The 55,822-nt window shown below is 60.3% G+C and carries 55 protein-coding genes and 3 pseudogenes (1 of these 58 cut by a window edge); 23 read left to right on the forward strand and 35 right to left on the reverse strand.

What is annotated here, in order from left to right:
• From KGB07_RS00005 to KGB07_RS00035, 8 genes and pseudogenes are all read right to left on the reverse strand, one after another.
• Positions 1-232 (reverse strand): annotated as a pseudogene (locus tag KGB07_RS00005) (transcriptional regulator); the annotation flags it as partial.
• Positions 232-714, reverse strand: coding sequence for an RNA polymerase sigma factor (locus tag KGB07_RS00010; RefSeq protein WP_404942365.1), 483 nt, complete (start codon positions 712-714; stop codon positions 232-234). The pseudogene KGB07_RS00005 and the gene KGB07_RS00010, both read right to left, overlap by 1 nt.
• A 66-nt stretch (positions 715-780) precedes the next feature.
• Entirely contained in the window at positions 781-1,323 is a 543-nt protein-coding gene (locus KGB07_RS00015) for a tetratricopeptide repeat protein (RefSeq protein ID WP_223464058.1), read from the reverse strand.
• Between the two features lie 303 nt (positions 1,324-1,626).
• Positions 1,627-1,749, reverse strand: coding sequence for an alpha/beta fold hydrolase (locus KGB07_RS29475; RefSeq protein ID WP_185754816.1), 123 nt, complete (start codon positions 1,747-1,749; stop codon positions 1,627-1,629).
• An 11-nt stretch (positions 1,750-1,760) separates the two neighbouring features.
• Positions 1,761-1,958: pseudogene (locus KGB07_RS00020) on the reverse strand (alpha/beta hydrolase); the annotation flags it as partial.
• An 85-nt stretch (positions 1,959-2,043) separates the two neighbouring features.
• Positions 2,044-2,478, reverse strand: coding sequence for a YqaA family protein (locus KGB07_RS00025; protein ID WP_046042112.1), 435 nt, complete (start codon positions 2,476-2,478; stop codon positions 2,044-2,046).
• Positions 2,478-2,924 (reverse strand): DUF411 domain-containing protein, encoded by a 447-nt coding sequence (locus KGB07_RS00030; protein ID WP_150753558.1) that lies wholly within the window; start codon positions 2,922-2,924, stop codon positions 2,478-2,480. The genes KGB07_RS00025 and KGB07_RS00030 overlap by 1 nt, the downstream gene beginning before the upstream one ends.
• A gap of 211 nt (positions 2,925-3,135) precedes the next feature.
• Positions 3,136-4,131: an aldo/keto reductase gene (locus tag KGB07_RS00035; protein ID WP_046042110.1), complete on the reverse strand. Its 996-nt coding sequence runs from the start codon at positions 4,129-4,131 to the stop codon at positions 3,136-3,138.
• 117 nt (positions 4,132-4,248) lie between these two features.
• On the opposite strand from KGB07_RS00035, the gene KGB07_RS00040 reads away from it, so the two are divergent.
• Entirely contained in the window at positions 4,249-5,175 is a 927-nt protein-coding gene (locus KGB07_RS00040; protein ID WP_046042109.1) for a LysR family transcriptional regulator, read from the forward strand.
• A gap of 7 nt (positions 5,176-5,182) precedes the next feature.
• On the opposite strand, the gene KGB07_RS00045 is transcribed toward KGB07_RS00040, so the two are convergent.
• Positions 5,183-5,320: a hypothetical protein gene (locus KGB07_RS00045; RefSeq protein ID WP_185754815.1), complete on the reverse strand. Its 138-nt coding sequence runs from the start codon at positions 5,318-5,320 to the stop codon at positions 5,183-5,185.
• Between the two features lie 156 nt (positions 5,321-5,476).
• Here KGB07_RS00045 and KGB07_RS00050 point away from each other — a divergent pair, with 156 nt between their 5' ends.
• Positions 5,477-5,665, forward strand: a complete 189-nt coding sequence (locus KGB07_RS00050) for a hypothetical protein (protein WP_007970993.1) — start codon at positions 5,477-5,479, stop codon at positions 5,663-5,665.
• A gap of 8 nt (positions 5,666-5,673) precedes the next feature.
• On the opposite strand, the gene KGB07_RS00055 is transcribed toward KGB07_RS00050, so the two are convergent.
• Complete coding sequence (locus KGB07_RS00055) at positions 5,674-6,045, reverse strand: fe2+ zn2+ uptake regulation protein (protein ID WP_223464060.1); 372 nt, start codon at positions 6,043-6,045, stop codon at positions 5,674-5,676.
• Positions 6,046-6,293: 248 nt separating this feature from the next.
• On the opposite strand from KGB07_RS00055, the gene KGB07_RS00060 reads away from it, so the two are divergent.
• Positions 6,294-8,642 (forward strand): acylase, encoded by a 2,349-nt coding sequence (locus KGB07_RS00060; RefSeq protein ID WP_223464062.1) that lies wholly within the window; start codon positions 6,294-6,296, stop codon positions 8,640-8,642.
• A 57-nt stretch (positions 8,643-8,699) separates the two neighbouring features.
• On the opposite strand, the gene KGB07_RS00065 is transcribed toward KGB07_RS00060, so the two are convergent.
• Both KGB07_RS00065 and KGB07_RS00070 read right to left on the reverse strand, forming a co-directional pair.
• The gene (locus tag KGB07_RS00065; RefSeq protein WP_223464064.1) at positions 8,700-9,701 is read right to left on the reverse strand and encodes a FecR family protein; all 1,002 of its coding nucleotides are present in this window, start codon (positions 9,699-9,701) and stop codon (positions 8,700-8,702) included.
• A 216-nt stretch (positions 9,702-9,917) separates the two neighbouring features.
• Positions 9,918-14,750 (reverse strand): annotated as a pseudogene (locus tag KGB07_RS00070) (dermonecrotic toxin domain-containing protein).
• A 233-nt stretch (positions 14,751-14,983) separates the two neighbouring features.
• Here KGB07_RS00070 and KGB07_RS00075 point away from each other — a divergent pair.
• Complete coding sequence (locus KGB07_RS00075; protein ID WP_046042102.1) at positions 14,984-16,024, forward strand: Ldh family oxidoreductase; 1,041 nt, start codon at positions 14,984-14,986, stop codon at positions 16,022-16,024.
• Positions 16,025-16,081: 57 nt separating this feature from the next.
• Here the strand turns inward: KGB07_RS00075 and KGB07_RS00080 are convergent, their stop codons facing one another.
• Positions 16,082-16,399, reverse strand: a complete 318-nt coding sequence (locus tag KGB07_RS00080; protein ID WP_223464066.1) for a YqjD family protein — start codon at positions 16,397-16,399, stop codon at positions 16,082-16,084.
• A 164-nt stretch (positions 16,400-16,563) separates the two neighbouring features.
• On the opposite strand from KGB07_RS00080, the gene KGB07_RS00085 reads away from it, so the two are divergent.
• Positions 16,564-16,818, forward strand: coding sequence for a hypothetical protein (locus KGB07_RS00085; protein ID WP_007970091.1), 255 nt, complete (start codon positions 16,564-16,566; stop codon positions 16,816-16,818).
• A 9-nt stretch (positions 16,819-16,827) separates the two neighbouring features.
• On the opposite strand, the gene KGB07_RS00090 is transcribed toward KGB07_RS00085, so the two are convergent.
• Complete coding sequence (locus KGB07_RS00090; protein WP_046042100.1) at positions 16,828-17,736, reverse strand: LysR family transcriptional regulator; 909 nt, start codon at positions 17,734-17,736, stop codon at positions 16,828-16,830.
• A gap of 84 nt (positions 17,737-17,820) precedes the next feature.
• Between KGB07_RS00090 and KGB07_RS00095 the strand changes: the two genes are divergently transcribed.
• The 6 genes from KGB07_RS00095 (at position 17,821) to KGB07_RS00120 (ending at position 24,603) form a co-directional block, all read left to right on the forward strand.
• Positions 17,821-18,744 (forward strand): carbon-nitrogen hydrolase family protein, encoded by a 924-nt coding sequence (locus KGB07_RS00095; RefSeq protein WP_223464067.1) that lies wholly within the window; start codon positions 17,821-17,823, stop codon positions 18,742-18,744.
• Positions 18,745-18,880: 136 nt separating this feature from the next.
• Positions 18,881-20,545 (forward strand): AMP-binding protein, encoded by a 1,665-nt coding sequence (locus KGB07_RS00100; RefSeq protein ID WP_223464069.1) that lies wholly within the window; start codon positions 18,881-18,883, stop codon positions 20,543-20,545.
• 16 nt (positions 20,546-20,561) lie between these two features.
• On the forward strand, positions 20,562-21,323 hold the full coding sequence (locus KGB07_RS00105) for an SDR family NAD(P)-dependent oxidoreductase (protein ID WP_046042097.1): 762 nt from the start codon (positions 20,562-20,564) through the stop codon (positions 21,321-21,323).
• A 12-nt stretch (positions 21,324-21,335) separates the two neighbouring features.
• Positions 21,336-22,529: an acetyl-CoA C-acyltransferase gene (locus KGB07_RS00110; RefSeq protein WP_223457062.1), complete on the forward strand. Its 1,194-nt coding sequence runs from the start codon at positions 21,336-21,338 to the stop codon at positions 22,527-22,529.
• A 142-nt stretch (positions 22,530-22,671) separates the two neighbouring features.
• Positions 22,672-23,799, forward strand: coding sequence for an acyl-CoA dehydrogenase (locus KGB07_RS00115; protein WP_056724585.1), 1,128 nt, complete (start codon positions 22,672-22,674; stop codon positions 23,797-23,799).
• Between the two features lie 30 nt (positions 23,800-23,829).
• Positions 23,830-24,603 (forward strand): enoyl-CoA hydratase, encoded by a 774-nt coding sequence (locus tag KGB07_RS00120; RefSeq protein ID WP_057714717.1) that lies wholly within the window; start codon positions 23,830-23,832, stop codon positions 24,601-24,603.
• A gap of 124 nt (positions 24,604-24,727) precedes the next feature.
• Here KGB07_RS00120 and KGB07_RS00125 read toward each other — a convergent pair whose 3' ends face one another.
• From KGB07_RS00125 to KGB07_RS00135, 3 genes are all read right to left on the reverse strand, one after another.
• Positions 24,728-25,879, reverse strand: a complete 1,152-nt coding sequence (locus tag KGB07_RS00125; protein ID WP_046042094.1) for an acyl-CoA dehydrogenase family protein — start codon at positions 25,877-25,879, stop codon at positions 24,728-24,730.
• A gap of 3 nt (positions 25,880-25,882) precedes the next feature.
• Positions 25,883-26,989: an enoyl-CoA hydratase/isomerase family protein gene (locus KGB07_RS00130; protein ID WP_223464070.1), complete on the reverse strand. Its 1,107-nt coding sequence runs from the start codon at positions 26,987-26,989 to the stop codon at positions 25,883-25,885.
• A gap of 164 nt (positions 26,990-27,153) precedes the next feature.
• Entirely contained in the window at positions 27,154-28,047 is an 894-nt protein-coding gene (locus tag KGB07_RS00135; protein ID WP_223464071.1) for a LysR family transcriptional regulator, read from the reverse strand.
• 101 nt (positions 28,048-28,148) lie between these two features.
• On the opposite strand from KGB07_RS00135, the gene KGB07_RS00140 reads away from it, so the two are divergent.
• Together KGB07_RS00140 and speB are read left to right on the forward strand one after the other, a co-directional pair.
• Positions 28,149-29,240, forward strand: a complete 1,092-nt coding sequence (locus tag KGB07_RS00140; protein ID WP_046042090.1) for a polyamine ABC transporter substrate-binding protein — start codon at positions 28,149-28,151, stop codon at positions 29,238-29,240.
• 20 nt (positions 29,241-29,260) lie between these two features.
• A complete protein-coding gene (gene speB / locus KGB07_RS00145; RefSeq protein ID WP_223464072.1) occupies positions 29,261-30,220 on the forward strand; it encodes an agmatinase in 960 nt (319 codons plus the stop codon).
• 114 nt (positions 30,221-30,334) lie between these two features.
• On the opposite strand, the gene KGB07_RS00150 is transcribed toward speB, so the two are convergent.
• Positions 30,335-31,387, reverse strand: coding sequence for an aldo/keto reductase (locus tag KGB07_RS00150; protein ID WP_223464073.1), 1,053 nt, complete (start codon positions 31,385-31,387; stop codon positions 30,335-30,337).
• A 157-nt stretch (positions 31,388-31,544) separates the two neighbouring features.
• Between KGB07_RS00150 and zapE the strand changes: the two genes are divergently transcribed.
• From zapE to KGB07_RS00165, 3 genes are all read left to right on the forward strand, one after another.
• Positions 31,545-32,663: a cell division protein ZapE gene (gene zapE / locus KGB07_RS00155; protein ID WP_046042087.1), complete on the forward strand. Its 1,119-nt coding sequence runs from the start codon at positions 31,545-31,547 to the stop codon at positions 32,661-32,663.
• A gap of 26 nt (positions 32,664-32,689) precedes the next feature.
• Positions 32,690-33,271: a DinB family protein gene (locus tag KGB07_RS00160; RefSeq protein ID WP_223464074.1), complete on the forward strand. Its 582-nt coding sequence runs from the start codon at positions 32,690-32,692 to the stop codon at positions 33,269-33,271.
• A 116-nt stretch (positions 33,272-33,387) separates the two neighbouring features.
• On the forward strand, positions 33,388-33,879 hold the full coding sequence (locus tag KGB07_RS00165; RefSeq protein WP_046042085.1) for a GNAT family N-acetyltransferase: 492 nt from the start codon (positions 33,388-33,390) through the stop codon (positions 33,877-33,879).
• 81 nt (positions 33,880-33,960) lie between these two features.
• On the opposite strand, the gene KGB07_RS00170 is transcribed toward KGB07_RS00165, so the two are convergent.
• Both KGB07_RS00170 and KGB07_RS00175 read right to left on the reverse strand, forming a co-directional pair.
• Positions 33,961-34,170 (reverse strand): hypothetical protein, encoded by a 210-nt coding sequence (locus tag KGB07_RS00170; protein ID WP_046042084.1) that lies wholly within the window; start codon positions 34,168-34,170, stop codon positions 33,961-33,963.
• Between the two features lie 206 nt (positions 34,171-34,376).
• Positions 34,377-34,559: a DUF6026 family protein gene (locus KGB07_RS00175; RefSeq protein ID WP_046042083.1), complete on the reverse strand. Its 183-nt coding sequence runs from the start codon at positions 34,557-34,559 to the stop codon at positions 34,377-34,379.
• Positions 34,560-34,831: 272 nt separating this feature from the next.
• On the opposite strand from KGB07_RS00175, the gene gnd reads away from it, so the two are divergent.
• Together gnd and zwf are read left to right on the forward strand one after the other, a co-directional pair.
• On the forward strand, positions 34,832-35,812 hold the full coding sequence (gene gnd, locus KGB07_RS00180; protein WP_046042082.1) for a phosphogluconate dehydrogenase (NAD(+)-dependent, decarboxylating): 981 nt from the start codon (positions 34,832-34,834) through the stop codon (positions 35,810-35,812).
• Complete coding sequence (zwf, locus tag KGB07_RS00185) at positions 35,809-37,332, forward strand: glucose-6-phosphate dehydrogenase (RefSeq protein WP_046042081.1); 1,524 nt, start codon at positions 35,809-35,811, stop codon at positions 37,330-37,332. Before gnd ends, zwf begins: the two co-directional genes overlap by 4 nt.
• Before the next feature lie 48 nt (positions 37,333-37,380).
• On the opposite strand, the gene nhaB is transcribed toward zwf, so the two are convergent.
• The 3 genes from nhaB to KGB07_RS00200 form a co-directional block, all read right to left on the reverse strand.
• Complete coding sequence (gene nhaB, locus KGB07_RS00190; protein ID WP_046042080.1) at positions 37,381-38,883, reverse strand: sodium/proton antiporter NhaB; 1,503 nt, start codon at positions 38,881-38,883, stop codon at positions 37,381-37,383.
• Positions 38,884-38,961: 78 nt separating this feature from the next.
• Complete coding sequence (locus KGB07_RS00195; protein WP_046042079.1) at positions 38,962-40,251, reverse strand: hypothetical protein; 1,290 nt, start codon at positions 40,249-40,251, stop codon at positions 38,962-38,964.
• A gap of 285 nt (positions 40,252-40,536) precedes the next feature.
• Positions 40,537-40,803, reverse strand: a complete 267-nt coding sequence (locus KGB07_RS00200; protein WP_007970062.1) for a hypothetical protein — start codon at positions 40,801-40,803, stop codon at positions 40,537-40,539.
• A gap of 342 nt (positions 40,804-41,145) precedes the next feature.
• On the opposite strand from KGB07_RS00200, the gene KGB07_RS00205 reads away from it, so the two are divergent.
• Positions 41,146-42,471, forward strand: coding sequence for a sigma-54 dependent transcriptional regulator (locus KGB07_RS00205; RefSeq protein WP_223464075.1), 1,326 nt, complete (start codon positions 41,146-41,148; stop codon positions 42,469-42,471).
• A gap of 54 nt (positions 42,472-42,525) precedes the next feature.
• Here the strand turns inward: KGB07_RS00205 and KGB07_RS00210 are convergent, their stop codons facing one another.
• The 8 genes from KGB07_RS00210 to pnuC form a co-directional block, all read right to left on the reverse strand.
• On the reverse strand, positions 42,526-43,827 hold the full coding sequence (locus KGB07_RS00210) for a hypothetical protein (RefSeq protein ID WP_223464077.1): 1,302 nt from the start codon (positions 43,825-43,827) through the stop codon (positions 42,526-42,528).
• 46 nt (positions 43,828-43,873) lie between these two features.
• Entirely contained in the window at positions 43,874-44,617 is a 744-nt protein-coding gene (locus KGB07_RS00215) for a hypothetical protein (RefSeq protein WP_223464079.1), read from the reverse strand.
• Positions 44,618-44,661: 44 nt separating this feature from the next.
• The gene (locus KGB07_RS00220) at positions 44,662-45,342 is read right to left on the reverse strand and encodes a C39 family peptidase (protein WP_046042075.1); all 681 of its coding nucleotides are present in this window, start codon (positions 45,340-45,342) and stop codon (positions 44,662-44,664) included.
• A 61-nt stretch (positions 45,343-45,403) separates the two neighbouring features.
• Positions 45,404-46,267, reverse strand: coding sequence for a heme utilization protein (locus KGB07_RS00225; protein ID WP_223464081.1), 864 nt, complete (start codon positions 46,265-46,267; stop codon positions 45,404-45,406).
• Between the two features lie 64 nt (positions 46,268-46,331).
• Positions 46,332-46,910 carry an adhesin gene (locus tag KGB07_RS00230; RefSeq protein ID WP_223464083.1) on the reverse strand — a complete coding sequence of 193 codons (579 nt, stop codon included), beginning with the start codon at positions 46,908-46,910 and terminating at the stop codon, positions 46,332-46,334.
• Position 46,911: 1 nt separating this feature from the next.
• Positions 46,912-47,313, reverse strand: coding sequence for a hypothetical protein (locus tag KGB07_RS00235; RefSeq protein ID WP_263290370.1), 402 nt, complete (start codon positions 47,311-47,313; stop codon positions 46,912-46,914).
• A 392-nt stretch (positions 47,314-47,705) separates the two neighbouring features.
• Entirely contained in the window at positions 47,706-48,230 is a 525-nt protein-coding gene (locus KGB07_RS00240) for an AAA family ATPase (RefSeq protein WP_223464084.1), read from the reverse strand.
• The gene (gene pnuC / locus KGB07_RS00245) at positions 48,227-48,790 is read right to left on the reverse strand and encodes a nicotinamide riboside transporter PnuC (RefSeq protein ID WP_046042070.1); all 564 of its coding nucleotides are present in this window, start codon (positions 48,788-48,790) and stop codon (positions 48,227-48,229) included. The genes KGB07_RS00240 and pnuC overlap by 4 nt, the downstream gene beginning before the upstream one ends.
• 294 nt (positions 48,791-49,084) lie before the next feature.
• Between pnuC and KGB07_RS00250 the strand changes: the two genes are divergently transcribed.
• Together KGB07_RS00250 and KGB07_RS00255 are read left to right on the forward strand one after the other, a co-directional pair.
• Positions 49,085-49,915, forward strand: coding sequence for an undecaprenyl-diphosphate phosphatase (locus KGB07_RS00250; RefSeq protein WP_046042069.1), 831 nt, complete (start codon positions 49,085-49,087; stop codon positions 49,913-49,915).
• Positions 49,912-50,340 carry a DUF1294 domain-containing protein gene (locus KGB07_RS00255; RefSeq protein ID WP_046042068.1) on the forward strand — a complete coding sequence of 143 codons (429 nt, stop codon included), beginning with the start codon at positions 49,912-49,914 and terminating at the stop codon, positions 50,338-50,340. The genes KGB07_RS00250 and KGB07_RS00255 overlap by 4 nt, the downstream gene beginning before the upstream one ends.
• 12 nt (positions 50,341-50,352) lie before the next feature.
• Here the strand turns inward: KGB07_RS00255 and KGB07_RS00260 are convergent, their stop codons facing one another.
• Together KGB07_RS00260 and KGB07_RS00265 are read right to left on the reverse strand one after the other, a co-directional pair.
• On the reverse strand, positions 50,353-50,712 hold the full coding sequence (locus KGB07_RS00260) for an MmcQ/YjbR family DNA-binding protein (RefSeq protein WP_046042067.1): 360 nt from the start codon (positions 50,710-50,712) through the stop codon (positions 50,353-50,355).
• The gene (locus tag KGB07_RS00265) at positions 50,709-51,617 is read right to left on the reverse strand and encodes a LysR substrate-binding domain-containing protein (protein WP_046042066.1); all 909 of its coding nucleotides are present in this window, start codon (positions 51,615-51,617) and stop codon (positions 50,709-50,711) included. Before KGB07_RS00265 ends, KGB07_RS00260 begins: the two co-directional genes overlap by 4 nt.
• Before the next feature lie 131 nt (positions 51,618-51,748).
• On the opposite strand from KGB07_RS00265, the gene KGB07_RS00270 reads away from it, so the two are divergent.
• Together KGB07_RS00270 and KGB07_RS00275 are read left to right on the forward strand one after the other, a co-directional pair.
• On the forward strand, positions 51,749-52,360 hold the full coding sequence (locus KGB07_RS00270; protein ID WP_046042065.1) for an FMN-dependent NADH-azoreductase: 612 nt from the start codon (positions 51,749-51,751) through the stop codon (positions 52,358-52,360).
• 167 nt (positions 52,361-52,527) lie between these two features.
• The gene (locus KGB07_RS00275; protein ID WP_046042064.1) at positions 52,528-53,565 is read left to right on the forward strand and encodes an alpha/beta hydrolase family protein; all 1,038 of its coding nucleotides are present in this window, start codon (positions 52,528-52,530) and stop codon (positions 53,563-53,565) included.
• A gap of 32 nt (positions 53,566-53,597) precedes the next feature.
• On the opposite strand, the gene KGB07_RS00280 is transcribed toward KGB07_RS00275, so the two are convergent.
• Positions 53,598-54,785: an MFS transporter gene (locus tag KGB07_RS00280; RefSeq protein WP_223464085.1), complete on the reverse strand. Its 1,188-nt coding sequence runs from the start codon at positions 54,783-54,785 to the stop codon at positions 53,598-53,600.
• 282 nt (positions 54,786-55,067) lie between these two features.
• On the reverse strand, positions 55,068-55,822 hold the final stretch of the coding sequence (locus KGB07_RS00285) for an ABC-F family ATPase (protein ID WP_046042062.1). It continues 832 nt past the right edge of the window; 755 of the gene's 1,587 nt are visible here — the last part of the coding sequence; the start codon falls outside the window, past its right edge; its stop codon occupies positions 55,068-55,070.

Genomic DNA, 55,822 nt, shown 5'->3' on the forward strand with positions numbered 1-55,822 from the left:
GGGCGGGTGAGGGCATTGTGGCGAGCATGGCTTGCAGGCGATCCACCGGCGCCTGTCGGGCCAGCTCATCGTAGGCGTCCTTGAACGGCAGGCTGCTGCGATCCAGCCACTGCAGGCGAAGGCCGAGCATCGGGTCGGCACTGACGGCCGCGTCGATGCGCGCGCGCTGCTCGGTATCGAGTTGGTTGTCGAGGTAAGCCACCAGTTGTTCGTCCGAGGGTATCGTGTTCATCAATGTTCTCCTCGGTTAGGGGTGGGCACCGTGTGCAACGGTGGGTATTCGGCCAGTTTCGCCCGAGCGGCGGCCAGGCGGCTCATGACCGTGCCGATGGGCACTTGCAAGACGTCAGCGACTTCTCGATAGGACAAGCCTTCGACATACGCGAGAAACACCGTTTCGCGCTGGGTCTCGGGCAACGCATCGACGCGACGGATGACCTGCGCCGCCAACACGTGGGTCTGGGCCACGGATTCACCATCGAACGACAAGGCCTGATCGGCGTCTACCTGGCCCTGACCCTGGCGCACCCGTCGGGCGCGGACTTCGTTGAGCCAGATCGAATGCAGAATGCTCAGCAGCCAGCGGTCCATGCGCGTTCCCGGCACGTATTGCCCGGCCCGTTCCAGCGCCCGCACGCAAGTAGCTTGCACCAGGTCATCGGCGACATGCCGTTGCCGGGACAGCAGCAGGCCGTAGCGCCATAAACGCGCCAGATGCTGGTTCAGTTCCGTTCGTATTGCCTGATCGCTGGCGATGGCGACCTCCGTCCGCTCGGGTTGTCAGGTTTTCGATGAACCGTTGATGGCTTCGGCCAGATCCTGGTACTCCTCGCATTGAGTACTGCCGCAGATGGATTTGATCTGCTGTAGTTGCTCCTGCGCAAGATCCAGCCGGCCTTTGATCACATAGGCCTCGCCGAGGTATTCGCGGACTTGCGCATACTGCGGGTCAAGTTTTACCGATTGCAGGTAATAGCCGATGCCTTCGTCGGTACGTCCCAGTTTACGCGTGGCGTAGCCGCGATAGTTCAACGCTTTTGCCGTGTTTGGCTGTTTCAGCGTGTCGAGCAGGGCCAGGGCTTCTTCATAACGCTCGGCCTTGGCCAGTTGATAGGCATAGTTGGTGCGGTCTTCGTCCGGCACCAGGTTGCTGGTCTGCCTCACGCACCGATGCGATCTGGTATCCAGCACCTGACCTTTCGGGCAGTTGGGCCTGGTGGGCATGTCGTCACCGCCGCCACCACCGTTGGCCAGGGCGAGGGAACCGGACAACCCGACGGCCAGCAACAGGGGGGGCATCAGAACAGCAAAGCGAATATTCATGGGCATTGCTCCACAGGTTCATGGGTTTCGGATCAGGTTGCGCCCCGCCAGACGCAGCGCATGGTTGATGTGATGAGAACACCGCAGCATGAACAATTATTCGTTACGCGTGGTGTTTTCAAGGAAAGCACATAGCGCAGCGTTGTGTGCGCTGAAGATCCCTGTGGGAGCGAGCTTGCTCCCACATTGGAGTATCAACCCAGCAAACGAATCGGAGCACCCGCCGACCAGGCCACCACATCCCGCGCCACATCCTGCCAATCATCTAGCACTGCAATCTGCACTGGCATCAGCCTTTCCTCTTCAACGCACTGGGTTGGTCTTTTTCAGCCAGGCGAGCAGGGCCTGGTGGAATTGTGCCGCTTCTTCCATCTGTGGTGCGTGGCCCATGCCGGGGAATTCGACCAGCGTGGACTGGGGAATCATCTTGGCACTTGTTTGCCGTGGGCGGCGACGTCCGTGTAACCCATTTGCAGGGATTGGCCCTGGGATTCAAAGGCGAAGTGCTTGAGGGTGTAGGGGGAGTCAAAACCTTGCAACTCGGGGCCGTATTCCGGTCCTTCGGCGTGGGCAATGACGGGCAGGGTGGCGGTCAGTAAAAGGCTGGGCAACCAGCGGGAGAAGGGGCGCGACATGGGAGAGCTCCATGGAAAATCCGCCGATGCTGGATCGATTCGATTGGGGCGGCATTAAACACAGGCAACCGTCGCCCTTGATGGTTCAACCCATCCAGCCCAACGTCGCCACGGCCAGCACGCCGTAGCGGGCACCTTTGGCCAGGGTGACGATCAGCAGGAAGCGCCCCAGCGGCTCGCGCATGACCCCGGCGACCAGCGTCAGCGGATCGCCGATCACCGGCAGCCAACTGAGCAGCAATGACCAGTGGCCGTAGCGTTGGTAATGCAGCCGGGCTCTTTCCAGGTGTCGGGGACTCACCGGAAACCAGCGTCGGTCGCGGAATCGCTCGATGCTGCGTCCCAGCCACCAGTTAAGCAGCGACCCCAGAACGTTGCCGAAGGTTGCCACGGCCAGCAGTGCCCAGAGCCAATAGCGATCGCTGAGGAGCAATCCGACCAGCACCGCTTCGGATTGCAACGGCAGCAGCGTGGCAGCACCGAATGCCGCGAAAAACAGCCCGAAGTACGCGCCGGACATCAATGGGCGGGATAGTCCGCAACCACCACGTCAGTGCCGTCCTTTTTCAGGCCGATGACCTGATAGGCATCGCTCATGCCGTCCATTTCCATGCCGGGCGAACCCATGGGCATGCCGGGGGCCGCGACGCCCAGCAGATCGTCGCGCTTGCTCAAGGCCAGGACCTGGTCGGCCGGGACATGACCTTCGACGAATTTGCCGTTGATCAACGCGGTGTGGCACGACGCCAGGCGAGGCGGCACGCCGTGCTGCTGCTTGAACTCGCTCATGTTGGCTTCGACGTGGTCTTCGACCTTGAAGCCATTGGCCTCCAGGTGGGTGATCCATTTTTTGCAGCAACCACAATTGGCGTCGCGATGAACCTCGATCGGAATGAGGTCGGCGGCCTGGGCCAGGGAGGACATGAACAGGGCGCTCAGGGCGATCAGACGCAGAGGGTTTCGCATGGGATTCGTCTCGGCTAACGGGCAAAAAAACGCATTCTGACCATTTTTATGGATCAGGCATTCAAGGAGTGTTTCGAAGTGCTACAAGGAGCCGCCGCTTGATGATGGTAGATCAACGCTGACAGGCAGATGAGGGGCACATTACAAAATCGTCAGGATAGACTTGATGGGGGAGGCGGCCCGTTGCGCTTATCGAACGGGCCGGCAACCCTTAGCGGTCGAGCAGTTTCATGACTTCTTCCGGATAACGCAGGCCAGCGGTGGCATTTGCCGGAAAGATCGCTTCCAGCGCGTGCAGTTCTTCGGCGCTCAGCGCTACATCCAGAGCAGCCACGTTTTCTTCGAGGTACTTGCGTTGCTTGGTGCCCGGAATCGGAATCAGGTAGTCACCCTGGGCCAGCACCCACGCCAGTGCCAGTTGGCCCGCCGTCACGCCTTTTTCTGCCGCCAGCGCTTGTATCTGTTGCACCAGCAGCAGGTTTTTCGCGAAGTTCTCGCCCTGGAAACGCGGGCTGAAGCGGCGGTAATCGTCGGCCGCGAAATCATCCGGGTTTTTCAATGCGCCGGTCAGAAACCCTCGGCCCAACGGGCTGTAAGGCACAAATGCGACGCCCAGGCGCTGGCAGGCCGCCAGACAACCGTTTTCTTCCTGATCGCGACTCCACAGTGAATACTCACTTTGCAACGCACTGATCGGATGAACCTTGTGCGCCCGTTCCAGGGTCGCCGCCGAGGCCTCGCTCAATCCCAGATAACGCACCTTGCCGGCACTGACCAGTTCGGCCATGGCGCCGACGGTTTCTTCGATGGCCACCTGCGGGTCGATTCGGTGCTGGTAATACAGGTCGAGAGTGTCCACGCCCAGGCGCTTCAAGCTACCGTCGATGGACTGGCGAATGTATTCCGGCCGACCGTTGACGCCACGGGCGGTGGGGTTGGCCGGGTCGCGGACGATCCCGAACTTGCTGGCCAGGAACACCTGATCGCGCTTGCCGGCAATGGCTTTGCCGATCAGTTCTTCATTGGAGTGCGGGCCGTACATGTCGGCGGTATCGAGCAGGTTGACGCCCAGTTCCAGCGCGCGATGCAAGGTGGCCGTGGCCTCCCGGGTGTCGGTGCCGGTGGTGTAGAAATCGGTCATGCCCATGCAGCCCAGGCCGATGGCCGACACCTGTGGACCGTTTTTTCCCAATTGACGTGTGTGCATGAAATCAGCTCCCTGTGAAGTGAATCGCCATTGTTCGCCTCGACAGAAACAAGATAAACCGGCTAAAACGGCTATCACTATTCGTTAAATCTAAATAGTCAGCCGGTGGAGCCAGCAATGGACCGTTTCAACGCCATGCGCGTCTTTACCCGAATCGTCGAGTTGGGCGGCTTTGCCAAGGCCGCCGACAGCCTGCAATTGCCCCGGGCCTCGGTCACCATCCTGATCAAGCAACTGGAGGCGCACCTTGGGGTGCAACTGCTGCAACGCACCACGCGGCAGATCAGCCTGACGCTCGACGGCGCGGCCTATTACCCGCGTTGCGTGCGCTTGCTGGCGGACCTGGAAGAGACCGAAGCGGTGTTCAGTGCCGCGCGCCACAATCCCAAGGGGTTGTTGCGCGTGGACATGCCGGCGGGCGTGGGGCGCCTGATTGTGATTCCGGCACTCCCGCAATTCACCGCCCGCTATCCCTTGATCGAGCTGGAAATCGGCCTGAATGACCGGCCGGTGGACCTGATTCGCGAAGGTGTCGATTGTGTCTTGCGCGGTGGTTCACCGCTGGACGATTCGCTGGTGGCGCGGCCGCTGGTGGTGTTGGATCAGGTGACCTGTGCCAGCCCCGACTACCTGCAGCGGCACGCTGCGCCCCATACGCTCGATGACCTGCGCGGGCACCAGATGGTCGAGTACGTCTCCAGCAGCAGCGGAAAACGCTATGGACTGGAGTTTGTTGTCGGTGGACAAGTGCAGTCGGTCGACTTGCCCAAGCAGGTGGCGGTCAACAGTGCCGATGGTTATCTGGCGGCGTGCGAGGCCGGATATGGCCTGGTGCAGATGCCGTACTATCACGTAGCGCGGCAACTGGAGGAGGGGCGTTTGTGTGAAGTGTTGAGGGAAGTGCCGCCACCGGGCATGCCGATGACGGCGCTTTATCCGCCGCACCGCCAGTTATCCCGGCGGGTGCGTGTGTTTGTCGATTGGCTGGTGGAACTGTGTGCCCAGCCCGGCAATGACTTTTACCGCAAGGATTCAGGGCATTGAGTGGTTGTTAACGATGCTGGTAGTAACCCGGTCCGCCATGGTTGTCATAGTGATCGTGGTGCCAGCCCCCGTGGGGGAAAACAATGCATCCGCTCAGGGTCAGGATGGCAAACAGGGGAATCAGCAGAGTGATTCGACGCAACATTTGAAAGTCCTCATGGTTATCGCCGCAATGAAGCTAAAACTCTTCATCGGCTGTAACATGAGACCCCGCTTGTAGCCGCTTATCCCCGAAACAGGGTAAGCGCTTGGCATGCGCGTCGATACAAACCGGATACATTTTCAGATTCAGGAACCCGCAATGACTCAGTCGCAACGTTTGAAATACTCGATTCTGATCTCCCTGGTGGTGCTGGGGATCATGTTTGGCCTTTCCTGGTTGCAGAACACCGGCGTCATCAGCGAAAAAATGTTCCAGTACATCGCCATTGGTGTGGCGGTGATCGTGGTGGTCATCAATGGCGTGATGCGCCGCAAGGTCAAGCCCTGATCATTCGATCATCGGTTGCGCAGGATGGCAGCAGCCTGTGGATGCAGGCTGTAGCTTTTGTCGGGGTTGAGGACAATCACGCCTTCGCTGCACAAACGTTTTAGCACTTCACGCACGCTGAGAAAGGACAGGGGAATATCCAGCTCCAGCAATTGGCTGTGCACGCCGCGCACGCCAAGGCTGCGGTCGTTTTCGGCGGCCGTCAGCAAGGCGTCGATGACTTTCAGGCGGATCAGACTGGTTCGAAGGCCAAAGCTTTTGAGCAGGATCCGGATCCGCTCGTTGCCGTGGCGATCGGTATGCGGCTCGAGTACGCCGACTCCCATGGAAGTACCCTTTGGCGCATTGCTACCGTCCGTTGGCAGTTGCGAGTTGTACATTGCAAAACTCCTTTCAGAGCCTGATCAGGAAAAAATGGGCGCTCTTACAGGACTAGACGTATGAGCCGCCCGAATCATGAAGGCTCGAATGTAGAAAATTTGTCGCCATCGCGTGATCAACCTGTCAGACCATGGGTCGTTGCACAGTAATTTCCTAAATTTTTGTGGTGAGCTTCGTCCCTACAGGGAGGCTTGGTGCGCGTGGGTATGCGCAGCCGTGGCCATCGATTTTTCGATCAGGAGCGAGCGTGATTATTTCCAGCCAGTTAACCAGGTTGAGCCTGGCGGGTGTGACTCTGGGGTTGAGCCTCGGGCTGAGCCTTGCGGCGAGCGCGAGCGGTACGCCTGCGCAAACGAGCGCGGACATCCGCAGAACCGGTTTCGGCGTGCCGCACATCCGCGCCGACAACGAACGCGGGCTCGGCTACGGCATCGGCTATGCCTACGCCCAGGACAACCTGTGCCTGCTGGCCAACGAGATCACTACGGTCAACGGCGAACGTTCGCGGTATTTCGGGCCGGATCAGTTCACCGTTGAGGAGCGCGAGAACCTGGTCAGCGATGTGTTTTTCACCTGGCTGAACACCCCGCAGGCGGTCGCCGGTTTCTGGCAGGCCCAGACCCCGCCAGTGCGTGAGCTGATTGAAGGCTATGTGGCGGGGTACAACCGCTCCTTGAGCGAACGTCGCGCCCAGGGATTGCCGCCGCAGTGCCAGGGCGATTGGGTGCGCGACATCACCACGTCGGATCTGGTCAAGCTGACCCGCCGCCTGTTGGTCGAAGGTGGTGTCGGCCAGTTTGCCGAAGCCCTGGCCGGTGCCACGCCACCCAAAGCCGTTGCCCAGGCGTCAAGTGCACAGGCAGCGTTCCAGGTGGCCGCCACGCGGATGCAGCGCTTTGCCCTGGACCGGGGCAGCAACGCCGTCGCGGTCGGCAGCGAGCGTTCCTTCAACGGACGCGGTATGTTGCTGGCCAACCCGCACTTTCCGTGGGTGGGCGGCATGCGTTTTTATCAGATGCACCTGACCATTCCCGGCAAACTGGACGTGATGGGTGCGGCGTTGCCCGGCCTGCCGCTGATCAACATCGGTTTCAATCAACATCTGGCCTGGACCCACACCGTGGATTCGTCCAGGCATTTCACGCTGTATCGCCTGCAACTGGACCCCAAGGATCCGACCCGTTACCTGCTCGACGGCCAGTCCTTGCCGATGGACACGCAGACCGTGACCGTCAACGTCAGGCAGGCGGACGGGCAGGTCCGGGCGATTTCCCACGAGGTCTACAGCTCGAAATTCGGTCCGGTGGTGCAATGGCCGGGAAGACTGGATTGGGATCATCAATACGCCTATAGCCTGCGTGACGCCAATCTGGATAACGACCGCGTTCTGCAGCAGTGGTACGCGATGAACCGTGCTGAAAACCTCAAGGATTTCCAGGCCTCGGTGCACAGGATCCAGGGCATTCCGTGGGTCAACACGCTGGCGGCGGACGATCAGGGGCAGACGCTGTACATGAACCTCTCGGTGGTGCCCAACGTCAGCGTCGACAAGCTGGCGCAATGCAGCGATCCGCGGGTTGGCTTGCAGATGATCATTCTCGACGGTTCCAACAGCGCCTGTGCCTGGGACATCGACCCGCAGGCGCCACAACAGGGTATCTATGCAGCGGACAAGTTGCCGCAATTGCTGCGCAAGGATTTTGTCCAGCATTCCAACGACTCGGCATGGATGGCCAACCCGGCGCAACCGCTGACCGGCTATTCGCCGTTGATCAGTCAGGACAGCCAGCCATTGGGGCTGCGTTCACGTTTTGCCCTGGATCGTTTGAGTATGTTGACCAAGGCCGGCAAGGTCGGGGCTGCGGACTTGCAACGCATGGTGATGGACGATCAGGTTTATCAGGCGGATCAAGTGATGCCGGACCTGCTGCAATTTTGCGCGACGGATTTCGGTGCCGATGCAAAAACGCTTGCGCCACTGTGCGCCAGCCTAAAGGCCTGGGACCGCAACGCGAACCTGGGCAGCGGTCTGGGTTTTGTGCACTTCCAGAATGTCATGGAGGCATTGGAGTCAATGCCGGACGTATGGCGCGTGGCATTCGATCCGCAGGATCCGCTACATACTCCACGTGGACTCGCTGTCGATCACCCGCAAGTGGCGAAGGCGCTGCGGGCAGCGATGCTGGCTTCAGTTGAACAGGTCAAGGCATCAGGACTGAAACCCGATAGCCGTTGGGGCGATATCCAGGTGGCCAGCAGCGGCGGACAACAGACGCCGATCCATGGCGGGCCGGGTGCGCTGGGGGTGTATAACGCCATCCAGAGCGTGCCGCGCAGCGATGGCAAGCGTGAAGTGGTCAGCGGCACGAGTTACCTGCAAGTGGTGACCTTTGACGAAAACGGACCGCAGGCCAAAGGGCTGCTGGCGTTCTCGTTGTCCAGCGACCCGACCTCGAAGTATTCACGAGATCAGACGCAGGCATTTTCCAGGAAGCAATGGAGCGTGCTGCCTTTCACCGAGCAACAGATCCTGTCCGATCCGGCCTATCAGGTGCAGACGATCCGCCAGCAGGATGCCGAGGTGGCCGCGCAGTAAGGGAGTGGAGTTTTGCATGAACGCTGAAGGCCGCACCCCGCAGGGGTGGCGGCCTTTTCAACTTTTCGGGGAGGTTTGCGGAATCGCGTTGACCACCAGATTGCCGTTCTGGTTACGGGTCAGGTAGACCGGCAGGACCCGCGGCAAGGATTTCACCAGGCCGTTGATCTCCTTGATGTTGTAGATGCCGCCGATGTGGATCGAACCGGTGCTGTGGTCAGCCACCATCAACGGTTTGTCCAGGTAGCGATTGATCAAGGGCAGCGCATCGCTCAGGGCCAGATCGTCGAGCACCAGCTTGCCCTGACGCCAGGCCAGCGCGCTGTCATTGTCATAGGTCTGGCTGATGCGGGGGATGAAATCGCCGCGGTGATAACTGGCCTGCATCGCCGGGTCCAGACGCAATCCGTCGCCGGGCAGGTCGGCGTTGCTGCTGACCAGTACCGAACCCTCGATCAGGTTGACCTTGACCTGGTCTTCATACATCCAGACGTTGAATTGGGTGCCGGTCACGCGAATACGGCCTTCGGCGGCCTTGACCACGAAGGGGTGGCGGGTGTCATGGCTGACCCTGAAGAAGGCTTCGCCTTTTTTCAGCGTGACTTGCCGCTGATCCTTGTAGTTGCTGTACGTCAGCTCGCTGCCCAGGTTCAGTTCCACCTGACTGCCGTCTTTCAAGGTGACCGTTCGAACATTGTCGGTCGCTTCGAAATGCTGGTACGCATTCGGTACCCAGCCCAGGTGCCAGCCGCCATAACCGGCCAAAGGCAGTGCCAGGGCACATATCGCCGCGGCAATACCCAGGCGGCGCCACGGGTTTTGCGCTTGGGTGCGAACCAGCGGCACGACGGGTTCGGGACGGGGCAAGTCGCCAGCGACATCCCAGATCTCCAGCATCGCTTCGTACTCGAAGGCATGGAGCGGATGCGCGTTACGCCATTGCGCGAACGCCTGGCGCTCTTGCTCGGTGCAGTCACTGGCGTGCAGACGCATGCACCAATGCGCAGCGGCATCGGTGATGGCGTCGTATTCGGCTTCCGAAAGCGTGTGATCGGTCATTGGCCCTTCCTGGTTTCCTGCATTCTAACCTTGGGGGAAGTCTGCGAGAACATCAGTCATGGCATTTAACCATCAATGTGTAATTTTTTTTCAACGCCTCGCCTCTGGAACACCTGCTATCGAGTAGCAGTATCCACAGGGGCGCCTGAAAAAAAGATCACATCAAACACTGCTGTAGCGCGCAGATCCGGGGATCTGCGCGTTATTACGCCGGGATCAGGGTTTAGGGGGCGTAGCGACCGGTATCGGGTCCAGTTGCCGGCCCATTTCGCAGATCAAGAAAGCGATCGAGTCGGCATTGTGCAAAATGACGTCGATGCGCTGCTTCGAATCCTTCGCGCTTAAAAAAGCGTCTCGTGCCTCATCCATGGTCTGGCTGCCCGTCAGCTTCAGGATAGTCTCACCAACGTGATAAGAACCCGGTATCGAATCCAGGCTGATCCAGGATTGCAGTCCGCTGTTCCAGCGTGCGAACAGTTCCTCCTCTGGGGTATCCATCGACAAGGCTTCTCGCTGGAAGTCCAGCTGAGACTGTTTCTTTTCTGCGTCCTTGGCGGTGACCGACGCTACCAAATCGCTGAATGGCAACCTGGCCTCAAGGTATGCAATGTCCACTGCCCCGGAAAACAAATTAGCGAACTCGTGTATCAAGGTCGCGGCCTGGCCGTGGCCGTCGAGATCGAAGGGCTGTGTCAGGCGGGATTTGTACCAGTCGAGTTGTTGATCGAAGAATTTTTCCGTGAAGTGCACATTGCGCTGTAGATCCTTCTGCACGACAAACGCAACGAGGTTGTCCTTCGAGTTCCGGTTTGAACCGACGATAAAGCGTTGCGAATTCATCCAGTCTTCGTCGGGATCGACCAGCGCGTTGCAGATGGGGACGATGGCCTGTCTGATTTTCTCGATCAGTGCGTTGTCGACTTGGTCAACATCAAAGAACTGTTTGAGGAAGGTATCGAGCCTTGTGCCAGGTACGAGTTTCCTGAGTTGCACCAGGTTGTGCAGGCTGTTGAACGCGTAATAGCGGGCCATGTCGATGGCCTGCACGATCATGCGGGCTTTTTCGGGATGTCTTGCCCGGATTTCTTCCATCCCCCGGGCCTCGATGTTCAGCACCTCCCTGGCAACATAGGAATTGACATTCTGATTGCGCATTTTCGAGACGGCTTTGCCGAAGTGAACGGTGTGGAAATCCGGGTCGATGACCAGTTGGTTGTCAGGAGCAGTGTGTAACACGGGGCCTTCTTGCGTACCTTTGACCATTCGCCAGACCGCGCCGGCCTTGCTCACGCCGTACACCTTGCCGGCAATGGCGGCGAAGGTTTTCTGGCTGCCCGGTTCCAGATAGGTGCCGTCACTGCTGTTTTTCGCCAGGTCCTTGAGTTCAACCGTGGTTTCGAACGGTTGCAGCCGGGTACGCATTGCTGCTGTCGACAGAATCTTCGACCAGGGTTGCGCGATCACGGGGGTGACAACCGATGGAGCAACGGCTTCGCCGGTTGCCTGGGCGCTTTCGGCCCATCCCTCAAGCGACAACCGGCCCAATGACAGGATTTGTGCCGCGCCGGCAACAAAATCGCGCAACGCGGTTGTCCAGTGATGGTCCTGCAGGGCTTCGGCTGAGTTCAGGGCGTCCTTGTAGGCCTTCCAAAGAAACTGTACATACGCGAGTTTGCCCGGCAGCAGGCCCGAAATGCGCTCGATGCCGGAGCCGAAAAGATGTTTGACGGCCTCCCAGTCAGACTGAGCGGTAGCGTTTGCCTGGCTGCCGAGCATCTTCATCAGCAGCTTAGTGTTGTCATGGAACAAATGGGTGAGCAGGTTGCCACCGATGGGGTTGGACGCGAGGGTGATTTCGCTCGACTGGCCGACAGTGGACTCGAACAGGTTGCGAAACGCCGTTTGCTCACTGTCCGGCAGGCGACGTAGCAACATGTCTTGCAATGGCCCCGGTGTGTTGAGCGCCGCGACAACGCTGGCCTCGTTGCCGAACTCAATGAACGGTGAACCAGCGGGGTGGTAAGGGGCAAAAAGGATTTGCGGGCCTGACTTGCCCGAGCCTGGGCCAATCAGGTAAAGGCCCAGCGCTTTGACGGTAGCGGCACCGCTGGTTTTGATCAGTTACAGTGGCCGGGCAATTGCGTGTGCGCCTTCTACAGTCGCCCGGGCGATGGCGTCCGGCATGTCCAGCACTTGCCGAAGCAAATCGAAGCCACTATCGGACAGCCGCTGTTGCAGTTTGAGTTCGTGGGCGTGTTGCAGCAGTTGCCAGGGCAATTGTTTGACGAAGCGCAGGATCCGTTTTTCAAAGTCCGCCGCTTGATTCGACAAGTTGTCGGTGACGTTTTTGGCATAGTTCTGCGTAATGTCCAGTGACAGCAGCAGTTGGCGGACAGCCGCCTGGTCCAGCCCCTCGGGCAGGGCTTGGGTGGTTGCCGACCTGACCTTGAACCCGGTGCCTTGCGCAATGTTGACGTGGTGCAAGGCGAACTCGGTGAGGCTCCGGGCGGGGCCGACCAGGGTCAGGTCCGGGGTGATTTCAATATTGTCAGGATCCAGCGCTGTTGCGGGGAAGCGGATGCGAAGCAACGACGTCAACGTTTCATGCACGTACGACTTGAGGGGGGTGATCCCGTGTAAATAGTCTTTGTCCTCAACAACGCTGTTGCGGTATTGCTCCAGCAGTTCAAGGTGCAGTCGCTGCTCTTGCAGCGGAGCCATTCCCAGCCAGGCGGGCAGGGACTGCTGCTGGCTGATCGCCCGGGCAATAGACGAGGCTCTTCGCAGGTTGGTGTTGAGCACCGCTGTGGTCAGGTCTTCAAGGGCTTTTTTCTGCTTTGTGTCGCTCAGGTCGAACGTGCGTACGTGTTCACAGCGAGCCAGGAAGTGCTCGATGGACGATTGCGCGACCCGTTCCAACACAGACCCTTCAATCAGCCGCAACGGTCCGAGTGAGTAGCGTTGGTGAAAGACGCGCTGGGCCGGGGTAAGGTTTTCCAGCAACGCCAGGCGTAGTTGCGGTTCGAGCAGGCGACGGTTCAGTTCCAGCCTTGCATGAGTGACGGTGTCAAAGACTTCCAGGCCCTCGGCGGGTGTCCACAGGATCGTCCGGCCGGAATGGGAGGGATCGAGTCCGCCACGCTCGGTCAGCAGCAGACAATGGGCCAACGGCAGGACATCCTCCTGGCCGGAGCGCTCCAGCGTCAACGAGTAGGCATCGGGGCGAAAACCCTTGAGTGACAGGCGGTTTTGCCGGTTGGGCAGGTCCGGGTTGAAGACCGTTTCGACAATGGCCCGATCCGCATCCCGCAGTGTCGCGCCGAGCACCCGCAGGCTGGCCTCGCCCCGCAGGCCAACGGAAAGTGCATGGGCCAGGTGGGGTTTGATGTTTTGCAGATAGTCCTGTTGCAGGGCCAGAGTAGCAAACGGTTGTGCTGCAAAATCTGCGTTGATCAGTGTTTCGATGTCGCTGAAGTTCTTGACGAAAGCGGCCGCCGTATCGGCCAGTACCATGGAGGGATGCTGATCGCCGGATAACACGGGGCGCGTGCTCCAGCGTCCGTCGGTAGCCTGCGTCAGCAGTCGCTCGCTGATCATTGAGCGGATATCCAGCGCTTTGTCGAACAGGGCGTGGATGTCTACGGCGCCGTCACTGTGACGGAACACTTGCAGGGCGTAATCCATGTTCTGCAGCTGCTTGCCGATGATCCCGTCGAAGAGCCTGGGGAAGATCGCGCCGGAAATCACTTCGCCGGTCACATTCGGCCGGTCAAAACCAATGAAACGCTGGCGCTCCTCCAGACTCAGCAGGCCATAGAGTTCATCCTCGTGACCGGCCGCGCTGAACTTGCTCAGCACCGTATCGCGCAAGTCCTGATAGTCCTCGAGCACCTGCAGGCCTGCGGTGGGCGTGTAGAGAAACGCATTGCCGGCGCTGACCATCAGTGAGCCGGCCAACTCCACATAGTTGGCCTGGTACTCCCACAGGCGCACGGTTTCGACCGTCATTGATTCGTTCGTCCGGCTGGCCGTCGAGATCAACGCGTGCAAATCCTGGCTCTGCTCAGGGGTGATGATCCCGGCTTCGCGCTTGAGCAGCAGTTGCACTCGCGCCTGATCGGCGATGGCCTTGCCGAAGAACTGGCGACGCGATGCACCATCGGCGCTCGCCGCATCCCAGAAACCTTCGAGCTGCCCGATCAGCAGGCTGATCAGGTGACGTGAGATCGTCGTGACGGCGGCCTCCCAAAGTGGCTGGTCGGTTTTTGCCGGGGACTTTTTCGAATGGGAAAACTCAGGGGAAGACCCGGCTGGCCAACGCTGATGGCGATAGTGCAGGAGGACGGCCTCACTCAGGGACAGGGAGTTGGCCCAGCGTCGCGCCGGATGGCTTTCGTCAGCGTTCTCTGGCGTTGTTGCCTGGTAGAAGTTCACTTGGGTCTGGCGCTGATCCAGGCCGGGGAAAGCCGCTGCCAGCTGTTCATTGAGCAATGCGTCGAGCAGCGATGTCAGGGACGGCAGCGCTTTCAACTCGTCGAGCAGGGCCTGGTCGTTGAGTTGCTGATGGGTGGAGAGGGTATTGCGCTGTTCTTCGAACACGTCGCCATCGATGGTTTGAAAGTTCAGTTCGATGTCGGCGGCGTCCACCACTGCCTTGCGTTGAGACAGCGCCATGAAGGCCAGCAGGTCGCTGTCTTCGCTGGCCGCCTTGAGTTGCGTCAGCAGTTGTTCGGTCAGGTCCGTTCGGTTGGCGAACTTTTTTATTCCGGCGTACGGGGTGTAGAAAATCAAGCCATTGTCATCGGGCGTCGCGGTCAGCACAAAACTGCCGGCCAGCGCCATGGGTTCCAGGCCCGGGATTTTCAGCAGGATTTTCTTCGCCAGCATGGGCGGCGTCTGCTCATCGCGCAGTGCCTGGGTGGCCAGTTCGATATGGCTGAACCATTCGAAGTCCCTTTGCGTCAGCCCGTGGGTTTGGCCAAGTTCTCTCCAGAGGCCGCGCGACGTCAGCGCCTCGGGGAAGAACAACGGAGTTACTGGTGTAGACATCGTCGAGTCTCGTTCAAGGGGCCACTCAAAGGCGCCTGTGGATTGAGCATCGAGACTAAAAGCCGGTGCGTTGACGCGGGTGGTAAATAGTTAACGCACGGGGCGGGGGTATTCGTGACAGGGATATATCTCATTGCCCTGAGCGAAAGGTTGACAGGTCGCACGCCGCGCGTTGTTAATCGGCGGGTCTTTGTACGCTGTTGTTCCCTCCAATAATTAGTCTGGAGCTTCAGATGTCTGCGCCACACGATCACGCCTCTACCGCAGTTTCGCCACACCTGTCACTCGAAGCGCTGAGCGCTTTGCTGGAGAAGATTTTTCTGCGTCATGGCACGTCGGCCGAGGTTGCCCGGGTGCTGGCGCAAAACTGCGCCGGTGCCGAGCGCGACGGCGCGCACAGTCACGGGGTATTCCGCATTCCAGGTTATGTTTCGACGCTGCAAAGCGGCTGGGTCAATGGCCAGGCCGTTCCGGTGGTCGAAGATGTGGCTTCTGGGTTTGTGCGGGTCGACGCCAACAACGGTTTTGCGCAGCCGGCCCTGGCGGCGGCACGCGAACTACTGGTGCAGAAGGCCCGAAGTGCCGGCATCGCGGTGCTGGCGATCCGTAACTCGCACCATTTCGCGGCCTTGTGGCCGGATGTCGAACCCTTCGCCGATGAAGGCCTCGTGGCATTGAGCGTGGTCAACAGCATGACCTGCGTGGTGCCCCACGGTGCCGACCGGCCGCTGTTCGGCACCAACCCGATTGCCTTCGCTGCGCCGCGGGCCGATGGCTCGCCGATTGTCTTCGACCTGGCCACCAGCGCCATTGCCCACGGCGATGTGCAAATTGCCGCCCGCGAGGGTGAGCGCTTGCCGGAAGGGATGGGCGTGGACAGCCTCGGCCAGCCGACCACGGACCCGAAGGCGATTCTTGAGGGCGGCGCGTTGCTGCCTTTCGGCGGGCACAAGGGCTCGGCGTTGTCGATGATGGTCGAGTTGCTCGCGGCGGCACTGACCGGCGGCAATTTTTCCTTCGAGTTCGACTGGAAGAACCACCCTGGCGCCAAGACACCCTGGACTGGCCAATTGCTTATCGTGATCGATCCGGCCAAAGCGGCGGGGCAGAGTTTTGCCGAGCGCAGCCAGGAACTGGTGCGGCAAATGCACGGTGTCGGCCTGAAGCGTTTGCCGGGTGATCGGCGTCATCATCAGCGCGCGAAGTCGCTGGCCAATGGCATTGAACTGGATGGGCGGACACTGGCGAACTTGCGGGAGCTGGCGGGGCTCTGATCTTGCAGGAGCGCGCAAGCTCGCTCCTGCAAGGTTTGCGGTGTTTGATCGGAATGCTTAGCGACGCCCCAACAACAACCCCACCACCAGGCCAAACCCGGCTGAAATCGCCACGGTTTGCCATGGATGCCCGCCGATATAGGTTTCAGTAGCCTCGACCGCGGGCAGGGTGCGGTCGCGTACGCTGCTCACCGAATTCCTGGCCTGCTGGAGTTTCAGGGCGATTTGTCCACGAAGGGTCTCGGCTTCTTCCCCGACCAGTGAGGCACTGCTTTTCAGCAGCTTTTCCGACTCTTCGATCAGCGATTGAAGCTCGCTGAACGCTTGATCCTTGATTTGATCTTCGGCGGCTTGCGCGGCGGTTTTGCGGGCCATTGAAGTACTCCTTGCAGGTAAGTGGACAGTGAACAATGGAGTTTGCCGTTGTTGGAAAAGTTGCAGCTATTTTGCCCGGGGAGGTCATCTTCCTGAAAAACCGGCGCAGGACCTTTCGTCCTACAGTGTAAGATGTCGCCTATTTTACGCAGCAGGAAATTCCCATGAGCTTCAATCTGGCCGACAAACCCCTCGCCGAGCGCGCTGCGCTTGAAGACGAGAAATCCCGTCTGTTCGAACTCTGGCAAAACAACCTGGGCAAAGCCAAGGGTGAGGCCGCGCGGTTGTTTGGCGAACGGGCCAAGCGCAAAGGCAAGTGGGCCGAATGGGTGCGCGCCGAACTGGACGGCATGTCGCCCCCTGAATACGCCAACATGGTGCGCAGTGAAGTCAATCGCCTGATGGCGGCCAACAAGTAACATCGGCTGTCAGGCGAAGCTCGCGACAATCGCCTCGCGCACTTTCAATAGCACCGGGTCGAGCTGGGTGCTGGTACGCCAGCCCAGTTCGATCGGGTAGCGCGGCAAGGCCAGGGGGCAGGGCAGCAGCGCCAGCCCGCTGAGTGTTGCGATGCTTTGGGCGGCATGGGCCGGAATGGTCGCCACCGCCCGGCTGCCTTTGAGCAAATGCGGCAACGCGGCAAAATGCGTGGTCGAGGCGCACACTCGCCGACTGAGCCCCAGCGCCGCCAATCCTTCATCGGTAATCCCGATAAAACCGCCGGACGACACCAGAATGTGTTCGCGGGCCACAAACTCCTCGAGACCGATGCTCTGCTGGCCCTCGACCAAGCTCGACGGGTCCGCCAGGCACAGATAACCACCTTCCCCCAGCACCTGACGGCTGAGCAGCCGCTCGGCAAACCCACCCGCGGTAATTGCCAGGTCAATGCTGCGCTCCATCAGTGCCTGGGCGACGATCTGGCTGTGGGTCTGGCGGAAAATCAGCCGCAGTTTAGGCGCGCTACGGGCGATTTCTTCGATCAGCCGCCGGCCGTAGGCAATCTCGAAATCATCCGACATTCCCACGGTGACCGAGCGACCTTCGTACTGTTGCGCAGCCGGGTCGACCATCGCCAGGCTCTGCCGGCATTTGTTCAGGGCATCGCTGACCACCGGTTTGAGCTGGTTGGCCTTGAGCGAGGGGGCCAGGCCGCGCCCTGTGCGCACGAACAACTGATCGCCATACAGCTCGCGCAACCGACGCAAGGCCGCGCTGACGGCCGATTGCGTCACGCCCAGGCGAAGTGCGGCACGGCTGGCACTAGACTCTTCGTGGAGTGCTTCGAAGACTTTGAGCAGGTTGAGGTCGACGTCGGTGATATTCATTTGGCTCATATCATTCAGCAGTGAATTGGTCTTTATTGATGATTGCCTGACGCCGGAGAATGAGCAACACCTGATGCGAATGGAGTTTCCGAGATGCCCAAATCAATCGTAGCGGCCCTGCAAATCGGCGCCTTGCCCGGTGGCAAGGCTGAAACCCTGGAACAGATCCTGTCCTATGAAAGCGCGATCATCGAATCCGGTGCCGGGTTGGTGGTGATGCCGGAAGCGCTGCTGGGCGGTTATCCCAAGGGCGAGGGCTTTGGCACCCAATTGGGCTATCGCCTGCCGCAAGGGCGCGAAGCCTTTGCCCGTTATTTTGCCAATGCCATCGACGTACCTGGTGTGGAAACCGAGGCGCTGGCGGCGCTGTCGGCACGCACCGGAGCGAATCTAGTGATCGGTGTGATCGAGCGCGCCGGCAGCACCTTGTACTGCACTGCGCTGTACTTCGATCCGCAGGCCGGACTGGTGGCCAAACACCGCAAACTGATGCCCACCGGCACCGAACGCCTGATCTGGGGCAAGGGCGATGGCTCGACCTTGCCGGTGATCGACAGCCAGGTCGGGCGCGTCGGTGCGGTGGTGTGCTGGGAAAACATGATGCCGCTGCTGCGCACGGCGATGTACGCCAAGGGCGTGGAGGTGTGGTGCGCGCCGACCGTGGACGAGCGGGAGATGTGGCAAGTCAGCATGCGCCACATCGCCCATGAAGGGCGCTGCTTCGTGGTCAGCGCCTGCCAGGTCCAGGCATCGCCCCAAGCCCTGGGCCTGGACATTGCCAACTGGCCGGCGGAGCGGCCGTTGATTGCTGGCGGCAGTGTGATCGTAGGTCCCATGGGCGACATCCTCGCAGGACCTCTGCGCGACAGCGCTGGGTTGCTCACCGCGCAAATTGACACCGACGACCTGGTACGCGCCCGCTACGACTATGACGTGGTCGGGCACTACGCCCGGCCGGATGTGTTCGAGCTGACCGTGGACGAGCGCGCCAAACCCGGAGTGCGCTTCACCTCCTGATGCCCTGCGGGCTTTGGCCAAAGCAGTCAGGCAACTTGATAACTTTGACCATTGCCCGCTAACCCGCACAGAGCGAGTATTTCCCTGTTGATTACGGTTCCCCCAACCTAATAAAAAACACAGAGGGATTCTGGCAATGCGCGATTACTTGTCTGCTACTTCTCAGTTCAATTATCAGCACACCGTCGATGCCGCACTCGCAGGCGATCTGACGGCCCTCAACGCCTGTGTCGAATGCTGTGACCGGCATGCCTTGCCGGGTCGCATCGCGCTGTTCTGGGAAGGACGCGACGGCACTGGTGCGACGTACACCTTCACCGACTTGCAGGACAAGGCCGCGCGTTTCGCCAACTACCTGCTGGCCCAGGGCGTAAAGAAAGGCGACAAGGTCGCCGGCCTGTTGCCCCGCAATATCGAACTCTTGATCACCGTGTTCGCTACCTGGCGCATCGGCGCGGTGTATCAACCGCTGTTTACCGCGTTCGGGCCCAAGGCCATCGAGCACCGCCTGGGCAGCTCTGGCGCCAAAGTGGTGGTGACCGATGCAGTGAACCGGTCGAAACTCGCCGAAGTCGCCGATTGCCCGACCATCGTTACTGTCACCGGCCCCAAAGGGCAGGGCCTGGTGCGTGGCGATTCCAGTTTCTGGGCCGAACTGGCCAATTGTTCCGCCGACTGTGAACCGGTGCTGCTGACCGGCGAAGATCCGTTCCTGCTGATGTTCACCTCGGGCACCACCGGCCCGTCGAAAGCGCTATCGGTGCCGCTCAAGGCCATCGTTGCGTTCCAGAGCTACACCCGCGATGCCGTGGATCTGCGCCCGGAAGATGCCTTCTGGAACGTCGCCGATCCGGGTTGGGCCTACGGTATTTATTTCGGGGTCACGGGGCCAATGTCCATGGGTCATCCGATCACCTTTTACGATGGCCCGTTCACCCTCGAAAGCACCTGCCGGGTGATCAACAAGTACGGCATCACCAACCTCACCGGTTCGCCGACGGCCTACCGTTTGCTGATTGCCGGCGGCGATGAATTCGCCAGATCGATCAAAGGCAAGCTGCGTATCGTCAGCAGCGCCGGCGAGCCGCTGAACCCGGAAGTGATCCGCTGGTTCGCCGACAACCTCGACGTGGTTATCCACGACCACTACGGCCAGACCGAACTGGGCATGGTGCTGTGCAACCACCACGGCCTTGAGCACCCGATTCACATGGGCGCCGCCGGTTTTGCCTCGCCGGGCCACCGCATTGTGGTACTGGACGATGAATACAAGGAACTCGGCGTTGGCCAGCCGGGCATCCTCGCCATCGACCGCAGCCAGTCGCCGATGTGCTGGTTCGCCGGCTACGAAGGCGGACCGACCAAGGCCTTTGTCGGCAACTACTACCTGAGTGGCGACACTGTCGAGTGGAACCCGGACGGCAGCATCAGCTTCGTCGGTCGCAGCGATGACGTGATCACCACTTCCGGCTACCGGGTCGGTCCCTTCGACGTGGAAAGTGCGCTGATCGAACACCCGGCCGTGGTCGAGGCTGCAGTGGTCGGCAAGCCCGATCCGGAGCGCACCGAACTGGTCAAGGCCTTCGTCGTACTCAGCCCACAGTACCGCGCCGCCCCCGAGTTGGCCGAAGAGCTGCGCCAACACGTGCGCAAGCGTCTGGCGGCGCACTCGTACCCCCGTGAAATCGAATTTGTCAGCGAATTGCCGAAAACCCCCAGCGGCAAATTGCAGCGCTTTATCTTGCGCAACCAGGAAATCGCCAAGGCTCAAGAGGCTGCGGCGAAGAACCTTCCAGCTTGAATCCAGGGAAACAATGATGCAGATCCAGAACAAGATTTTTATCGTCACCGGTGGCGCTTCCGGCCTCGGTGCAGCCACCGCCGAGGTGCTGGTCGCCGCTGGCGCGAAAGTGATGCTGGTGGACATGAACGCCGAAGCCGTTGCAGCCCAGGCCCAGCGCCTTGGTGCACACAGCGTGGTGGCGGATATCAGCAACGAAGCGGCGGCCGAAGCTGCGGTACAGGCGACGGTCAAAGCCTTTGGCGGCCTCAATGGCCTGGTCAATTGCGCCGGCATCGTGCGTGGCGAGAAGATTCTCGGCAAGAACGGCCCACATGCGCTGGCCAGTTTCAGCCAAGTGATCAACGTCAACCTGATCGGCAGCTTCAACATGCTGCGTCTGGCGGCAGCGGCGATTGCCGAGACCGAAGCGGATGCCGATGGCGAGCGCGGCGTGATCATCAACACTGCGTCTGCCGCAGCTTACGACGGTCAGATCGGCCAGGCGGCTTACTCGGCGTCCAAGGGCGCGATTGTCAGCCTGACCTTGCCGGCGGCCCGTGAGCTGGCGCGTTTCGGGATACGTGTAATGACGATCGCCCCGGGCATCTTCGAGACGCCGATGATGGCCGGCATGACCCAGGAAGTCCGCGACTCCCTGGCCGCTGGCGTGCCATTCCCGCCGCGCCTGGGTAAACCGGCCGAGTACGCCGGGCTGGTCAGGCATATCATTGAAAACAGCATGCTCAATGGCGAGGTGATCCGTCTCGACGGTGCCTTGCGCATGGCCGCCAAGTAAGGAGGATTTGTCATGACTATTTCCAACGATCCAATTGTTATCGTCAGCGCCGTCCGCACCCCGATGGGCGGCTTCCAGGGCGAATTGAAAAGCCTGACCGCGCCGCAACTCGGCGCGGCGGCCATCAAAGCAGCGGTGGAACGCGCTGGCGTTGCCAGCGATTCTGTCGACGAAGTGTTGTTCGGCTGCGTGCTGCCGGCCGGCCTTGGCCAGGCCCCTGCGCGTCAGGCGGCGCTGGGCGCGGGGCTGGATAAATCGACCCGCTGCACCACCCTGAACAAAATGTGCGGCTCCGGCATGGAAGCGGCGATTCTGGCCCATGACATGCTGGTGGCGGGCAGTGCCGACGTCGTGGTCGCCGGTGGCATGGAAAGCATGTCCAACGCACCTTACCTGCTGGACCGCGCCCGTGCCGGCTACCGCATGGGTCATGGCCGGGTGCAGGACTCGATGTTCCTCGATGGCCTCGAAGACGCCTACGACAAGGGCCGCCTGATGGGCACCTTCGCCGAAGAATGCGCCGAAACCAATAGCTTCAGCCGTGAAGCCCAGGACGCGTTCGCCATTGCCTCGACCACCCGCGCGCAGCAGGCGATCAAGGACGGCAGCTTCAAGGCCGAAATCGTCCCGCTGACCGTGACCGTCGGCAAAGAGCAGGTGGTGATCAGCAATGACGAGCAGCCGCCAAAAGCCAGGCTGGACAAGATCGCTTCGTTGAAACCGGCGTTCCGCGATGGCGGTACGGTGACGGCGGCCAATTCCAGTTCGATCTCCGACGGTGCCGCCGCGTTGGTGCTGATGCGCCAGTCGCAGGCACAGAAGCAAGGCCTGAAACCCTTGGCGGTGATTCATGGCCACGCCGCATTCGCCGACACCCCGGGCCTGTTCCCGGTGGCGCCAATCGGTGCGATCAAGAAATTGATGAAAAAAACCGGCTGGTCGCTCAACGACGTCGATCTGGTGGAAGTCAACGAAGCCTTCGCCGTGGTCGGCATGGCCGCGATGACGCATCTGGAAATCCCCCACGAGAAGCTCAACGTGCACGGCGGTGCGTGCGCCCTCGGTCACCCGATCGGGGCGTCCGGCGCGCGGATTCTGGTGACCCTGCTTTCGGCCCTGCGCCAGAAAGGCTTGAAGCGCGGCGTGGCAGCGATTTGCATCGGTGGCGGTGAAGCGACGGCGATGGCTGTGGAATGCCTCTACTGAAACTGACGCCAATCCCAAGTGGGAGCGGGCTTGCTCGCGAAAGCGGTGTGTCATCCGACGATGATGTCGACTGACACGGCCTCTTCGCGAGCAGGCTCACTCCTACAGGGTTCTGCGTCGTAACCAGATTCAAGGATTCACCATGATCCCCAATGACGACCAACAACAAATCCGCGACATGGCCCGGGACTTTGCCCAGGAACGGCTGAAGCCGTTCGCTGCCGAGTGGGACCGTGAGCATCGCTTTCCCAAGGAAGCTATCGGCGAGATGGCCGGGCTGGGCTTCTTCGGCATGCTGGTGCCGGAGCAGTGGGGCGGATGCGACACCGGTTACCTGGCCTACGCCATGGCGCTGGAAGAAATCGCCGCCGGCGATGGCGCCTGCTCGACCATCATGAGCGTGCACAACTCCGTGGGCTGTGTGCCGATCCTCAACTACGGCACCGATGAGCAGAAAGAGCGCTTCCTCAAACCGCTGGCCAGCGGTGCGATGCTCGGCGCTTTCGCTTTGACCGAGCCCCAAGCCGGTTCCGACGCCAGCGGCTTGAAAACCCGTGCCCGCCTGGAAGGCGATCACTACGTACTCAACGGCTGCAAGCAATTCATCACCTCCGGGCAGAATGCCGGGGTGGTGATCGTGTTTGCGGTGACCGATCCGAGCGCTGGCAAACGCGGCATCAGTGCCTTTATCGTGCCGACCGATTCGCCGGGCTACACCGTTGCACGGGTCGAGGACAAGCTCGGTCAGCATGCGTCCGACACCTGCCAGATTCTCTTCGAAGACGTGAAGGTGCCGGTGGCCAACCGTCTGGGCGAGGAGGGCGAAGGCTACAGGATTGCCCTGGCCAACCTTGAAGGCGGTCGCGTCGGCATCGCTTCGCAATCGGTGGGCATGGCCCGCGCCGCGTTCGAAGCGGCGCGAGACTACGCCCGTGAGCGCCAGAGTTTCGGCAAGCCGATCATCGAGCACCAGGCCGTGGCCTTCCGCCTGGCGGATATGGCCACCCAGATCGCCGTGGCGCGGCAAATGGTGCACTACGCCGCCGCCCTGCGTGACAGTGGCAAACCGGCCCTGGTCGAAGCGTCGATGGCCAAACTGTTCGCCTCGGAAATGGCCGAGAAGGTATGCTCCTCGGCGCTGCAAACCCTTGGCGGCTACGGTTACCTCAACGACTTCCCGCTGGAACGGATCTACCGCGACGTGCGGGTCTGCCAGATTTACGAAGGCACCAGCGATATTCAGCGCATGGTCATTTCGCGCAACTTATAAGAAGGAGTCCCCCCTGTGAGCGACAAAGAGCTGAGCTACGAAACGATTTTGCTGGAAACCCACGGCCGCGTTGGCCTGATCACCCTCAACCGTCCACAAGCGCTGAATGCGTTGAACGCGCAGATCGTCAGCGAACTGAACCAGGCCCTCGATGGCTTCGAGGCTGACTCGAACATCGGCTGCATCGTCCTGACCGGTTCGAAAAAAGCCTTCGCCGCCGGTGCCGACATCAAGGAAATGGCCGAGCTGACCTATCCGCAGATCTACATCGACGACCTGTTCAGCGACAGCGACCGCGTGGCCAACCGCCGCAAGCCGATCATCGCGGCGGTCAACGGTTTCGCCCTGGGTGGCGGTTGTGAGCTGGCGTTGATGTGCGACTTCATCCTGGCCGGCGACAACGCCAGGTTCGGCCAGCCGGAAATCAACCTCGGCGTGCTGCCGGGCATGGGCGGTACCCAGCGTCTGACCCGCGCCGTGGGCAAGGCCAAGGCCATGGAAATGTGCCTGAGCGGCCGCTTGATCGATGCCGTGGAAGCGGAGCGTTGCGGCATCGTGGCGCGTATCGTGCCAAGTGATGAGCTGCTGGATGAAGCGCTGAAAGTCGCGGCGCTGATCGCCAAGAAGTCGTTGCCGATTGCGATGATGGTCAAGGAAAGCGTCAACCGTGCCTTTGAAGTGAGCCTGGCCGAAGGCGTGCGCTTTGAGCGCCGAGTGTTCCATGCGGCGTTTGCGACGCAGGATCAGAAGGAAGGGATGGCGGCGTTTATTGCCAAGCGTGAGGCTGAATTCCAAGGTAAGTAATGCGGCGTTCCTGCTGACGCTATCGCGAGCAAGCTCGCTCCCACAGTGTTCTCGGTCGTTCACACATATTGTGTACACCCTCGGAACCTGTGGGAGCGAGCTTGCTCGCGATGCTTTTAGGCCTTCACACCAAGTAGTTCTTCAGTTCGCGGGCAATCACCATCCGCTGAATCTCGCTCGACCCTTCGTAGATCTGCGTGATCCGCGCATCCCGGTAGTACTTCTCCACCGGATAGTCTTCCAGGTAGCCATAGCCGCCATGAATCTGAATGGCGGACGAGCAGACCTTTTCCGCCATTTCCGACGCAAACAGCTTGGCTTGTGACGCCTCCGACAGGCAGGGTTTGCCGGCCGTGCGCAGGCGTGCGGCGTGCAGGATCATCAACCGAGCGGCGTTCAATTGCATGTGCATGTCGGCCAGCAAATTGGCGATGCTCTGGTGCTCATTGATCGTTTTGCCGAACTGCACACGATCACGGGAATACGCCAGGGCCGCTTCAAACGCCGCGCGGGCGATGCCCAGCGCCTGGGCGGCGATGCCGATGCGGCCGCCTTCGAGGTTGGACAAGGCGATGGCCAGGCCTTTGCCGCGTTCGCCCAGCAGATTGGCTTCGGGGATGGTGCAGTCGTTCAGGGTCACCGCGCAGGTGTCGGAAGCACGGATGCCCATCTTGTGTTCGGTGCGGTCGACGATAAAACCTGCGGTATCGGTCGGTACCAGGAACGCCGAGATGCCACGTTTGCCCAAGTCCGGATCGGTCACGGCAAACACAATTGCCAGCTTGGCGCGCTTGCCGTTGCTGACGAATTGTTTGGCGCCGTTGATCACCCACTGGCCGTCGCGCAGTTCGGCACGAGTGCGCAGATTGTGCGCCTCGGAACCGGCCTGGGGTTCGGTCAGGCAGAAGCAGCCGATGACCTGGCCGCTGGCAAGGTCCGCCAGCCAGGTCTGTTTCTGTTCTTCGCTGCCGTAGTTGAGCACCGGTCCGCAGCCCACGGAGTTGTGGATGCTCATGAAGGCGCCGGTAGCACCGTCGCCGGCGGAAATCTCTTCTACCGCCAGGGCGTAGGCCACGTAGTCGACATAGGTGCCGCCCCATTCCTCGGGGACCACCATGCCCAGCAGGCCCAGTTCGCCCATCTTCTTCACCAGACCGTCGTCGATCCAGCCGGCCTTTTCCCAGGCCTGGGCATGGGGCGCGATTTCGCCGCGGGCAAAATCCCGGGCCATGTCGCGGATCATGACTTGTTCTTCGCTCAATTCAATATCGTGCATGGCTCAGCTCTCGCTCTGGTCAAACTCGCTGAAGAAGCTCGCCACGTGTTCGGCGTCCAGCGCCTGGAGGGTGGGCGGGTTCCAGCGTGGTGTCTTGTCTTTGTCGATCAGCAAGGCGCGCACGCCTTCGATCAGGTCGCCGCGCTCGAACCACTGGCGGTCCAGGTGCAGCTCAAGGGCGAAACATTGTTCCAACGGCAGCTCGCGTCCGCGACGGAGCATTTCCAGGGTCACGGCCATGGCCAGCGGCGAGCGGGTTTCCAGCAGGTCGGCGGTGGTGACGGCCCACTCATGGCTGTCCGCGACCGTTACCTGACGCAGTTGCTCCACAATACTCGGCACGTCGGCTTGGGCGAAGAAGTGGTCGATGGCCGGGCGCAAAGTCGCCAGTGGCGCGTCGGGCAGTTGTTGCACGGCGAATTTCGCCAGCAGGCCTTGCAGATCCTTGAGTGGCGTATCGTGCCATTCGAGCTGGTCAAGTTTCTCGTCTAGCGTGCCCAGTTTGTCGCTTTCCAGGTACCAGTCGGCCAGGCCGCAATACAGCGCATCGGCGGCGCGAATCTGCACACCGCTGACGCCGAGGTAGATCCCCAGCTCACCGGGGATGCGCGGCAGGAAGTAACTGCCGCCGACGTCGGGGAAATAGCCGATGCCGACTTCCGGCATGGCCAGGCGGCTTTTCTCGGTGACCACGCGCAAGTCTGCGCCTTGCACCAGGCCCATGCCGCCGCCGAGGACAAAACCGTCCATCAGGGCCAGCACCGGTTTGCGGTAGTGGTGGATCGCGAGGTCGAGGGCGTATTCCTCGACGAAGAAATCTTCGTGCAGGGTGTCGCCGTTTTTGAAGCTGTCATGCAGCGAGCGAATGTCGCCGCCAGCGCAGAAGGCTTTTTCCCCGGCACCGCGCAAGACCACGGCATGGACTTGCGGATCCTGTGCCCAGGCGTCGAGCTGGCGGTGCAGGTTTCGCACCATGTCCAGGGTGAGGGCATTGAGGCCGGCGGGGCGGTTGAGGGTCAGGTGACCAATGTGGTTGCGAACCTCGGCCAGCACTTCGTTCTGCATGGCATCCATGGACTGAGTCCCGGGAGAAAAAACCTGAGCAGTCATCACTAACTCCCTGCTTTTATTGTTCTTTATCGAGATGCTCGCGCGCGAGCGATGGCGGATCGTATCAGTGCAAATTTGCCTTGTGCAACCCGGATAACTGCAGGTTATCTGTGCATTTTTGCATGTCGGTGTCCGATACTGTTACAGCGTAGACCAAGGCGAATTCAGGCAAACGCCGCGAGCAGATCCTCTTCGAACGCCTTCTGCGCCTCGCCGGCCACCTGTGCCCGATGCCGGGCCAGATGAAACGCGACATCGAAACTCATGTCGCCTCGGCGCACGGCCCTGAGCAAACCCTTGTCTTCCCAGCCGCGAGCGAAGTGGCTGGGCAAGTAACCGACATGCTTGCCGGAAAGGATGAAGGCGAGGGTGCCTTCCACTTGTTCGGAGCGCGCCGAACACAACTTGCCCTGGAAGGGTTCGTCACTGCGCAGGAAACGGTAGGGGTGATCGACCCGGTCGCAGGCCTGCAGATCCTGATCGTTGGGGGCCGGGTTGGTGAACAGCGGATGGCCGGGGGCGCAATACAGATGCTGGGTCTCAATGAACAGTTGGCGGTAGTCAAACGCACTTTGCACTTGCGAGAAGTAGCCGATGGCCAGGTCCAGGCGCTGTTGCAGCAGTAAGCGCTCCATTTCGCCGGGCATGGCGCTGATCAGTTCGATGCGCACGGATTCGTCCCGTTCACGGAAGCACCGGATCGCCTCGGCCACCCGTTGCAGCACCGATTGATCCAGGGCTTCGGACAGGCCCAGGCGCACTTCGCCGATCAAGCGCCCGGCCACGCCGTTGGATTGATGCCGGAAGGCTTCGATGGACTGGAACAATCCACGGGTGGCGCTGAGCAGTTGTTCGCCCTTTGGCGTGACGCTAAACCCGCCCTTGCCGCGACTGCATAGTCGATAGCCCAGGCGGGTTTCCAGTTTGGCCATTTGCTGGCTGATGCTCGACTGGCTCAACCCCAACTCGCCCTGGGCGGCGCTGAAACCGCCGCACTCCACCACGCTGACAAACAGCCGCAACAATTGCAGATCCAGATCGTGGAGTTGGCCGAGCATCAAACATTACTCCGTAATAAAGTCAGGTTAATTAACTTGATATTTTACCAATGTATCCGACGACGCATCCTGCAACCACTTCCTCTGGTCAGGTGTTCGTCATGGCTCCCAAGTTCAAGCTGTGTTTACCCGCGCTGTTCCTTGCCATGGCCGCCTCGGCCCAGGCCGAAGACAAGGTGGTCAATCTGTACAGTTGGGCCGATTACGTCGCCCCCGAAACCCTGCAACGGTTCGAGCAGGAGACGGGTATCCATGTGCGCTATGACACCTTCGACTCTTCGGAAGTACTGGAGACCAAGTTGCTCACCGGCGGCAGCGGTTATGACGTGGTGGTGCCGTCCTCCAGCGTGCTGGCCCGGGGGCTTGCGGCCGGGGCGTTGAAACCGATTCCCCACGAAGGGCTCAAGGGTTACGCCAACCTCGATCCGGACTTGCTGGAAAAACTCGCCGCCGTCGACCCGGGCAACCGCTATGGCGTGCCTTACACCTGGGGCACCCTGGGTCTGGGCATGAACGTCGAGGCGGTCAAACAGCGCTTGCCGGATGCGCCGCTCAACAGCCTGGACCTACTGTTCAAACCCGAGTACGCGAACAAGTTGAAAGACTGCGGCATCGCCATTCTCGACTCGCCTCAGGAGGTGATCGGACTGGCGCTGCATTATTTGGGTAAAGATCCCTACAGCACGGACAAGAACGATCTGTCAGCCGCCGAGGCGTTGCTGCATCAGCTACAGCCGAACGTGCTGTACGTCGCCACCGGGCGGCAGATCAGCGACCTGGCCAATGGCAGCGTGTGCCTGGCGCTGACCTACAACGGCGACGCGAGCATGGCCGCCGACCAGGCACGCAAGGCCAATAAACCCTATGAAATCGCCTACCGGATTCCCAGGGAGGGCACCATCGTGTGGCAGGACAACCTGGCGATCCCCAAGGACGCGCCGCACCCCGAAGCCGCCCGTGCCTTTATCGAATTCATGTTGCGCCCCGAGTCCGTGGCCGCACTGACCAACACTTTGTTCTTCGCCACGGCGAATCAGGCCGCCACGCCGCTGGTGGATGAAGCGGTGCGCACCGATCCGGACATCTACCCGATGGCCGATGTGCGGGAGCGGTTGTACGCCGACCGCAGCATGAGCCTCAAGGACATGCGCCAGCGCACCCGCTTGTGGACCACTTTCCGTAGCCGCCAATAAGAAAAGAGAAGGAGCCTTCAATGGACGTCCCGATGCAGAACGATCAAGCCATCACCCGTGACAGCCTATACGGCACGGCCGCTGAAAGTACCTACGCCGGTATCACCAGTTTCATGCGTCGCCGCTACAGTCGTGACCTGCGTGGCGTTGATGTGGCCGTCAGTGGCGTGCCGTTCGACACGGCCACCAGCAACCGCCCCGGCGCACGCTTCGGACCACGGGGCATTCGCGCCGCCTCTGCCGGGATCGCCTGGGAACGGCACTGGCCGTGGACGTTTGATCCGTTCGATCACCTGGCGGTCATCGATTACGGCGATTGCGATTTCGATTACGGCTCGCCGCAGTCGACGCCCGAAATGATTGAGGCCCACGCTGAGCGCATCCTCAATGCCGGCACGGCGATGCTGACCTTTGGCGGCGACCATTTCATCACCTATCCGCTGCTCAAGGCCCATGCCCGCAAGCACGGAGCGCTGTCGCTGATCCACTTCGACGCCCACAGCGACACCTGGCCGGACGAAGAGGGCAAGCGCATCGACCACGGCACCATGTTCTGGCACGCGGCCAGGGAAGGGCTGGTGGACCCGTCGCGCTCGGTACAAATCGGTTTGCGCACCACCAACGACGATCATCAAGGCTTTCAAGTGTTGGACGCGCGGCAGGTGCATCGCCGTGGCTGCGAAGCGATTGTCGAGGCGATTCGCGCGCGGGTCGGCGACAACCCGGTTTACCTGACCTTCGACATCGACTGCCTCGATCCGGCGTTCGCCCCAGGCACCGGAACACCCGTGTGCGGCGGCTTGAGCACGGTGCAGGCGCTGGAGATTCTCGGCGGTCTGCGCGGGATCAACCTGGTGGGCATGGACGTGGTGGAAGTGGCTCCGGCCTATGACAGCGCGGAGATCACGTCACTGGCGGCGGCGACGCTGGCGATGGAGATGCTTTGTCTGTATGCGGCCAGGCATAAGGTTGATCGGTAATACGCCTAACCCTGTAGGAGCGAGCCTGCTCGCGATAGCGGTCGTTCAGCCAACATAGATGTTGAATGTTCCGCCCTCATCGCGAGCAGGCTCGCTCCTACAGTTTTGGCGGTGTCAGGCCACTGGAACGATTGGCAAGTCGAGGATCTGCCCCCCGCTGAACCGCGCGAACGAACCGGAAATGGATTCGTGCGGCACGCCCTTGGCCACGTCACTGACGCCGTCCAGTCGTGCCAGTTGCTCGGTGCTCAACTGCACATTCAGCGCGCCCAACGTGGCGTCCAGTTGCTCCCGGGTCCGGGAGCCGAGGATCGGGATCAGTGCCGTGGTCGAGCGGTTGGCCTTTTCCCGCAGCCAGGCAATGGCCACGTGGGTCGGGCTGGCGTCCAGTTCTGCGGCGACATCGATCAAGGTGTCGAGCAGGGCGGTTTCGCGGGCGCTTTTTTCGGCGTGAATCAGCACGCCGAGCTTGTTCGCGCGATTGTCGCCCTCACTGTTGCGATACTTGCCAGTCAGGAAGCCGCCACCCAGCGGCGACCACAAGGTCGCGGCCAGGCCCAGGGCTTCGGCCATCGGCAGTTGTTCACGCTCGGCGGTGCGCTCGGCGAGGCTGTACTCGACCTGGATCGCGGCAATCGGCGCAAAACCGCGCACCTCGGCCAGCAGGTCGGCACGGGCGATGCGCCACGCGGGAAAGTTCGACAGCCCGGCGTAATGAATCTTTCCGGCACTGACCAGGTCGTCGAACCCGCGCAGGATCTCTTCCATGGGCGTGACGCCATCACTCATGTGGGCCCAGAACAGGTCGATATGCTCGGTCTTCAGGCGTTTCAGGCTTTCTTCCACGGCGCGCACCATGTTCTTGCGGCTGTTGCCAGTGTGGGAAATGCCGGCCGCCGGTGTAGTCCCGAGGGTGTATTTGGTGGCGATGACCAGGCGATCCCGTTCTGCGGCGATGAATTCGCTGAGCATGGCCTCGGACTGCCCGCCCTGATAGCCATTGGCGGTATCGATGAAGTTGCCGCCGGCTTCCAGGTAGCCATCAAAAATGCGCCTGGCTTCGTCGCGCTCGGCGCCATGACCCCAACCGGTACCAAAGTTGCCGGCGCCCAACGCCAGTTCGGAAACACGCAAGCCGGTTTTACGACCGAAAACTCTGTAATGCATGGGATGACTCCAGAGGGATGGCGACAGAGGCTATAGATTTGTATCAACATCTATTAAATATGATGCTGGAATCTAAATCGTCAAGGCGCTTTTCCTTTCTGCATAAAATCGCCGATCACTGGTCGCGTTATTCATGCGCAATGGCATACTGCCGCCCATGACTATCGATTCCCCCTTAAGCGCCTGGCAGCATGCCATTGAACAAAAGGGCTTCGTCCAGGACGAGGCCCAGGAACATGCCGTGTGGGCCCTGCAAAAATGCCACGAGGCGCTGCACGAAGGCCGCGCGCACATTTCCGGCGTGTACCTGTGGGGGCCGGTGGGGCGGGGCAAGACCTGGTTGATGGATCAGTTCTACCAAAGCCTGCGAGTACCGGCGCGGCGTCAGCACTTTCACCACTTCATGGGCTGGGTGCACCAGCGCTCGTTTCAACTGACCGGCACTGCCGATCCGCTCAAGGCGTTGGCCCGTGAACTGGCCGAAGAAGTGCGGGTGCTGTGTTTCGACGAGTTGTTCGTCAATGACATCGGCGACGCGATCATTCTCGGGCGCCTGTTCCAGGTGATGTTCGAACAGGGTGTGGTGGTGGTCTGCACGTCCAATCTGCCGCCGGACCAGTTGTACGCCGACGGCTTCAATCGCGACCGTTTCATGCCCGCCATCGCGGCGATCAAGCAACACATGCAGGTGATTGCAGTGGATGGCGGGGAAGACCACCGCCTGCATCCGGGGGCCGGTTCGCAACGTTACTGGGTGGCCGAATCCGGCAGGCCCGGCGCGCTGGGTGAAGTGTTCCAGATGTTGAGCGCAGGCCAGTCAGTCTCTCGCGAGCCGATAGAGGTCGGTTACCGCACCCTCGAGGTGGTCAAGGCCAGCCCGACGGTGCTCTGGACCCGTTACGCCGCGCTGTGCGAGCAACCCTTCGCGGCCATGGATTTCATCGCCCTGTGCGATACCTACGGCGCTATTCTGTTGAGTGACGTGCCCAACCTCAGCGCACAGAAACGCGCCGGACGCATTGCCCGCGGTACCGAGGACGGTGTCGAGCGGGTGGACGCGGGAGATCGCGAGTTGCCGCAGTTGTCAGTGCATGACGACGGTGTGCGACGGTTCATTGCCCTGGTGGACGAGTGCTACGACCGCAAGGTGCCGCTGTACCTTGAAGCGCAAGTACCGATGGCATCGCTTTACACTGAGGGTTATCTGGAATTCCCGTTCCGCCGTACCCTCAGTCGATTGCAGGAAATGCAACTGCAGCGGTTTGCCGAAGTTTGATCCGGATTTGATCGGGAGCAGCGAAGATGAATCAGCCCCTGTCGCACCATTTGCTGACCATGGCCTATCAGAACGCCTGGTCCAATCACCGACTGGCCAAGGCCTGGCGTCAGTTGAGCCTGCAGGAACTGAGCGCACCCAGGGTCAGTTTCTTCCCGACGATCCGCGCCACCCTCAACCACATCCTCACCTGTGACTGGTTTTATGTGGACGCCCTGGAGCGCGAACTGCGCGGCGATGATCCGCATCCCGATTGCCGGGTGTTTTTCAAGGAAGACGAACCCTGTCTCATGGCGCCGGACCTGGTTGGCGAACAGGCCCACGTCGACCGCCGGCTGATCGCCTACTGCGAGCAGATGCGCGATGCCGACCTCGGCAAAATCGTGACCATCGCCCGGGACACTCCGCAATACGACAGTCGCTTGCGCCTGCTGTCCCATTTGTTTGAACACCAGATCCATCACCGCGGCCAGGTTCACGCCATGCTCAGCGGCACCTCGGTCCAGCCACCGCAACTCGACGAGTTTTTCTGCGCCGGTGAGTCGCACTTGCGGGCCGAGGATTTTGTCGAACTGGGGTGGACAGAGGCGTTGATCTGGGGCGCTTGAGTGCCAAAGATTTCCTCGGTTGCGATTGTCGGTACCACGGTGCTCGCGCTATGGTCTGCCGGCACTTCAGCGTGAATACATGCTGGGGGCTACTTTATGTGTGATCGAGGATGGAAATGGACTCCGCAGAAATTCTTGTGCTTCAGGCCAGTTACACCAATCCGGTGCATGCCGAAGCTATTTGCCTGGTGTTGAACCACTACGCCGAGGACCCGATGGGCGGCGGCCAGCCGTTGCCGGCCGATGTACTGGAACAACTCCCGGCCGAGCTTGCCCGGCGCCCCCACGCTTTCAGTGTGCTGGCCTTTGTCGGTGGCGAACCGGCCGGGCTGGTCAATTGCTTCGAGGGATTCTCGACCTTTGCCTGCCGGCCGCTGGTCAATGTGCACGATGTGGCGGTGGTGAAAAAATTTCGCGGCCTGGGCTTGAGCCAGAGGATGTTGCAAAAGGTCGAGGACATCGCCCGTCAGCGTGGCTGCTGCAAGCTGACCCTGGAAGTGCTGGAGGGCAATGCCGTGGCCCAGGGTTCCTATGAAAAAGCCGGTTTCGCCCCCGGCATGTTCGACCCGGCCCATGGGCGGATGCTGTTCTGGACCAAGAGCCTCTGATTCAACTGGCAAAAAAAGGGCGTCCGTCAGGACGCCCGACAGTCTTCTGTGGCCATGGCGCCGCAGTCAGAAGCCCATGGATCATTTCGGTCTGTAGGTTTCAGTCATTTGTGCGGTTTGATCGTCCGGAACCCGCAGCTCAGTGCTCTGGACAGGGTGGCCGAGGGCTTCTTGCTGGGCCAGTCGCAGGCTTTCGTAGTAATAGCGCATGCGTTCGGCTCCACCTTCGGCAAAAGCACTGGTTGAGCCCAAGGCCATCAGGCCGGCGAGAATCATTGCGGTGCGTTTCATGGTTTGCCTCCCACTACAGATGTCGGATGCCTTTCGTCCATGAATCAATGAAGCAGTGTCGAAATGGCATTATCCGCCGAATCCGTTAAATGGGAATTAACTTCACCAACGGCCTTCGTGGCTATCGCGGGACGGGAAGCCTGCTCGGAGAAGGTCGCGAGCCGGTGCGGAAGCAGTGCAGACTGCTCCCGCTTGAAAGGAGGGGGTCAGGCGAGTGGGGCGCGTTGCGTCACAGCCAGGGGCTGCGTCTGGCCGGTTTGCAGCAACAGCCGCAAATGCGCCAGTTCCTGCTTCAACTGATCGCGTTCGTCTTTCAACTGGCGCAATTCATCGCGACGGATTGTGACGTAAAGGGTTTGTGCTGGCAGTGCGGTATGTACTGTGCCCATTGCTCACCTCGCAAATGGCGTGTCTCAACTGTAGGTACGCCTCGAAATCCGGGGCTGACCTACTATCGGCGCCAATTTTGATTTCTTTTGCCCCCAAAGGGAACTTTTTTATTTTTCATGGTCGTTGTGTCTTCGGTTTGATTCCCGACGTTAACCATCAGGATCGGGCACAATGCCCGGAAACTTCACGCCAACGCTCTGGACTAACCTCATGAGTCGCGTTGGGCTATAACCTTTGACACACTTTTATTTGTAGTAGGGAGCATCAGCACATGCAACTCGGGATTATTGGACTGGGCCGCATGGGCGGCAATATTGCGCGGCGCCTGATGCTCAACGGGCACACCACCGTTGTTTATGACCGCAATACCGCCTTTGTCGAAGCCCTGGCCACAGAGGGCTCCACCGGCGTCACCGACCTGCCAGCACTGGTCGCTGGCCTGGCCAAACCGCGTGCGGTCTGGGTCATGCTGCCGGCCGGCGCGCCGACCGAAGAAACTATCGACACCCTGAGCACCTTGCTCGAAGCCGGCGACACCATCATCGACGGCGGCAACACCTTCTATAAGGACGATATCCGCCGGGCGAAGACCCTGTCGGAAAAAGGCCTGCACTACATCGACGTCGGTACGTCCGGCGGCGTCTGGGGCCTGGAACGCGGTTACTGCATGATGATCGGCGGTGATGCCGAGACCGTTAAACGCCTCGACCCGCTGTTCGCAACCCTGGCCCCGGGCATGGGCGACATCCCGCGCACCAAGGACCGCAAGTCCGACGACGATCGTGCCGAGCGTGGTTACATTCACGCCGGTCCCGCTGGTGCCGGGCACTTCGTGAAGATGATCCACAACGGCATCGAATACGGGATGATGCAGGCGTTTGCAGAAGGCTTCGACATCCTCAAGACCAAAAACAGCGAGAGCCTGCCGCAAGACCAGCGTTTTGACCTGAACGTCGCCGATATCGCCGAAGTGTGGCGCCGTGGCAGCGTGGTGTCCTCGTGGTTGCTGGACCTGACTGCCGACGCCCTGGCCGGCGATCCGAAACTCGACGGTTTCTCCGGGTCCGTGGCCGATAGCGGTGAAGGTCAATGGACCATCGAAGCTGCCATGGAGCAAGCGGTGCCGGTGCCGGTGCTGTCGAACTCGCTGTTCTCCCGCTACCGTTCCCGTGGGCAAGGCACCTTTGGCGACAAGATTCTCTCGGCCCAGCGCTTCGGCTTCGGCGGCCATGTGGAGACCTCGAAAAAATGACCCACGCGATCCGCAGGAAATCCAAGGCTGAACCCGCGCCGCCGACCACGCTGTTCCTGTTCGGCGCCCACGGCGATCTGGTCAAGCGCCTGCTGATGCCGGCGCTGTACAACCTCAGCCGTGACGGTTTACTCGGGAATGGACTGCGGATCATCGGCGTTGACCACAACGCCATCAGCGATGAAGGCTTCGCGAAAAAACTCGAGGACTTCATTCGCAACGAGGTGGCCACCAGGACCGGCAAGGGCGATCAAGCCCTTGACCCGGCACTGTGGGCCAAGCTCGCCAAAGGCATAAGCTACGTCCAGGGCGACTTCCTGGACGACAGCACTTATCAAGCGCTGGCGGCGAAAATCGCCGACAGCGGTACCGGCAATGCGGTGTTCTACCTGGCCACCGCGCCGCGTTTCTTCAGTGAAGTGGTGCGCCGCCTCGGTTCGGCCGGCTTGCTGGAAGAAACCCCCGAGGCCTTCAGAAGGGTAGTGATCGAAAAACCCTTCGGCTCCGACCTGCATACGGCCGAAGCCTTGAACGCTTGCCTGCTCAAGGTGATGACGGAAAAGCAGATCTACCGCATCGACCATTACCTGGGCAAGGAGACCGTGCAGAACATCCTGGTCAGCCGGTTCTCAAACAGTCTGTTCGAAGCGTTCTGGAACAATCACTACATCGACCACGTGCAGATCACCGCCGCCGAAACCGTCGGCGTGGAAACCCGTGGCAGTTTCTATGAGCACACCGGCGCGCTGCGGGACATGGTGCCCAATCACCTGTTCCAGCTGCTGGCGATGGTGGCGATGGAGCCGCCCGCGGCGTTTGGCGCCGATGCGGTGCGCGGCGAGAAAGCCAAGGTCGTTGGCGCGATCAGGCCCTGGACGGTGGAGGAGGCCCGCGCCAACTCGGTGCGCGGCCAATACGCCGCCGGTGAGATCGACGGCAAGGCACTGCCGGGCTATCGCCAGGAAAACAACGTCGCCCCCGACAGCAATACTGAAACCTATGTGGCCCTCAAGGTCATGATCGATAACTGGCGCTGGGTCGGCGTGCCGTTCTACCTGCGGACCGGCAAGCGCATGAGTGTGCGTGACACCGAGATCGTGATCTGCTTCAAGCCGGCGCCCTATGCGCAGTTCCGCGATACCGAGGTCGATGAGCTGCAGCCGACCTATCTGCGCATTCAGATCCAGCCGAACGAAGGCATGTGGTTCGACCTGCTGGCCAAGCGTCCCGGTCAGGCCTTGAAAATGGATAACATCGAGCTGGGGTTCGCCTACAAGGACTTCTTCGAGATGCAGCCGTCCACCGGCTACGAAACCCTGATCTACGATTGCCTGACGGGTGACCAGACGCTGTTCCAGCGCGCCGACAACATCGAGAACGGCTGGCGCGCCGTGCAGCCGTTCCTGGATGCCTGGCAGCAGGACTCAAGCGTGCAGAGCTATGCCGCCGGGGAAAACGGCCCCAAGGCCGGCGAAGAGCTGCTCACCCGTGACGGCCGCGTCTGGCACCGCCTCGGATAACACGTATCTCCTGTGGGAGCGAGCTCGCTCCCACAGGAGGCGGCAGTGTCAGAGCCAGTAACTCACCGCATACCACCCGAGCAAGCCCATCACCACGGTGTACGGCAATGCCATCCAGACCATCCGCCCGTAAGACAGGCGCACCAGCGGTGCGATCGCCGAGGTCAGCAGGAACAGGAATGCCGCCTGACCGTTGGGCGTCGCCACGCTCGGCAGGTTGGTGCCGGTATTGATCGCGATGGCCAGGGTTTCGAAGTGCTCACGGGTCATCTCGCCCGCCATGAAAGCGCGCTTCACTTCGGTGATGTAAATGGTCGCCACGAACACATTGTCGCTGATGGCGGACAGCAGGCCGTTGGCAATGAACAGCATGCCCGGTTGTTGGTCTGCCGGAAGCGTCAGCACCCAGTGGATCAACGGGGCGAACAGTTGCTGATCGTGAATTACCGCGACCACGGCGAAAAACACCACCAGCAATGAGGTGAACGGCATGGCGTCCTTGAACGCGGTGCCCAGGCGGTGTTCGTCGGTGATACCGGTGAAGGCGGTGATCAGCACGATCACCATCAAGCCGATCAAGCCCACTTCGGCGATGTGGAACGCCAGCCCGGCAATCAGAATCAATGCCGCAAAGCCTTGCACCAGAAGCGCTGCGCGTTGGCGCGTGGTGCGCTCGGCATTGTCTTCGGCGGCGTAGTTGGCCAGCACCGCACGGACGTTATCCGGCAGCAGCGTGCCGTATCCGAACCAGCGCAGTTTTTCCAGCAGGACGCAGGTTACCAGCCCGGCAACCAGTACCGGCAGGGATACCGGCGCAACCCGGGTAAAGAACTCGGAGAAGTGCCAGCCCATTTCATGGCCGATCAGCAGGTTCTGCGGTTCGCCGACCAGCGTACAGACACCGCCCAGCGCGGTGCCCACGGCGCCGTGCATCAGCAGGCTGCGCAGGAAGGCGCGGAACTGTTCCAGATCACCCTGATGCAGGGTGGGCAGATGTTGGTCGTCGCTGAACTCGCTGTCCTGGCGCGGATCGTTGCCCGAGGCAACGCGGTGATACACCGAGTAAAAGCCTACGGCGGCACTGATGATCACGGCGGTCACGGTCAGGGCGTCGAGGAACGCCGACAGAAAGGCCGAAAGAAAGCAGAACATCAGGGCCAGCAGGGCCTTGGAGCGGACCCCGAGCAACAAGCGCGAGAACAGGTACAGCAACAGGTCCTTCATGAAATAGATACCGGCCACCATGAACATCAGCAGCAGGATCACCGGGAAGTTGTGCAGCAACTCGTCGTACAGCGCCTGGGGCGTGGTCATCTTCAGCAGCAGGGCTTCAATCAACAGCAGGCCGCCGGGCATCAGCGGATAGCATTTGAGCGCCATGGCCAGGGTGAAGATGAACTCCAGCACCAGTAGCCAGCCGGCAGCCACCGGGCCTGCGGTCCAGAGCACCAGGGCATTGAGGATGAGAAAGCCGACGATGCAGGCCTTGTACCAACGGGGCGAGTGCCCGAGAAAGTTGTGCGCGAACGCCTGGGCCATTGAACCGGACATCGGCTGCTCCTTGTCTTGAGAAGCGCGCAACTTGCCGCAAGCGCACCAGAAGATCAAGCGCAGGAAAAATGCCGGTGTTTATCCCTGGAAGCGAGCGACGACCGCCTTGTAGTTTCCGTGCAGCGAATAGCCTCCAACGACGATGTTTCCATCGGCTTGCGCGGCGACACAGGTGGCGGTATCCAGGCTGGGGCCGAGACGGGTACGTGTATAGCCGCTGCCTTTGCCAAAATGGCGATCGGGAAGGCCGTTGGGCAGGCATCGCCCGAGAATGAAGTCTGCTTCGACGCCGCCGATGGTGGCGCCCGCCGTCAGCACACTGCCATCGGGCTGTAGCTGCGCGGCGGTCCACTGGCATCCGCTGTAACCGATATCCCGCCGTTGCGGGTGTCCTCCGTTGCAATGAGTGTCGGGTCGGCCGTTGCTGTGCATTTTGTATGTCAGGCAGTGCATTGGCTCGCAACTGCTGCCATAACACAGGATGTCGCCTTCGTTTTGCTGAACCACCCGGTTGACCCGAGCGCCATGTCCTTGCGCCTTGAAGGTCATGAATCCGTCCACGGCAAAACGGTCGTCGAGGCGACCGTCCGGGTGATAGCGTGCCAGCAAGCCTTCTTCAGGGAAGTTGATCGATCCACCGACCAGGATTCGACCATCGCGTTGTACCGTCAGGCTGCTGAGCCAGGTATTCATCAGCAGGTGCCGGACCATCACGAAGCCGCGGCCGTTGAACGAGTAGTCCAGCGAGCCTTCGACATCCAGTCGTATCAACATGCCGACGTGATCGGCCAGTTCGAAGTGATGGTTGGCCAGGATCAGGATCCGGCCGTCTTGCTGTACGGCCACATCGCAGGCTTCTGCGCCCGGCACACCGGGAGGGAGCCATTTATCACGCATGCCCAGGGACAGACCGCCAGGCAATCGCACGACACGGCGGCCATTATCGCCAAAACCTTGCACCAGGCGGCCATCCTGATCCAGCAATGCCAGGGACGGGAGCGTGCGGTGCGCGTTTTCATATTGCAGGCCGGCCAGCAGGATATTGCCGTCGGGCAAGACCAGGACCTTGGTGGCCATGGCTTCGAACCCCGGTTCGAATTGCCCGATGACACTGCCTTGTTTGCCGAACGTCAGGTCTGCGCAACCATCGGCGAGTAAACGGGCCAGGCCAAAGCGGCTGCCATCGGCCATGCCGACTTTTGCGGCTACCAGCAAGCGACCTTGGGCATCGATCGCAACGTCATTGGCCAGGCTGAAAAGACTGTCGGCGAAATAGACCTGGGTTTTGCCGTTGGCGGCAAACGTCGTATCGAGGGCCCCTACGTTGTTCCGGGTGGCGGAGTAGGCAAAAGCGGACTGGCTTGACATGCACCGCATCTCCTTGCGAGTCGTCCTGATCCAGAAGTTTGGAGGGCGACTGTATTAGGAGAATATTCAATCCCTGAACGGGGAGATGCACAACTGCAAGAACTAACAGACGGAGAGTCGCTGTGTGCCACAACAGTGTCTTTTCGAACCAATGGCGAGCCTGCAAAGTATCAGGTGCATGCAAAGTTCGAATTAAGAGTGTCAAGTAGTGCGCGCGGCCAGAAAAACCTGCGAACTAAACACAGGAAAAGGGCGCGGATTACCCCGGAGTAATCCGCAAAACGATTAGTGCGGCATTGACCACGACTGCAGTGTGTAACCTTCCTCGCTCAATTCGGCGCGAGCCTGTTCCAGCAGCAGTTCGAGTTGCGCGGGATCGGAATAGGCGCTGCTTGGGATCTGCTTACGGCCAATGCTGGTGCTGGTGCGGTCGATTACGGTCAGGCTGAGTTCGCCATTACCGTCTTGTGGAGCCCAGGCCACACATTTGAATGGTTTAAATGCGCGGTCGGCAATCAGAAGTGCTTCGTTGATACGGAGCGGGGCGTTCATAGGGTCTTCTCTCTGTGTGCCCAATCAAGTGATAGGCCGACGGTTGGGCTTACCGTTCAGCTGGTTACTTGTACTGATGCCCGCAACCGGGGTTCGGGTCACACACAATCAAAAGAAATTTCCACTTTATTTCACAGGCTCAAGAATGAGCCTGACGTTGAAAGCTGAATGAAAGGAAAGAGTCGTTAGGTGACTAACATAGTCGCAACTTATAACTGGTTTTATGGCAGTCCTATAGTCAAACAGTACAAGGCCCTGTCAAATTCTTGCTAATGTTACAGTTAGGTCTGCCAAATGACTGTTTTTAATAAAATTTCGTAAATTTGGCGCCAAGGAACAGTCATGAGCGATGCGCCTGCCTTACGACGTTTGTTAGTGGTGGACCCGTGTGACGATTGCTATCGCCTGCTCCCTGGATTGCGCTCGATCGGTTGGGACGTTGACAGCTGCACGCTGGAAAACGCCGTTGACCGAACCTGTGATGTGGGCTTGCTGCGCTTGCAGCCCTCTCACCTTGCGCACCCGGAGGCTGTCAAGGAATTGATCAGCCGCAGCGGCACCGAGTGGATAGCCGTACTCAACCAGGAAGTACTGCGATTGCAAAATGTCGGCGACTTTGTCTGTGAATGGTTTTTTGACTTTCATACCTTGCCGTTCGATGTGTCCCGGGTTCAGGTCACGCTGGGCCGGGCGTTTGGCATGGCACGCTTGCGCGGGCAGGGTACGGTCCATGTTGACCAGCCCGAGCACGAATTGCTGGGCGACAGCAAACCTGTCCGTGAACTGCGAAAACTGTTGAGCAAACTGGCTCCAACCGAATCTCCCGTGTTGATTCGCGGTGAAAGCGGCACTGGCAAGGAACTGGTCGCACGAACCCTGCATCGTCTGTCCCAGCGTCACAGCAAACCCTTTATCGCAATCAATTGTGGGGCGATCCCCGAACACTTGATCCAGTCCGAGCTGTTTGGCCATGAGAAAGGCGCATTTACCGGCGCGCACCAACGCAAGATCGGGCGGATAGAAGCCGCCAACGGTGGCACTCTGTTTCTCGACGAGATTGGTGACTTGCCACTGGAGTTGCAGGCCAACCTGTTGCGGTTCCTCCAGGAAAAACACATCGAACGGGTCGGCAGCAGTCAGCCGATTGCGGTGGATGTGCGGGTTCTGGCGGCGACGAACGTCGACCTTGAAGCCGCCATCGAGAAAAAACGCTTTCGCGAAGACTTGTATTACCGCTTGAACGTACTGCAGGTGGCGACCGTTCCGTTGCGCGAGCGTCATGGCGACCTGGCGGTGCTGGCCAACCACTTCTCCCATTTCTACAGCCATGAAACCGGGCGCCGCCCACGCAGTTTCAGCGACGACGCGTTGATTGCCATGGGCAAACACGACTGGCCAGGCAATGTTCGCGAGCTGGCCAACCGCGTTCGTCGCGGGCTGGTGTTGGCCGAAGGCCGGCAGATCGAGGCCCGTGATCTGGGGTTGATCAGTCAGCATACAATCGCCGCGCCGATGGGCACCCTCGAAGAATACAAGTCCCGGGCCGAACGCCAGGCGTTGTGCGATGTATTGAGTCGCCACAGCGATAACCTGAGTGTCGCCGCCAAAGTATTGGGTGTGTCGCGACCGACCTTCTACCGGTTGTTGCACAAGCACCAGATCCGCTGAACTCCAGTGGGAAACCAAAAAACCGTTGCAATTGCAGCGGTTTTTTTGTTCGGGTCAGAAGTAGTAAGGGAGTTTCAGGCTGAACTGGAAGTCCGGGGCATCGTCCGTCATGCCGATGGACAGGTTGGGCACGATGGTCAGGTTGTCGGTGGCCGCAATGGTCATGCCGATGTTGAAGTAACCGGCGTTGGCATCGCTGGAGATCACCGATTGCCAATCCCCGCCATCTTCCTTGAGCTTGCTTTTGCGTTGCACCAGGTCAGAGACCGAGAACGACATGCTCATCTTTTCGTTCAAGGCGAACGCGATACCGGCGCCAATCTGGAAGCTGTCGCCAATGCGTACCTTGCCCGGTGTCTTGACTGCCGGGTTGGAGCTGATGTCGTCGAAAGACTCTTCCATGTTGTACGTGTAGGACAGGCTGCCGAACAGTACAGCCGGATCGTACGTCTTGACCAGCGAGACCCCCGGCGTAATCGACCAGACGCCGTTACCGGTAGGCAAGGACTCAGGCACGGCCAGGTTTGAGTTATCGGCCACCCGAACCAGCTTGATGCCGAACGGGTCTTTGCCGGTAGGCGCCTTGACGCGCAAGGTCACCACGGCATCCGGCGTGTTGGCCGACTCGTCGAGGAATTTGTAGGCGATACCGAAGTTGACGTCACCAATGGTCGGGTCTTGCTTGACGGTATCTTCGGTCGTGACGTTTGCGGTGCCGTTATTGCCGCCACCGGACTGGTAGGTGGACTGACGGTAGACCACCGGTACGTTAAGGTCGAACTGCCAGCGATTGTTGAAGTTGTAGCGGCCGGTGAGGTCAAGCGTCCAGGTGTCGGACTTGATCCGGTCCAGGTTGATGGCGCCGAGGAAGATCGAGTCCAGGGCGAGAAAACCATTGAGGACAAGTTGGCGGGTATCGTATCGGGAGTAGGTTATCCCGGTTTCGAAACTGAACTTGCCGCCGCCGAAGAACCCGCTGGCCTCGTCATACAGGTTCGAAACGCTTTGCGCCGGTTGCGAGTCATTGGCCAGCGATTGTCCATAAGAGCTGCCGCTGCCCCCGGCGGCACCCCCCGAGGCCGCCGCGGCGCCGGTGCCGACGCCTGGATTGCCCTTGAGGTCCGCTGGCGACTTGGCCAGGCGTTTGGGAGGGGGGGAAGCGGGCTGGTCCTCAACCTGGCGGACCCGTTGTTCGAGCACCGCCAGGGCTTTTTGCTGTACTTCGTAACGTTGTTTCAACTCCAGGAGCTCTTGTTTGAGAGCCTCCATTTCCGGGTCAGGTGCTGCCTGCAACATCGCAGCGGGGAGTAGAGCACTCAAGCATGCGACTGCACGCAGTGATACTGATCGGTACATGAAATAAGCCGTCCATTTGTGCCCAATGGTCCAGACTCAGCGTAGTTCAATAGCCCATGGTCCGTAATGCAGCGAGTTGGTTGAGGTCGCAGTCCAATGCACCCGCACTCGGGCCATTATTGTTGAGCACTACGTTGAGTTGAGTCATGTTGTCGACCATATTGCTGCTGCCCAGCAACCGGGTGTTTTGCAGCAACCCGCTTTGGGCGACTTGTTGCAGGCTTGTGCCCTGGTTGTTGTTGGCGGTAATGGCCATCTGAACACCGCCGCTGGTCGCGGATACGGCGACACTGCCTGCGGCATTGCTGCCGGTAATGGTTTGACCGGCTATCAGCGCCTGGCCCTGGCTTGGCACCAGCGCAGGGGCCGTGCTGGCCTCCTTGACGTTGATGGCGATGTTGTTGTTTGCGCTGTTGCCATCGCCTGCGGCCCTTGTGACCTGGGTTATGCCCCGGGAAGTGCTCAGCCCATCGCCCCCCGACACGTGACCGCTACCCGATTTGGGCGAACCGCCATGACCGGATTGCTTGATGGTTGAAACATAGAACTCGGGTTTGACCGTTGCAGCTTGAAGCTGCATCGAGCTGGAGGCTCCGATCAGATCACCACTGGCATTGCGCCAGGTGCTGCTCATGACAACACCGAAGCTGATGACCCGCCCCGGCATCACATACCGGCCACGCAACTCGGCCAGTTCCTGGTCCTTGATTTCGATGGGTCTGAACTCTTCAGCAAAACCTGAAGTGGTCGCTGCCAGACAGGCAGCGACCACCCAATACGAGGTTTTCATTTGCTGCTCCCGGAGCGTCCTGCCCCCTATCATCTTATTGGCGATTAAAAGAAGTCGCTCTGTATGAAACCAAAATCCATCAATTCAGCATCTTTGACCGGGTTGAAGTTATCCATCTTGTTCTTGGCTGTCAGCGGTTCCGGAGGACTGCGTAACGCATTGGTTTTTTCGTAACCGGGACCGACAATGGCGAAGATAATGCCATTCCAGCCTTTGACAAAGTCATCATGGGAGTAGCGTTTGTGTCCGAGTACCGGGTCGCCGATATAGACCCAGTTCTTGTCCGCCCGCTGCAACACCACGAAGTGCTTGTAGCCGCGAATTTCCATCAATACCACCACCGGAATCGTCACTGCTTCGAGTCTTTCCGGCGGGATCTTGTAGCCCCGGGCGCGCATGCCGATGCGTTCTATGTAGCGCTTCATGTCCAGCATGGAAAAACCCTGGGTACGCACAAGTTCCTGGTCTGCGGTGACCAGCATGCCTTTGATGATGTGCTCTTCATCGACGTCGAGCCAATAGGCCTGGCGCAGTATCGTTGCCAGCGCGGCGGCACCGCAGCTGAAATCGGTTTTCTGTTCGACGATGTCGCTGAACTTGCGCTCGCGTAAACTCTGTACGTGCTTGTACACCAGCACACCACCCGGCAGGGCGGCGACCGGCATCTGTGCAGCCTGGGTCAGGCCAGACAGGCAGAGCAGGGCGAAAAGGACAGTCTTACGCATGATCGATACGCCTTGGGACTGTGGAAAAAACCCGTCGCCGGAGCTTCCATTGCAATCGCGATTACTGACAAGACTTGCAGCCCGCGGCGATGGACAGCGAGTTGCTTTGCTGGTTGCCCACACCAGACGATACGTTGGCTCCGCCGTTGCCGGAGAAGTTGTTCATCGAACCCGTTATCGAAGCATTGTTGGTTACAGGGGGTTTCCAACCCTCTGGCGTTATCACTTGTTGAGTGGTTACGCCAGCCAGGCCGAATACACCCACGGCTACGGTTTGGGTGCTGTCGTCATGCCTGGCGTTGTTGGTGACGTTCAGCCCGGACGTGCTTTGGTTGGCCGCCGCCGCCGCTTGTGCTACGCGACCGCCCGAAACGGCAATCGCCAGGTTGTTTTTCTGTTGGTTGAACTCGCCGGTGGTCACGTTGATGCCGATGTTGCCGGAACCGCTGTTGCCTGAATTATTGAGCGTTGTATTGTTGGTGTTGGAGTGGTTCCTGGCGGCGTTGCCGGTGCTCTTCTGAGTCGCGCTGGAGACGGCGACCGCGGTGCCGAAGATGAAGCTTTCGTCAGCCGTGGCAAGGGCGGCGGCATTGTCTTGTTGGTTGCCGTTACCGGCTGCAACGTTGGCTCCCATGTTGCCGTTGGAGTTGTTCAGGGAGTTATCGACTTTAGCGTCGTTCCTGGTGTCCCGGTTCAATACGCTGCTGTCACTGCTTTCCTGCGAGTCCATCACGACGGCCCCGGCGCCTGCTGTAATCTGCAGAATTTGTTCCAGCGTCGGGCCTTTGGGCTGATGGTTGTTGCCCTGTCCATTGCTCTGGCCGTTGCCCTGCTCGTGATCATCCAGACCGCCTGCTTGTGCTGCGAATGCCATCACTGCTGCCAGAGCGAAAGCCAGTGGTTTGAGAGCAGTTGTCGGGTTCATGGTGTTTCTCCGTGCTCATTAGTTGGTCAAGTGTTGGTACGTCCTTGATCGCACTGTATCGGGGTCAGTCAGCGACCCGGATGCTCAGGGTGTTAGCCATTCGGTTCCCCACCCCGGCGCTCTGGTTCACCTGGATCACGCCCCGGCTGCCGGTGAAGGCCTGGTCGCTTGTCACGACCTGGCGACTGCCGTTTGGGGGGCCAGTTGCTCCCGCGTTCGGTAACAACGCCACGTTCTGTTGAGAAAGGGCACTATCGTCGATGGCTTGCGGTGCAGCGCTGATGCTGACGCGCATGGCGTTGGCCATCTGGTTGTTCGCCCCGGCGCCCTGGTTGACGCCCAGTACGCCATTGCCATTACTGAAGGCGGCGCCGCCGATGGTGGCCGTTGCATCCATCGACGGATTGGCGGGCGTGGTGATTTTCTGCTGGACGTTGGTGGTCGCACCGGCCTGGGTATCAATGGCGATCGCGCGGACGTTGGCCTGCTGCTGTTGATCGCCAGCCGCCTGGTTGACGTTGAAGTTGCCGCGGTATTGAGTACCGGAATCCCGGAGGGTGGCGGTGTTCACCGAACTGACGCCCGAATCGGCCATCACGCCGGTGCAGCCGAGCAGGGCTAGTAACAGCAGGGATCGACTCATCTCATTGGCCCCCCGCCATTTTGCCCAGTGAGCCGAGGCCGCTGCCCATGGCGCGGTTGATGGTTCCGGAAATCGCGCTGCCACTGCCACCACCGTGGCCGACGGACATGCCGGGCATCCCGTTGGGGTTGGTGACGACGTTGAGGCCTTGCAGGCCACCCAGGTTTTGCCCGTTGCTGTGGTTAAGGGCCGTTCCGGTGGTGACCCCGGCAATGTCGGCGTCGCTGAGTTCGCCGGTGACGCGGGCCGATGGGTTGGCATTGAGGGTGTTGGGGTTTGGATCTCTGCCGCCGCTGCGACCGATAGGGGTTGAGTGAATGGTGCGATCAAGCACGATGACGCCATTGCCTTCGGCTTTAGCGTCGAAACTGAAAACCGTGCCTGCAGCGCTCGCGATCAGCATCAGGCACGTCAAGGCTTGTTTATTGAGTATCCCCACGACGGTGTTACCTTCTCATGTGGGCTGACCCTTGTCGGCTTTATGAAGGTGAGAGCGAAAGCTGTGCCGGTTTTTGAATATCTAATTGATTCAATGGCTTATGGATGTTGGCCGGATTCCCTTTGTCGAGAATGTTTCAAAGGTGAGACAAAACCCTGCGCAGGAAGCCTGCTAATGTGGATAAACCGCTCTGGAACAAGGGTTTCAGCGACGTTGTATCAATGACTTAACAAATCTGATGTTCAAGCGGTGAAGGGCGCTGAAATGGGTGGTTTGAGGTAGGGAAGGTGTTTCAGGGCCGGACACTTTTCCCCCGGGGCAGGGGGGGATGGTGGGGAATTTGCCCCAAACGCCGGTCAGGCACCGAGCAATCGGGTTACGGCGTCCAGTGCCTGGAATCGGCGTTCGGCCCAATTTCCGTGGAGTGCTTGAACCGGTTGTGCGTGGCGCTCGAGCCAGGCCAGGGTCTGGTCGAAAAATGCCTGGCGTTCACTCAATCGGGGCTGGCAACGCTGGCCGTCATCCGTCCATTCGACGTGTTCCGGCGACAGCAGCAAGTGCAAGTCGTAATGCCGATCCAATAGTGCTTGTTCGATCCAGGCGGGGCAGTCGCCAAACAGGGTTTGGCTCCAGAGGATATTGCTCAGCAGGTGCGTGTCGAGGATGAGCAACGGCGGCTGTTGCGCCCGCGCTTCGTCCTCCCATGCCAATTGACCGCGGGCGATGTCCGGAATGTCGGCCAAGGTGGTGTCCCGCGGATTCTGCTCGATGAACCAGCGCACATACTCGTCGACCAGAACCCCGCCGAAACGCTGTTGCAACTCGGCCGCCAGCCAGCTTTTGCCGCTGGATTCAGGGCCGGTGAGTACCAGGACTTTCATGCGCGCAACGCCGGATCGGCGCGCCATTCACGCCAGCCGAGCACAGCAATAACGGTGAACAACCCGTACAGGGTGGCGGTCAGGTACAGGTCTTTATAGATGAACAACCCGACGAAAATCACATCCAGGGTGATCCACAGTGGCCAGCACTGGAGACGTTTTTGCGCCATCCAGACTTGCGCCACCAGGCTGAATCCGGTCAGTGCTGCATCGAGCCAGGGTTGTGCCGCGTCTGTCCAGTGGGCCATGGCCGCCCCCAGCAACAGGCTCCCGAGTGCGCCAATGGCGAGGCTCAACGCCATGGGGCGGGCATCGAGTCGACTGACTTCACGGCCATGGGTCGTTTCACCTACCCGTGTCCACTGCCACCAGCCGTAAAGCTGCAGGGCGGCATAGACGACTTGCAGCAACATGTCCGAATACAGCTTCACCTCAAAAAAGATCCAGCTATAGAGCAGCACCATGACCAGGCCGATGGGCCAGCACCAGGGGTTCTGTTTGACCGTCAGCCAGACGGCAATGACACCGAGGGCGGCGGCAAACAGTTCAAGCCCGGACATGGAGGCTCCTTGGGAAAATCGAAAAGGGGGCGGATTGTAACCGGATTGGCGTCGGGAATCCCGTGGCGCAAGGTGTGCTTCATTGGCACGCGATAACGCGGCAGCGCTAATCGGACTTGTCTGATAGGATTTCGGCCCCGCACGGTTAATCCCGGATCAGGATTGTTTTTTCACAGGATTTTGACGGTTCTGTGGTGATCCTTGATGCGCGGGCTTCAGCTAGGCTGATCGCAACTCAAGCTTTTGAAAAATACTAACGGGGCATGCCGGCGCGCATAGCCTTTTGGGGGATTGATGGATCTTTGGACCGCCTTTCAGGCATTGATTCTTGGGGTTGTAGAAGGGCTGACCGAGTTCCTGCCCATTTCCAGTACCGGCCACCAGATCATCGTGGCCGACCTGCTCGGCTTCGGGGGCGAGCGGGCGATGGCGTTCAACATCATTATCCAGTTGGGTGCCATCCTGGCGGTGGTATGGGAGTTTCGACGCAAGATCTTCGACGTGGTCATCGGCCTGCCGACCCAGCCGGGCGCACGGCGGTTTACCGCGAACCTGTTGATCGCGTTCTTGCCGGCCGTGGTGTTGGGTGTGATCTTCGCCGACCTGATCCACAAGTACCTGTTCAATCCGATCACCGTGGCAACGGCGCTGGTCGTGGGCGGGTTCATCATGTTGTGGGCCGAGCGCCGGCAGCATGAAGTCCACGCCGAAACGGTGGATGACATCACCTGGAAAGACGCCCTGAAAGTTGGCTTCGCCCAGTGCCTGGCCATGATTCCGGGCACTTCGCGTTCGGGCTCGACGATCATCGGCGGGCTACTGTTCGGCCTGTCGCGCAAAACCGCTACCGAGTTCTCGTTCTTCCTGGCGATGCCGACCATGGTCGGCGCGGCGGTGTACTCGGGCTATAAATACCGTCACCTGTTTGTCCCGGCGGACTTCCCGGTGTTCGCGATCGGTTTCGTCACGGCGTTCGTCTTCGCGATGATCGCGGTCCGCGGGTTGCTCAAGTTCATCGCCAACCACAGTTATGCGGCGTTTGCCTGGTATCGCATTGTGTTCGGCCTGATCATCCTGGCGACCTGGCAATTCGGCTGGGTCGACTGGAGCGCGGCCAAGCCGTGAGTGACTCAAGCTCGCGCAATAACCCCGGGCGCCAGCCCGGGGGACAGATCCGCCATCCACGGCTGAAGTGGCTGGTGTTCGCAATCCTGTGCGCGTTGCCGCTTTCGGGTTCGGTATCGTCATGGCTGCACGGGGTGTCGTTGATTCCCCTGGCGGCCTACGGCATCGTCAGCGTCGTGACGTTTTTCCTGTACTGGAGCGACAAGCGCAAGGCCCGCGCCGAGCAATGGCGGACGCCGGAGAATGTCCTGCATGCGCTGGAACTCGCTGGTGGCTGGCCCGGCGCTTTGCTGGCCCAGCAAGCGTTTCGGCACAAAACCCGCAAAGTCTCCTACCAGTTGGTGTTCTGGATCATCGTGCTGATGCACCAGGTGTTCTGGATCGATCACCTGTTCCTTGGCGCACACCTGTTCGCCTTGTTCTGATAAGACAAGGCGCTAAAGCAACAGGCCGACTTGAGTGCGCTTTGGCAGCCTGCTGACCACCAATTGGTGGGAGCGGCGCAGCAAGCCCTGTAGTTCTTCGCTGCCGAGCGGGTAGGGCGTTTCCATGATGATCCACTGGGCGCGCGCCAGATAAGGCGCCGGATGAATCCCCGGGCGGTCGCAATGACCGAGAAACAGATCCTTGTCGACCTTGAAGGCCAGGGAATCACCTCGCAAGCCCTGCAAGGCGAACATCTTGTTCCCGGCAATCGAAAATACCCGCACGCCGCCCCATTTATAGTCTTCCCGTGCTCCGGGCAGGGTAAGGCAGAATTTCGCGACATCCTCTTCGCTCATCCGTCCGGCTTTCATAACACTCGTTCTCCACAGGCATTGAATGACTCGACCAGATGGTCAATCCAGGCGCGTACTGCCGGCATCACTCCGCGTCGATGAGGATAGACCGCTTGCAACCAGCCACCGGGCAGCGACCAGTCGGGCAACAACTGCACCAGTGAGCCGTTTTCCAGTTCCTGCTCGCAATACATCATGGGCAGCATCGTAAAGCCGAGTCCAGAGAGGGTGCTGGCCTTGCGCACGATAAAATCATCGATGCCCAGCCGGGCCTCGAGCGCCAGTTCACAACTTTTGCCTTTTTGATCCAGCATGCGGATATGCACCATGCGGTCGGCTTCCAGAGCGCCGAGCACCGGCAGGCTTTTCAGATCTTCGGGATGGGTGATCTCACGGCCAACGAGGAAGCCGGGACTGGCGACCATCAGCATCTGCGCCTGACGCAGGCGGCGGGTGACCAGCAGCGGGTCTTCGTCGCCCAGTTCCCGTACGCGCAGGGCCACGTCAATGCCTTCGTTCACCAGGTCGACCCGCCGGTTGAGTAACATCACCTCCAGCTGGACTTGCGGAAACCGCTCCAGAAAGTCGCTGATCACCCCCGGCAATATTTCATGGGCCAGCCCGACGGGGCAGGACACCCGCAACCGCCCGCGGGGCTCGCTGGACATGCTGGCCACGGCCTCGTCGGCCATTTCCGCCTCCAGCAACATCGCCTGGCAGTGCCTGAGGTAACGTTCACCGACGGCAGTCAGCTTCAGTTGTCGGGTGGTGCGTTGCAGCAGCCGTGCGCCGAGACGCTCTTCCAGCTCGGCGATGCGCCGTGACAATCGTGACTTGGGAATGCCCAGCAAACGCCCGGCCGCGGCGAATCCCCCGGCTTCCACGACTTTGGCGAAGTAATACAGGTCGTTGAGGTCTTGCATGATTTGAATCCGATTGTTCTATCTGTGGGACGAACTATCGCATTGTTACCGCCTAATCAGCTATTGGTTTCGCCTGTAGGATTAGTCCCATCAGATCGCCCTTGTGGGCGATCCTCACTTGGAGATCCCACATGAAACTGCTGCATATCGATTCGAGCATCCTGGGCGACAACTCGGCATCCCGTCAGTTGAGCGGTGAAGTCGTCAAAGCCTGGCAAGCCGCCGAGCCAACCGCCGTGGTGACCTACCGCGACCTGGCCGCCGACGCCATCAGCCACTTCTCCGCCACCACCCTGGTCGCCGCCGGCACCACCGCTGAACTGCGCAACGCCGCACAACAGCACGAAGCCGAACTGAGCGCCTCGACCCTGGCCGAATTCCTGGCTGCCGATGCCGTGGTGATTGCCGCACCGATGTACAACTTCACCATCCCGACTCAACTGAAAGCCTGGATCGACCGCATCGCGGTGGCCGGTCAAACCTTCCGTTACACCGAAGCTGGCCCTGAAGGCCTGTGCGGTGGCAAGAAAGTCGTGATCGTTTCGACTTCCGGTGGTATGCACGCCGGTCAGGCAACCGGTGTTGCCCACGAAGAGTATTTGAAGTTGCTGTTCGGTTTCATCGGCATCACCGACATCGAAATCGTCCGCGCCGAAGGCCTGGCTTACGGTGACGACGTGCGCAACAAAGCCATGAGCGCTGCCCACACGCAGATCAGCGAGCAGTTGTTCGCCGCTGCGTAAGGCTTGCGTAAAAGTAAGCAACCGTTCAGGTAAACCCCAAAAAACTCTGTATTCTGGTTACGCAAGTACCAGCTACGGAGTTTTTTGTTTCTGGTCGTTTCAGATTGTGGCCCGAGTTATGCAGTCCAGGGCGTACGTCTCAAGTCCGGTAACAAGGTGGGGCATCCATGATGCGTCTTTGTGCAGCTTTACTGATTTGCCTGCTCAGCAGCCTGAATACAGTGCGCGCCGCACCTGCACCACATCCTCACTGGAGCGTCGGCTTCCATGAGATGACTTTTCTCGACCCGCTGGACCTGCAGCCGATGCGCGCCATCGCCTTCTATCCTTCCAGTGATCGGGAGCACACCAGCAAGCTCGAGGGTTACACCGTCGAAGCCGGGGAGGACATCAAGGTCGCCATCGGCCGGTTCCCGATGCTGATGCTGTCCCACGGAAACACCGGCACCCCCCTGGCCCTGCACGACCTTGCCACGTCGCTGGCGCGCAAAGGTTTTGTCGTGGTGGCGGTGATTCACCCCGGTGACAACTCCAGGGACCACAGCCGACTCGGTACTTTGAGTAACCTGTACGGCCGGCCGATCCAGATTTCCGAAGCCATTACCGCGACCTTGGGCGATCGTATGCTGTCGCCGTTCGTCAACGCCGACCAGGTGGGGGTCATCGGTTATTCGGCCGGTGGCGAGACCGCATTGATTCTATCCGGCGCCACCCCGGACCTGGATCGCCTGCGCCGGTACTGCCAGGAGCGCCCGGATGACCACGATGCCTGCAACACCCAGGGCGAATTGATTGTCGACCGCGATGACCTGCAACCGGTGGCCGATCCTCGCGTCCACGCCTTGATGCTGATGGCGCCGTTGAGCCTGAAGTTCGGCCGCCACACCCTGGCCGATGTGCATGTGCCGGTACTGCTTTACAGCGGTGATGGCGACAAGCTGGTGGCTGTCGACAAGAACGCTGCGGCACTGGCGCGCAAACTGCCGACAGCGCCTGACTTCAAGCTGCTGGCCGGGGCAGGGCACTTCATCTTCATGGCGCCGTGCAATGACGAGCAGATCGTGATCATGCCCGCGCTGTGCACCGATGCCGATGGCGTCGACCGGCAAGACATTCACCGCAATCTGATCTCCGAAGCCGGAAGCTTTTTCTCGCGCACCCTGGGCAGGCCGACCCGGGCCGGGATGCAGACTGCCGATCAGTAGTTTGCACAAAACCCTGTGGTCAGTACCAAGGCTTACGTCATCGAACGGCTCTTGAGCAGCAACGTCAGCCCCAGGCCCGTCACCGACAACAACGCCGCACTGAAGAAAATCCACGCATAACCCAGGTTCAACGCCACTGCACCCATCAACGGGCCGGCGATGGCTAGCGCCAGGTCGAAAAACACCGCATAAGCACTCAGTCCCGCGCCCCGGCTGGAGTTGGGCACCTGTTTGATGGCCTCGACACCTAGTGCCGGGTACACCAGGGACAGGCCGAATCCGGTCAGGCCGGCGCCAATGAGCGCGTACCCGGTCGACGGTGCCAGCCACAACAGCACCAGGCCAACTGTCTCGATGCACATGCAGGCAATGGCTGATGTGAACCCGCCAAAACGACTGATGGCGGATATGAACAGCAGCCGCGACAGAATGAAACACACGCCGAACACGGTCAGGCAGTAGGCCGCGCCAGTCCAGCCGCGATTGACGTAATACAAGGTGATAAAGGTCGTCAGGGTGCCATAGCCAATGGACGCCAGGCTCAGGCTCGCGCCAAACGGCGCAATGCGTCCGAACACGGCCCAGAACGGCAAGCGTTCACCGCGCACCACCGGCACCGAAGGCTTGTTGCGAATCAGCAGCAGTGCAGCCAGGGCCAGCAGCGACAGGGCAATGCCCAGGCTGGCGAAACCCAGTTGTTGCACCATGACCACGCCCAGCGGCGCGCCAATGGCAATCGCCCCATAGGACGCGATGCCGTTCCAGGAAATCGACCGCGCGGTATGCTCGGCGCCCACCTGGCCCATGCACCAACTGATGGTGCCGACGCCGATCAACCCTTGGGCGATCCCCAGCAGCAGGCGCCCGGCGATCAGGATCAGCAGGCTGAGCAAGGGAAGGCCTTGCAACAGGGTCGACAGCAAGGTCAGCACACCGCTGAGCACAATCCCCGACAAGCCATAGATGATGGCGCGCTTGGTGCCAACGCTGTCGGACATCCGCCCGGCCATGGGGCGGCTGAGCAGGGTGGCGAGGTATTGCGAGCCGATGGTCAGCCCGGCCACGATAGCGCTGAACCCAAGTTGTTCGTGGACATAACCCGGCAATACCGCAATCGGCAGTCCGATGCAAAGGAAGGCAACAAAGGTATAGAAGACGATGGAGACGATCTGCAGGGTGATCGCCGTGGAGCTTTGCGGAGGCACTTGCTGCACAGACATGAGGGCTCGTTCGCGGGCGGCGGTGGGAGAACTGCATCATGGCGCGGCGTTGGGATAAAAGAAAGCAGGCTAACTACTTTTGCCGTGACATTATCACTGTTCCTCATGGCCTCTTCGCGAGCAAGCCCGCTCCCACATTTTGAAATGCATTCCCCTGTGGGAGCGAGCTTGCTCGCGATGATTCATGCACCAACAAAAAACCTTGGCCCGGAATGCAAAAAGCCCCGTCACATGGACAGGGCTCTTAACCTGTAGCTTGCAGCTTAAAACTGATGGCTGCCTTTAGAACACCACACCCTGGCTACGCAGGTAATCGTCATAGGTGCCGCTGAAGTCGGTCACGCCGTTAGGGCTCAACTCGATGATGCGGGTGGCCAGGGACGATACGAACTCACGGTCGTGGCTGACGAAGATCAGCGTGCCCGGGTAGTTTTCCAGCGCCAGGTTCAGCGCTTCGATGGATTCCATGTCCAGGTGGTTGGTCGGTTCGTCCATCACCAGAACGTTCGGCTTTTGCAGGATCAGCCTGCCGAACAGCATGCGGCCTTGTTCACCACCGGAGATGACCTTGACCGACTTGAGGATCTCGTCGTTGGAGAACAGCATGCGACCCAGGGTGCCACGGATGATCTGCTCGCCCTGAGTCCACTGGCCCATCCAGTCGAACAGGCTGACGTCGTCTTCGAAGTCATGGGCGTGGTCCTGGGCGTAGTAGCCCAGCTCCGCGCTTTCGGTCCACTTCACGGAACCGGCGTCCGGGGTCAGCTCGCCCATCAGGGTGCGCAGCAGGGTGGTCTTGCCGATACCGTTCGGGCCGATGATCGCCAGGCGCTCGCCGGCTTCGACGGTGAAGCTGAAGTTCTTGAACAGGGTCTTGCCGTCGAAACCCTTGGACATCTGCTCGATGGTCACGGCCTGGCGGTGCAGCTTCTTGGTCTGTTCGAAACGGATGAACGGGCTCACGCGGCTCGATGGCTTGACTTCGGCCAGCTGGATCTTGTCGATCTGCTTGGCGCGGGAAGTGGCCTGCTTGGCTT

It is taken from the genome of Pseudomonas sp. GL-RE-26 (assembly GCF_019956275.1).
Classification (GTDB): domain Bacteria; phylum Pseudomonadota; class Gammaproteobacteria; order Pseudomonadales; family Pseudomonadaceae; genus Aquipseudomonas; species Aquipseudomonas grandcourensis.

Coding starts and splice junctions, on each gene's coding strand:
- KGB07_RS00015 (WP_223464058.1), bottom strand. CDS start 1,323: ATGAATATTCGCTTTGCTGTTCTGATGCCCCCCCTGTTGCTGGCCGTC.
- KGB07_RS29475 (WP_185754816.1), bottom strand. CDS start 1,749: ATGATTCCCCAGTCCACGCTGGTCGAATTCCCCGGCATGGGCCACGCA.
- KGB07_RS00025 (WP_046042112.1), bottom strand. CDS start 2,478: ATGTCCGGCGCGTACTTCGGGCTGTTTTTCGCGGCATTCGGTGCTGCC.
- KGB07_RS00030 (WP_150753558.1), bottom strand. CDS start 2,924: ATGCGAAACCCTCTGCGTCTGATCGCCCTGAGCGCCCTGTTCATGTCC.
- KGB07_RS00035 (WP_046042110.1), bottom strand. CDS start 4,131: ATGCACACACGTCAATTGGGAAAAAACGGTCCACAGGTGTCGGCCATC.
- KGB07_RS00040 (WP_046042109.1), top strand. CDS start 4,249: ATGGACCGTTTCAACGCCATGCGCGTCTTTACCCGAATCGTCGAGTTG.
- KGB07_RS00045 (WP_185754815.1), bottom strand. CDS start 5,320: ATGTTGCGTCGAATCACTCTGCTGATTCCCCTGTTTGCCATCCTGACC.
- KGB07_RS00050 (WP_007970993.1), top strand. CDS start 5,477: ATGACTCAGTCGCAACGTTTGAAATACTCGATTCTGATCTCCCTGGTG.
- KGB07_RS00055 (WP_223464060.1), bottom strand. CDS start 6,045: ATGTACAACTCGCAACTGCCAACGGACGGTAGCAATGCGCCAAAGGGT.
- KGB07_RS00065 (WP_223464064.1), bottom strand. CDS start 9,701: ATGACCGATCACACGCTTTCGGAAGCCGAATACGACGCCATCACCGAT.
- KGB07_RS00075 (WP_046042102.1), top strand. CDS start 14,984: ATGTCTGCGCCACACGATCACGCCTCTACCGCAGTTTCGCCACACCTG.
- KGB07_RS00080 (WP_223464066.1), bottom strand. CDS start 16,399: ATGGCCCGCAAAACCGCCGCGCAAGCCGCCGAAGATCAAATCAAGGAT.
- KGB07_RS00085 (WP_007970091.1), top strand. CDS start 16,564: ATGAGCTTCAATCTGGCCGACAAACCCCTCGCCGAGCGCGCTGCGCTT.
- KGB07_RS00090 (WP_046042100.1), bottom strand. CDS start 17,736: ATGAGCCAAATGAATATCACCGACGTCGACCTCAACCTGCTCAAAGTC.
- KGB07_RS00095 (WP_223464067.1), top strand. CDS start 17,821: ATGCCCAAATCAATCGTAGCGGCCCTGCAAATCGGCGCCTTGCCCGGT.
- KGB07_RS00100 (WP_223464069.1), top strand. CDS start 18,881: ATGCGCGATTACTTGTCTGCTACTTCTCAGTTCAATTATCAGCACACC.
- KGB07_RS00105 (WP_046042097.1), top strand. CDS start 20,562: ATGCAGATCCAGAACAAGATTTTTATCGTCACCGGTGGCGCTTCCGGC.
- KGB07_RS00110 (WP_223457062.1), top strand. CDS start 21,336: ATGACTATTTCCAACGATCCAATTGTTATCGTCAGCGCCGTCCGCACC.
- KGB07_RS00115 (WP_056724585.1), top strand. CDS start 22,672: ATGATCCCCAATGACGACCAACAACAAATCCGCGACATGGCCCGGGAC.
- KGB07_RS00125 (WP_046042094.1), bottom strand. CDS start 25,879: ATGCACGATATTGAATTGAGCGAAGAACAAGTCATGATCCGCGACATG.
- KGB07_RS00130 (WP_223464070.1), bottom strand. CDS start 26,989: ATGACTGCTCAGGTTTTTTCTCCCGGGACTCAGTCCATGGATGCCATG.
- KGB07_RS00135 (WP_223464071.1), bottom strand. CDS start 28,047: ATGCTCGGCCAACTCCACGATCTGGATCTGCAATTGTTGCGGCTGTTT.
- KGB07_RS00140 (WP_046042090.1), top strand. CDS start 28,149: ATGGCTCCCAAGTTCAAGCTGTGTTTACCCGCGCTGTTCCTTGCCATG.
- speB (WP_223464072.1), top strand. CDS start 29,261: ATGGACGTCCCGATGCAGAACGATCAAGCCATCACCCGTGACAGCCTA.
- KGB07_RS00150 (WP_223464073.1), bottom strand. CDS start 31,387: ATGCATTACAGAGTTTTCGGTCGTAAAACCGGCTTGCGTGTTTCCGAA.
- zapE (WP_046042087.1), top strand. CDS start 31,545: ATGACTATCGATTCCCCCTTAAGCGCCTGGCAGCATGCCATTGAACAA.
- KGB07_RS00160 (WP_223464074.1), top strand. CDS start 32,690: ATGAATCAGCCCCTGTCGCACCATTTGCTGACCATGGCCTATCAGAAC.
- KGB07_RS00165 (WP_046042085.1), top strand. CDS start 33,388: ATGGACTCCGCAGAAATTCTTGTGCTTCAGGCCAGTTACACCAATCCG.
- KGB07_RS00170 (WP_046042084.1), bottom strand. CDS start 34,170: ATGAAACGCACCGCAATGATTCTCGCCGGCCTGATGGCCTTGGGCTCA.
- KGB07_RS00175 (WP_046042083.1), bottom strand. CDS start 34,559: ATGGGCACAGTACATACCGCACTGCCAGCACAAACCCTTTACGTCACA.
- gnd (WP_046042082.1), top strand. CDS start 34,832: ATGCAACTCGGGATTATTGGACTGGGCCGCATGGGCGGCAATATTGCG.
- zwf (WP_046042081.1), top strand. CDS start 35,809: ATGACCCACGCGATCCGCAGGAAATCCAAGGCTGAACCCGCGCCGCCG.
- nhaB (WP_046042080.1), bottom strand. CDS start 38,883: ATGTCCGGTTCAATGGCCCAGGCGTTCGCGCACAACTTTCTCGGGCAC.
- KGB07_RS00195 (WP_046042079.1), bottom strand. CDS start 40,251: ATGTCAAGCCAGTCCGCTTTTGCCTACTCCGCCACCCGGAACAACGTA.
- KGB07_RS00200 (WP_007970062.1), bottom strand. CDS start 40,803: ATGAACGCCCCGCTCCGTATCAACGAAGCACTTCTGATTGCCGACCGC.
- KGB07_RS00205 (WP_223464075.1), top strand. CDS start 41,146: ATGAGCGATGCGCCTGCCTTACGACGTTTGTTAGTGGTGGACCCGTGT.
- KGB07_RS00210 (WP_223464077.1), bottom strand. CDS start 43,827: ATGTACCGATCAGTATCACTGCGTGCAGTCGCATGCTTGAGTGCTCTA.
- KGB07_RS00215 (WP_223464079.1), bottom strand. CDS start 44,617: ATGAAAACCTCGTATTGGGTGGTCGCTGCCTGTCTGGCAGCGACCACT.
- KGB07_RS00220 (WP_046042075.1), bottom strand. CDS start 45,342: ATGCGTAAGACTGTCCTTTTCGCCCTGCTCTGCCTGTCTGGCCTGACC.
- KGB07_RS00225 (WP_223464081.1), bottom strand. CDS start 46,267: ATGAACCCGACAACTGCTCTCAAACCACTGGCTTTCGCTCTGGCAGCA.
- KGB07_RS00230 (WP_223464083.1), bottom strand. CDS start 46,910: ATGAGTCGATCCCTGCTGTTACTAGCCCTGCTCGGCTGCACCGGCGTG.
- KGB07_RS00235 (WP_263290370.1), bottom strand. CDS start 47,313: ATGCTGATCGCGAGCGCTGCAGGCACGGTTTTCAGTTTCGACGCTAAA.
- KGB07_RS00240 (WP_223464084.1), bottom strand. CDS start 48,230: ATGAAAGTCCTGGTACTCACCGGCCCTGAATCCAGCGGCAAAAGCTGG.
- pnuC (WP_046042070.1), bottom strand. CDS start 48,790: ATGTCCGGGCTTGAACTGTTTGCCGCCGCCCTCGGTGTCATTGCCGTC.
- KGB07_RS00250 (WP_046042069.1), top strand. CDS start 49,085: ATGGATCTTTGGACCGCCTTTCAGGCATTGATTCTTGGGGTTGTAGAA.
- KGB07_RS00260 (WP_046042067.1), bottom strand. CDS start 50,712: ATGAAAGCCGGACGGATGAGCGAAGAGGATGTCGCGAAATTCTGCCTT.
- KGB07_RS00265 (WP_046042066.1), bottom strand. CDS start 51,617: ATGCAAGACCTCAACGACCTGTATTACTTCGCCAAAGTCGTGGAAGCC.
- KGB07_RS00270 (WP_046042065.1), top strand. CDS start 51,749: ATGAAACTGCTGCATATCGATTCGAGCATCCTGGGCGACAACTCGGCA.
- KGB07_RS00275 (WP_046042064.1), top strand. CDS start 52,528: ATGATGCGTCTTTGTGCAGCTTTACTGATTTGCCTGCTCAGCAGCCTG.
- KGB07_RS00280 (WP_223464085.1), bottom strand. CDS start 54,785: ATGTCTGTGCAGCAAGTGCCTCCGCAAAGCTCCACGGCGATCACCCTG.